Origin of the sequence: Mycobacterium shigaense, assembly GCF_002356315.1 — a bacterium.
Taxonomy (GTDB): domain Bacteria; phylum Actinomycetota; class Actinomycetes; order Mycobacteriales; family Mycobacteriaceae; genus Mycobacterium; species Mycobacterium shigaense.
In genome coordinates, this window is sequence record NZ_AP018164.1 from 5,158,404 (window position 1) to 5,216,074 (window position 57,671).

The 57,671-nt window shown below is 67.0% G+C and carries 47 protein-coding genes and 2 pseudogenes (2 of these 49 cut by a window edge); 25 read left to right on the forward strand and 24 right to left on the reverse strand.

Translation table 11 applies throughout. The annotated features are described in order from the left end of the window. Positions 1-658, forward strand: the 3' portion of a protein-coding gene (locus tag MSG_RS24405; protein WP_096443737.1) for an LLM class F420-dependent oxidoreductase. 191 nt of this gene lie to the left of the window's left edge; the window shows 658 of its 849 coding nt (coding positions 192-849); the start codon falls outside the window, past its left edge; its stop codon occupies positions 656-658. Positions 659-710: 52 nt separating this feature from the next. Here MSG_RS24405 and MSG_RS24410 read toward each other — a convergent pair whose 3' ends face one another. Next, positions 711-1,589, reverse strand: coding sequence for an alpha/beta fold hydrolase (locus MSG_RS24410; protein WP_096443739.1), 879 nt, complete (start codon positions 1,587-1,589; stop codon positions 711-713). 85 nt (positions 1,590-1,674) lie between these two features. On the opposite strand from MSG_RS24410, the gene MSG_RS24415 reads away from it, so the two are divergent. After that, on the forward strand, positions 1,675-2,250 hold the full coding sequence (locus MSG_RS24415; RefSeq protein ID WP_142404484.1) for a TetR/AcrR family transcriptional regulator: 576 nt from the start codon (positions 1,675-1,677) through the stop codon (positions 2,248-2,250). Between the two features lie 359 nt (positions 2,251-2,609). Here the strand turns inward: MSG_RS24415 and MSG_RS24420 are convergent, their stop codons facing one another. Together MSG_RS24420 and gltB are read right to left on the reverse strand one after the other, a co-directional pair. Further along, complete coding sequence (locus MSG_RS24420) at positions 2,610-4,085, reverse strand: glutamate synthase subunit beta (RefSeq protein WP_096443743.1); 1,476 nt, start codon at positions 4,083-4,085, stop codon at positions 2,610-2,612. Further along, the gene (gene gltB / locus MSG_RS24425; RefSeq protein ID WP_096443745.1) at positions 4,078-8,661 is read right to left on the reverse strand and encodes a glutamate synthase large subunit; all 4,584 of its coding nucleotides are present in this window, start codon (positions 8,659-8,661) and stop codon (positions 4,078-4,080) included. Before gltB ends, MSG_RS24420 begins: the two co-directional genes overlap by 8 nt. Before the next feature lie 493 nt (positions 8,662-9,154). Here gltB and MSG_RS24430 point away from each other — a divergent pair. Then, positions 9,155-10,350: pseudogene (locus MSG_RS24430) on the forward strand (MinD/ParA family ATP-binding protein). Positions 10,351-10,366: 16 nt separating this feature from the next. Here MSG_RS24430 and sigI read toward each other — a convergent pair. Continuing rightward, positions 10,367-11,251 carry an RNA polymerase sigma factor SigI gene (gene sigI, locus MSG_RS24435; protein WP_096443749.1) on the reverse strand — a complete coding sequence of 295 codons (885 nt, stop codon included), beginning with the start codon at positions 11,249-11,251 and terminating at the stop codon, positions 10,367-10,369. A gap of 135 nt (positions 11,252-11,386) precedes the next feature. Between sigI and MSG_RS24440 the strand changes: the two genes are divergently transcribed. Together MSG_RS24440 and MSG_RS24445 are read left to right on the forward strand one after the other, a co-directional pair. Next, complete coding sequence (locus tag MSG_RS24440) at positions 11,387-12,241, forward strand: SDR family oxidoreductase (protein ID WP_096443751.1); 855 nt, start codon at positions 11,387-11,389, stop codon at positions 12,239-12,241. Between the two features lies 1 nt (position 12,242). Beyond that, entirely contained in the window at positions 12,243-12,686 is a 444-nt protein-coding gene (locus MSG_RS24445; protein ID WP_096443753.1) for a nitroreductase family deazaflavin-dependent oxidoreductase, read from the forward strand. A 179-nt stretch (positions 12,687-12,865) separates the two neighbouring features. On the opposite strand, the gene MSG_RS24450 is transcribed toward MSG_RS24445, so the two are convergent. Then, complete coding sequence (locus MSG_RS24450) at positions 12,866-13,147, reverse strand: WhiB family transcriptional regulator (RefSeq protein ID WP_096443755.1); 282 nt, start codon at positions 13,145-13,147, stop codon at positions 12,866-12,868. Positions 13,148-13,568: 421 nt separating this feature from the next. Here MSG_RS24450 and MSG_RS24455 point away from each other — a divergent pair, with 421 nt between their 5' ends. The 15 genes from MSG_RS24455 to MSG_RS24525 all read left to right on the forward strand — a co-directional run bounded on the left by MSG_RS24455 (position 13,569) and on the right by MSG_RS24525 (position 31,329). Then, positions 13,569-14,363, forward strand: coding sequence for a transcriptional regulator (locus MSG_RS24455; protein WP_308737769.1), 795 nt, complete (start codon positions 13,569-13,571; stop codon positions 14,361-14,363). Between the two features lie 400 nt (positions 14,364-14,763). Beyond that, positions 14,764-15,930: an EspA/EspE family type VII secretion system effector gene (locus MSG_RS24460; protein ID WP_142404485.1), complete on the forward strand. Its 1,167-nt coding sequence runs from the start codon at positions 14,764-14,766 to the stop codon at positions 15,928-15,930. A 68-nt stretch (positions 15,931-15,998) separates the two neighbouring features. Then, entirely contained in the window at positions 15,999-16,313 is a 315-nt protein-coding gene (locus MSG_RS24465; RefSeq protein WP_096443759.1) for an ESX-1 secretion-associated protein, read from the forward strand. A gap of 2 nt (positions 16,314-16,315) precedes the next feature. Continuing rightward, positions 16,316-17,191, forward strand: a complete 876-nt coding sequence (locus MSG_RS24470) for an ESX secretion-associated protein EspG (protein WP_096443761.1) — start codon at positions 16,316-16,318, stop codon at positions 17,189-17,191. Positions 17,192-17,223: 32 nt separating this feature from the next. Continuing rightward, a complete protein-coding gene (locus MSG_RS24475; protein WP_096443763.1) occupies positions 17,224-17,829 on the forward strand; it encodes a DUF2694 domain-containing protein in 606 nt (201 codons plus the stop codon). After that, positions 17,826-19,547, forward strand: coding sequence for a type VII secretion AAA-ATPase EccA (gene eccA, locus MSG_RS24480; protein ID WP_096443765.1), 1,722 nt, complete (start codon positions 17,826-17,828; stop codon positions 19,545-19,547). Before MSG_RS24475 ends, eccA (MSG_RS24480) begins: the two co-directional genes overlap by 4 nt. 3 nt (positions 19,548-19,550) lie before the next feature. Then, positions 19,551-20,996, forward strand: a complete 1,446-nt coding sequence (gene eccB, locus MSG_RS24485) for a type VII secretion protein EccB (protein WP_096443767.1) — start codon at positions 19,551-19,553, stop codon at positions 20,994-20,996. After that, positions 20,996-23,242: a type VII secretion protein EccCa gene (eccCa, locus tag MSG_RS24490; protein ID WP_096443769.1), complete on the forward strand. Its 2,247-nt coding sequence runs from the start codon at positions 20,996-20,998 to the stop codon at positions 23,240-23,242. Before eccB ends, eccCa begins: the two co-directional genes overlap by 1 nt. Positions 23,243-23,291: 49 nt before the next feature. Further along, positions 23,292-25,067 (forward strand): type VII secretion protein EccCb, encoded by a 1,776-nt coding sequence (gene eccCb / locus MSG_RS24495; protein ID WP_096443771.1) that lies wholly within the window; start codon positions 23,292-23,294, stop codon positions 25,065-25,067. A 258-nt stretch (positions 25,068-25,325) separates the two neighbouring features. Beyond that, positions 25,326-26,543: a PPE family protein gene (locus MSG_RS24500; RefSeq protein ID WP_096443773.1), complete on the forward strand. Its 1,218-nt coding sequence runs from the start codon at positions 25,326-25,328 to the stop codon at positions 26,541-26,543. Positions 26,544-26,639: 96 nt separating this feature from the next. Continuing rightward, positions 26,640-26,933, forward strand: a complete 294-nt coding sequence (locus MSG_RS24505; protein ID WP_373421166.1) for a WXG100 family type VII secretion target — start codon at positions 26,640-26,642, stop codon at positions 26,931-26,933. A 40-nt stretch (positions 26,934-26,973) separates the two neighbouring features. After that, a complete protein-coding gene (locus MSG_RS24510) occupies positions 26,974-27,264 on the forward strand; it encodes a WXG100 family type VII secretion target (protein WP_096443777.1) in 291 nt (96 codons plus the stop codon). Between the two features lie 104 nt (positions 27,265-27,368). Further along, positions 27,369-28,943, forward strand: a complete 1,575-nt coding sequence (locus tag MSG_RS24515) for a MinD/ParA family ATP-binding protein (protein WP_096443779.1) — start codon at positions 27,369-27,371, stop codon at positions 28,941-28,943. Continuing rightward, entirely contained in the window at positions 28,940-30,490 is a 1,551-nt protein-coding gene (gene eccD / locus MSG_RS24520) for a type VII secretion integral membrane protein EccD (protein WP_181159194.1), read from the forward strand. Before MSG_RS24515 ends, eccD (MSG_RS24520) begins: the two co-directional genes overlap by 4 nt. A 149-nt stretch (positions 30,491-30,639) precedes the next feature. Continuing rightward, positions 30,640-31,329, forward strand: coding sequence for a hypothetical protein (locus tag MSG_RS24525; RefSeq protein WP_145958457.1), 690 nt, complete (start codon positions 30,640-30,642; stop codon positions 31,327-31,329). A gap of 1 nt (position 31,330) precedes the next feature. On the opposite strand, the gene MSG_RS24530 is transcribed toward MSG_RS24525, so the two are convergent. The 3 genes from MSG_RS24530 to MSG_RS24540 form a co-directional block, all read right to left on the reverse strand. Then, positions 31,331-33,523 (reverse strand): secretion protein EspK, encoded by a 2,193-nt coding sequence (locus MSG_RS24530; RefSeq protein ID WP_096443785.1) that lies wholly within the window; start codon positions 33,521-33,523, stop codon positions 31,331-31,333. A 182-nt stretch (positions 33,524-33,705) separates the two neighbouring features. After that, complete coding sequence (espB, locus tag MSG_RS25280) at positions 33,706-35,211, reverse strand: EspB family ESX-1 secretion system-associated protein (protein ID WP_096443787.1); 1,506 nt, start codon at positions 35,209-35,211, stop codon at positions 33,706-33,708. A gap of 457 nt (positions 35,212-35,668) precedes the next feature. Beyond that, positions 35,669-36,445, reverse strand: coding sequence for an FkbM family methyltransferase (locus MSG_RS24540; RefSeq protein ID WP_269458611.1), 777 nt, complete (start codon positions 36,443-36,445; stop codon positions 35,669-35,671). A gap of 135 nt (positions 36,446-36,580) precedes the next feature. On the opposite strand from MSG_RS24540, the pseudogene MSG_RS25785 reads away from it, so the two are divergent. The 3 genes and pseudogenes from MSG_RS25785 to MSG_RS24550 form a co-directional block, all read left to right on the forward strand. After that, positions 36,581-36,730 (forward strand): annotated as a pseudogene (locus MSG_RS25785) (TauD/TfdA family dioxygenase); the annotation flags it as partial. Continuing rightward, the gene (locus tag MSG_RS25040) at positions 36,719-37,048 is read left to right on the forward strand and encodes a DUF6065 family protein (RefSeq protein ID WP_373421174.1); all 330 of its coding nucleotides are present in this window, start codon (positions 36,719-36,721) and stop codon (positions 37,046-37,048) included. The pseudogene MSG_RS25785 and the gene MSG_RS25040, both read left to right, overlap by 12 nt. Next, positions 37,045-37,821, forward strand: coding sequence for a hypothetical protein (locus tag MSG_RS24550; protein ID WP_096443789.1), 777 nt, complete (start codon positions 37,045-37,047; stop codon positions 37,819-37,821). Before MSG_RS25040 ends, MSG_RS24550 begins: the two co-directional genes overlap by 4 nt. A 4-nt stretch (positions 37,822-37,825) precedes the next feature. Here the strand turns inward: MSG_RS24550 and MSG_RS24555 are convergent, their stop codons facing one another. The 16 genes from MSG_RS24555 to MSG_RS24630 all read right to left on the reverse strand — a co-directional run bounded on the left by MSG_RS24555 (position 37,826) and on the right by MSG_RS24630 (position 56,068). Further along, positions 37,826-39,445, reverse strand: coding sequence for a DUF4254 domain-containing protein (locus tag MSG_RS24555; protein ID WP_170063183.1), 1,620 nt, complete (start codon positions 39,443-39,445; stop codon positions 37,826-37,828). Between the two features lie 5 nt (positions 39,446-39,450). After that, positions 39,451-40,389 carry a glycosyltransferase family 9 protein gene (locus MSG_RS24560; protein WP_162899282.1) on the reverse strand — a complete coding sequence of 313 codons (939 nt, stop codon included), beginning with the start codon at positions 40,387-40,389 and terminating at the stop codon, positions 39,451-39,453. A gap of 94 nt (positions 40,390-40,483) precedes the next feature. After that, the gene (locus tag MSG_RS24565; RefSeq protein WP_096443795.1) at positions 40,484-41,263 is read right to left on the reverse strand and encodes a sulfotransferase family protein; all 780 of its coding nucleotides are present in this window, start codon (positions 41,261-41,263) and stop codon (positions 40,484-40,486) included. 47 nt (positions 41,264-41,310) lie between these two features. Further along, positions 41,311-41,655: a YbaB/EbfC family nucleoid-associated protein gene (locus MSG_RS24570; RefSeq protein WP_232011126.1), complete on the reverse strand. Its 345-nt coding sequence runs from the start codon at positions 41,653-41,655 to the stop codon at positions 41,311-41,313. Positions 41,656-41,819: 164 nt separating this feature from the next. Continuing rightward, positions 41,820-43,220, reverse strand: a complete 1,401-nt coding sequence (gene eccE / locus MSG_RS24575) for a type VII secretion protein EccE (protein WP_096443797.1) — start codon at positions 43,218-43,220, stop codon at positions 41,820-41,822. Positions 43,221-43,225: 5 nt separating this feature from the next. Then, a complete protein-coding gene (gene mycP / locus MSG_RS24580) occupies positions 43,226-44,578 on the reverse strand; it encodes a type VII secretion-associated serine protease mycosin (protein ID WP_096443798.1) in 1,353 nt (450 codons plus the stop codon). A 156-nt stretch (positions 44,579-44,734) separates the two neighbouring features. Then, the gene (gene eccA / locus MSG_RS24585; RefSeq protein WP_096443800.1) at positions 44,735-46,585 is read right to left on the reverse strand and encodes a type VII secretion AAA-ATPase EccA; all 1,851 of its coding nucleotides are present in this window, start codon (positions 46,583-46,585) and stop codon (positions 44,735-44,737) included. Further along, complete coding sequence (eccE, locus tag MSG_RS24590) at positions 46,582-48,120, reverse strand: type VII secretion protein EccE (RefSeq protein WP_096443802.1); 1,539 nt, start codon at positions 48,118-48,120, stop codon at positions 46,582-46,584. The genes eccA (MSG_RS24585) and eccE (MSG_RS24590) overlap by 4 nt, the downstream gene beginning before the upstream one ends. After that, positions 48,117-49,781, reverse strand: a complete 1,665-nt coding sequence (gene mycP / locus MSG_RS24595) for a type VII secretion-associated serine protease mycosin (protein ID WP_096443804.1) — start codon at positions 49,779-49,781, stop codon at positions 48,117-48,119. Before mycP (MSG_RS24595) ends, eccE (MSG_RS24590) begins: the two co-directional genes overlap by 4 nt. After that, positions 49,778-51,259, reverse strand: coding sequence for a type VII secretion integral membrane protein EccD (gene eccD, locus MSG_RS24600; RefSeq protein WP_096443806.1), 1,482 nt, complete (start codon positions 51,257-51,259; stop codon positions 49,778-49,780). Before eccD (MSG_RS24600) ends, mycP (MSG_RS24595) begins: the two co-directional genes overlap by 4 nt. Beyond that, positions 51,259-52,287: a MinD/ParA family ATP-binding protein gene (locus MSG_RS24605; protein ID WP_181159195.1), complete on the reverse strand. Its 1,029-nt coding sequence runs from the start codon at positions 52,285-52,287 to the stop codon at positions 51,259-51,261. The genes eccD (MSG_RS24600) and MSG_RS24605 overlap by 1 nt, the downstream gene beginning before the upstream one ends. A 36-nt stretch (positions 52,288-52,323) precedes the next feature. Beyond that, the gene (locus MSG_RS24610; RefSeq protein ID WP_096443810.1) at positions 52,324-53,160 is read right to left on the reverse strand and encodes an ESX secretion-associated protein EspG; all 837 of its coding nucleotides are present in this window, start codon (positions 53,158-53,160) and stop codon (positions 52,324-52,326) included. Between the two features lie 58 nt (positions 53,161-53,218). Beyond that, positions 53,219-53,512: a WXG100 family type VII secretion target gene (locus MSG_RS24615; RefSeq protein ID WP_096443811.1), complete on the reverse strand. Its 294-nt coding sequence runs from the start codon at positions 53,510-53,512 to the stop codon at positions 53,219-53,221. A gap of 55 nt (positions 53,513-53,567) precedes the next feature. Then, positions 53,568-53,888 carry a WXG100 family type VII secretion target gene (locus tag MSG_RS24620; RefSeq protein WP_096443813.1) on the reverse strand — a complete coding sequence of 107 codons (321 nt, stop codon included), beginning with the start codon at positions 53,886-53,888 and terminating at the stop codon, positions 53,568-53,570. Between the two features lie 182 nt (positions 53,889-54,070). After that, positions 54,071-54,589 carry a pullulanase gene (locus tag MSG_RS24625; RefSeq protein ID WP_096443815.1) on the reverse strand — a complete coding sequence of 173 codons (519 nt, stop codon included), beginning with the start codon at positions 54,587-54,589 and terminating at the stop codon, positions 54,071-54,073. 24 nt (positions 54,590-54,613) lie between these two features. After that, entirely contained in the window at positions 54,614-56,068 is a 1,455-nt protein-coding gene (locus MSG_RS24630; RefSeq protein ID WP_096443817.1) for a CCA tRNA nucleotidyltransferase, read from the reverse strand. Between the two features lie 101 nt (positions 56,069-56,169). Between MSG_RS24630 and MSG_RS24635 the strand changes: the two genes are divergently transcribed. Together MSG_RS24635 and MSG_RS24640 are read left to right on the forward strand one after the other, a co-directional pair. Then, entirely contained in the window at positions 56,170-56,904 is a 735-nt protein-coding gene (locus tag MSG_RS24635; RefSeq protein ID WP_096443819.1) for an NUDIX hydrolase, read from the forward strand. Continuing rightward, a protein-coding gene (locus MSG_RS24640; RefSeq protein WP_096443821.1) for a hypothetical protein crosses the window boundary here: on the forward strand, positions 56,901-57,671 show its start. It continues 1,647 nt past the right edge of the window; 771 of the gene's 2,418 nt are visible here — the first part of the coding sequence; the start codon lies at positions 56,901-56,903; its stop codon lies off the right edge, out of view. Before MSG_RS24635 ends, MSG_RS24640 begins: the two co-directional genes overlap by 4 nt.

Below are 57,671 nucleotides of genomic sequence, written 5' to 3' on the forward strand. Positions count from 1 at the left end.
CCAGCGACTGCGCCTGGGCACCCTGGTCACCGGCATCCACTACCGTCATCCAGCCGTGTTGGCGAATATGGCCGCCGCACTTGACATCATCTCCGGCGGGCGTCTCGAGCTCGGTATCGGCGCCGGGTGGAACGAGGAGGAATCGGGCGCCTACGGCATTGAGCTCGGCAGCGTCAAGGAACGCTTCGACCGGTTCGAGGAGGCCTGCGCGGTGCTGACCAGCCTGCTCAGCGAATCGATCACCGACTTCGACGGGAATTACTACCAACTCAAGGGCGCACGCAACGAGCCTAAGGGCCCGCAGCGCCCGCACCCACCGATCTGCATCGGTGGCAGCGGGGAAAAACGGACCCTGCGCATCACCGCACGCTACGCCCAGCATTGGAACTTCGTCGGCGGCCCAACCGACGTGTTCGCCCACAAGCGCGACGTGCTTGCCGCGCACTGCGCTGACATCGGGCGCGATCCGAAAGAGATCACGCTGTCGGCGCACCTGCGCCTGGAGCCCGACTTGGATTACGGCAAGGTCGTCGCCGACGCGGCCGGGCTGGCCGCGGAGGGATTGAATCTGGGCATCATCTATCTCCCCGCGCCGCACGACCCCGCCGTCCTCGAACCGCTGGCCGAGGCGATCCGGGACTCGGGATTGCTGGGCTAGGATGCCACGTCGAGCAGGTCCGCGCCGCGCATTGCGCGAACCCCATTGTCGCTCAGAGGTGTTCGCCAAGCACCGCGGCGACGAATTCCCGCGGCTTCTCCAGCGCCAAGAAGTGGCCGGCGTGCGCGACGGTGTGCACCGATGCCGACGGAATGGCGGCGGCGGTGCCGGCACGGTCTGCTTCGCGCGACCAGTCACCGTCGCTGTAGAGCAACGTCACGGGAGCGGTGATTGACGCATAGCGATCCCGGGCGGCGATCAACGTGCGCAGGTTGCGGTAAATCGCGCGCGCGACGCGCGCATACCCGGGTCTGCTCCCCACCCTCACGAGTTCGTCGAGGAACGGCTCCGGCAGTTGCGCAGGGTCGGCGTATCCGCCGCGCATGATGCCTTTGAGGATCGGCCTGTTTTCCAACGCGGCGAAGACCGGCCCCACCAGCGGGGCGCGTACCGACGACACGATGACGCGCGCCAGCAGGTTCGCCCGCTCCAAGCCCTGGGGGTAGTCATAGGTGTTCGACGCGACCACGCGCACCACCCGCTGACCCAGTTCCACCGACGCGGTCAGCGCGATCGCCGCCCCGATCGACTCTCCTGCCAGGGTCGCGCCGGTCAGCTCCTGCCCGCGCACAAATTCGACGACGGCGCTCTGCAGGTCGTCGTGGTCGTAGGTCGCCCCTTTTTGGATGTCCGACCAGCCCATGCCCGGGAAGTCCAGGGCATAGACGCGGCGGCGTTCCGCGAGCGGCGCAATCACGCGCTGGAAGTAGTCCAGTTGGGTGCGAACCGTGTGCAACAGCAGCACCGGCGGGCCCTCACCGGCCGCGATGTAGCGCAGCCGGCTCCCGTCCGCCCGGGTGAACCACCGGGGTTGCTCCGTCGTCCAGGTGCGCAGATACGTTTCGGCTGGGTCTGTCGTCCGTATGGCCATGCCGCGAGTATATGACCAGTCGTCTTGAATTCCCATACGACCGGTCGTTTTGGCTGCGTCGGGCAATCGGCCTATCGTGTGGGAGGTGGGCAGGCCAAGTGTCAAAGACCAACTTGTCGAGCGGACGCTCGGCGTGTGGCTGGCCCGCGGATTCGAGGGCGCGAGCGTCAATGACCTGGTCACGGCGGCCAGCGTCCCGAAGGGATCCTTCTACAACCATTTCCCGAGCAAAGAGGACTTCGCGATAGCGCATGTCGACCGATACGTGGGCACGCTGGACCTCGACGGACTGGCCGATGCCGAGCTTTCGGGGCTGACAGCCGTTCGTCGCCATTTCGAGCGCTTGGTCGCCCGCCGCGACCCGGCGGACCTGTCGGGCTGTCTGCTCAGCACATTCAGCACCGGCATCTCTCCGGAATACGCAGGGCTGATCGCCGCGGTCCGGGCCGGCTTCGATCAGTGGACCGACGCCCTGACCGGGGCCCTGAGCCGCGCCCGGGACAGCGGCGAAATCCCGTCTGATCGCGACCCCGCGGAGGTCGCAGCCGCCCTCGTCGATGCCTTCCAGGGTGCACTTGCTCGCGCCCGTGTCTACGGCCATTCGGGACCGCTCGATCTGTTCTTCGTCACAGCGCTCGGGGCGCTAACGGGCGCCAGCTGACCAATCGCCCTTCGAGCAAACGCTGGGCGCGCCGGTTGGATCAGGTCGAGAAGAACTGCGTGCGGTTACACCCCGAACAGCAGCAGCTCTTCAGCCGTGGCCAGACGTTCGTGCTTAGCGGGAAATTCGCGGCTCTTCACCGGGTGGCGAAACCATGACCAGGCCATTCGCGCCATCCGCGTCCGAGGTACTGGATTGACATGCACAGTGATACTCCTGCAATCGCTCCGATCAAGCCGGGCCTCGTGGCGACTTCTACGTGACGAGGCCCACAGCCAACCATTAGACACCCCGGTTCTGGCAAACTTAGGGAGACGCGCCGGGCGGTTCAACGCGTGTTTCTGGTGTGGCTAGTGTGACTACTGCAGCGGAGCGGCCGTGGGCTTGACCGGCGCCGGCAGCGCGGTGACGCCCATCAGATGCCGGTCCACCGCGGCGGCCGCCGCCCGGCCCTCCGCAATCGCCCAAACGATCAGTGACTGGCCACGACCCATATCCCCGGCGACGAAAACGTTGGGGACCGATGTGTCGAAATCCGGCCCCCGCGCGACGTTGCCGCGGTCGGTGAACTTCACGCCTAGCTCGGTGAGCAATCCGGGCTTCTCGGGGCCGACGAATCCCATCGCCAGCAACACCAAGTCGGCATCGAGCTCGAAATCGGATCCCTCGACCTTGACGAACTTGCCGTCTTGCATCGTCACCTCGTGCGCCTTGAGCGCGGTCACCCGCCCGTCCTTGCCGACGAATTCCTCGGTGTTCACCGAGAACACCCGCTCGCCACCCTCCTCGTGCGCCGAGGACACCCGGTACATCAGCGGATAGGTCGGCCACGGAGTGGATTCCGCGCGGGACTCCGGCGGCCGCGGCATGATCTCGAACTGGTGGATCTCGGTCGCGCCCTGCCGATGCGCGGTGCCCAGGCAGTCGGCGCCGGTGTCACCGCCGCCGATGATGACGACCTTTTTGCCCTTGGCGGTGATCGGCGGTTGCCCGTCGTCATCCAGGACTCCATCTTCCAGGTCGCCCGATGCTAACCGGTTGCCCCACGGCAGGTATTCCATCGCCTGGTGGATGCCGTCCAGCTCCCGACCGGGAACGGGCAGATCGCGCGCGGCGGTGGCACCGCCGGCCAATACCACCGCGTCGAAGTCAGCCGTCAGCTGTTCGGCGGTGATATCGACTCCGACGTCGACGCCCGCGCGGAATTCGGTTCCCTCAGCCCGCATTTGGTCCAGCCGCCGATCGAGCACCCGCTTTTCCATCTTGAATTCCGGGATGCCGTAACGCAGCAATCCCCCGATGCGGTCGGCCCGCTCGAAAACGGTGACGCTGTGGCCGGCGCGGGTCAGCTGCTGGGCGGCGGCCAATCCGGCCGGGCCCGAACCGACTACCGCCACGGTCTTGCCGGTCAGCTTGGTCGGGGGCAAGGGCACCACGAAACCGTCGTCGAAGGCGTGGTCGATGATCTCCAGCTCGATCTGCTTGATGGTCACCGGGTCCTGGTTGATCCCCAACACGCACGCCGGCTCGCACGGCGCAGGACACAACCGGCCGGTGAAGTCCGGGAAGTTGTTGGTGGCGTGCAGCCTTTCGATCGCGTCGCGCCAACGGCCCCGGCGCACCAGGTCGTTCCACTCCGGGATCAGGTTGCCCAGCGGACAGCCATTGTGGCAGAACGGAATGCCACAGTCCATACAACGCGTCGCCTGCTCGCGCAGGGTGTCGTCGTTGAAGTCCTCGTAGACCTCTTTCCAGTCCTTCAGCCGCAGCGGGACAGGCCGGCGATGCGGCAGTTCCCGGTGTGTGTACTTCAGGAAGCCGCTCGGATCAGCCATGGGCCGCCGCCATGATCGCCTTGCCGACGTCGGTGCCGTCGCGTTCGGCCTGCGCGATCGCCTGCAGCACCTTCTTGTAGTCCCGCGGCATCACTTTCGCGAAATGCCTTTGCTGCCCGCGCCAGTCGGCCAGGATTCGTTGACCCACCGCGGAGTCGGTGGCGTCGACGTGGGCCTGGACGATGCCGTGCAGGAAGTCGATGTCATCGGAATCGAGCGTCTCCAGGTCCACCATTTCGATGTTCAGGTTTTCGGCCAGTTCCTCGCCGGGGTCGTAGACGTAGGCCACGCCGCCGGACATGCCCGCGGCGAAGTTACGCCCAGTGCGGCCCAGGATGACCACCCGGCCGCCGGTCATGTACTCGCAGCCATGATCGCCGATACCCTCGACCACCGCGTGGGCGCCGGAGTTTCGGACCGCGAACCGCTCCCCGACCACACCGCGCAGGTAAACCTGGCCGCTGGTGGCGCCGAACAGGATCACGTTGCCGCCGATGATGTTCTCCTCGGCGACGTAGCCCGGTGGGGCGTCGTCGGACGGCCGCACCACGATACGGCCACCGGACAGGCCCTTGCCGATGTAGTCATTGGCGTCGCCGTACACCCGCAGCGTAATGCCCCGGGGCACGAAGGCGCCGAAGCTGTTGCCCGCCGAGCCCTCGAAGGTGATGTCGATGGTCCCGTCCGGCAAGCCTTGGCCGCCATAGGCTTTCGTGAGCTCGTGACCGAGCATGGTGCCCACGGTGCGGTTGACGTTGCTGATGGTGGTGGAGAACCGGACCGGTTTACCGGAGTCCAGCGCCTCGCGGCTCATCACGATCAACTGCTGGTCCAACGCCTTGTCCAGCCCGTGGTCCTGGCGCGAACTGCAGTACAGGTCCTGGTTCATGAACGCGGACTCCGGCTCGTGCAGCACCGGATTCAGATCCAGCTTGTGCGCCTTCCAGTGCGCGCGCGCCAGCGTGGTGTCCAGCGAGCCCACCTGGCCGACTACCTCGTTGAAGGTGCGGAAGCCCAACTGCGCCATGTACTCCCGGACCTCTTCGGCGATGAACGTGAAAAAGTTCTCGACGAACTCCGGCTTGCCGGAGAACCGCTCCCGCAGCACCGGATTCTGGGTGGCCACGCCGACCGGGCAGGTGTCGAGGTGACACACCCGCATCATGATGCAGCCCGCCACCACCAGCGGGGCGGTGGCAAAGCCGAACTCCTCGGCGCCCAGCAGCGCACCGATCATCACGTCCCGCCCGGTCTTGAGCTGACCGTCCACCTGGACCACGATTCGATCGCGTAAACCATTGAGCAGCAACGTCTGCTGCGTCTCAGCCAGACCCAGCTCCCACGGGGCACCCGCGTGCTTCATCGAGGTCAGCGGGGTAGCGCCGGTGCCGCCGTCGTGCCCCGAGATGAGCACCACATCGGCGTGCGCCTTGGACACACCCGCGGCCACGGTGCCCACACCGTTCTCCGAGACCAGTTTGACGTGCACACGCGCTTGCGGGTTGGCGTTCTTCAGGTCGTGGATCAGCTGCGCGAGATCCTCGATGGAGTAGATGTCATGGTGCGGCGGCGGCGAAATCAGCCCGACGCCGGGCGTGGAGTGCCGGACCTCGGCCACCCACGGGTACACCTTGTGGCCCGGAAGTTGGCCGCCCTCACCAGGTTTAGCGCCCTGGGCCATCTTGATCTGGATGTCGCTGCAGTTGGTCAGGTAATGCGACGTAACACCGAATCGCGCCGAGGCGACCTGCTTGATCGCGCTACGGCGCCAGTCCCCGTTGGGGTCGCGGTCGAACCGCTTGACGTCCTCGCCGCCCTCGCCGCTGTTGGAACGGCCGCCCAGCCGGTTCATCGCGATGGCGAGCGTCTCGTGCGCCTCGGCCGAGATCGAGCCGTAACTCATTGCGCCGGTGGAGAACCGCTTGACGATCTCGCTGGCGGGTTCGACCTCCTCCAGCGGGACGGGGGGCCGCACATCGCCCCGGAACTTCAACAGGCCGCGCAGCGACGCCATCCGCTCGCTCTGATCGTCGACCAAGCGGGTGTATTCCTTGAAGATCTTGTACTGGCCGGTGCGGGTCGCGTGCTGCAGCTTGAACACGGTCTCCGGGTTGAACAGGTGGTACTCGCCCTCCCGACGCCACTGGTATTCCCCGCCCACCTCGAGTTCGCGGTGCGCGCGCTCGTCCGGACGGTCGAGGTAGGCCAGCCGGTGCCGGGCGGCCACGTCGGTGGCGATGTCTTCCAGGGTGATGCCGCCGGTCGGACAGGACAGGCCGGTGAAGTACTCGTCGAGCACGTCCTCGGAGATTCCGATGGCCTGGAACAACTGGGCGCCGGTGTAGGAGGCCAGCGTCGAGATGCCCATCTTGGACATGACTTTCAGCACGCCCTTGCCGGCGGCCTTCACGTAGTTGTTCAGCGCCTTGTCGCGGTCGATACCGTCGATGACGCCGCGGTCGAGCATGTCTTCGATCGACTCGAAGGCCAGGTACGGGTTGACCGCGGCGGCGCCGCACCCGATCAGCATCGCCATGTGGTGAACCTCGCGGGCATCCCCGGATTCGACGACCAGGCCCACGTGCGTGCGGGTCCGGTCGCGCACCAGGTGGTGGTGCACCCCGGCGACGGCGAGCAGTGCCGGTATCGGTGCCATCTGCTCATTGGATTCACGGTCGGAAAGGATGATCACCCGGGCGCCATCGGCGATCGCGGCCGACGCCTTAGCGCGCACCTCCTCCAGCGCGGCTGCCAGCCCGGTGCCACCGTCGGCGACCGGGTACAGACAGTGAATCACCTTGGAGCGCAGCCCGTGTGGGCGCCCGTTGACCTCGTCGTCGGGGTCGAGGTTGACCAGCTTGGCCAGCTCGTGGTTCCGCAGAATCGGCTGACGCAGCAAGATCTGGTGGCACGAGTACTCGTCCGGGCTGAGCAGGTCGCGCTCCCCGCCGGTGGTGCCCTGCAGGCTGGTGACCACCTCCTCGCGGATGGCGTCCAGCGGCGGGTTGGTCACCTGAGCGAACAGCTGCTGGAAGTAGTCGTAGAGCATCCGTGGACGCTGCGAGAGCACCGCGACCGGGGTGTCGGTACCCATCGACCCGATCGGCTCGGCGCCGGTGCGCACCATCGGCGCCACCAGCAGGTTGAGCTCCTCGTAGGTGTATCCGAATGCCAACTGCCGCATGACAACTCGTTCGTGCGCCATCCGCGCGTACTTGCCCTGCGGCAACGATTCGAGGGGCACGAGATTCTTGTCGAGCCACTCCTGATAGGGGTGCTCCGCGGCCAGCTGCGCCTTGATCTCCTCATCGGCGATGATGCGGCCCTGCGTGGTGTCCACCAAAAACATCCGGCCCGGTTGCAGACGCATCCGCTGCACGACCGTCGACGGGTCCAGGTCCAGCACGCCGGCCTCGGAAGCCATCACGACCAGGCCGTCGTCGGTGACCCAAATCCGGGACGGGCGAAGGCCGTTGCGGTCGAGCACGGCGCCCACGATGGTGCCGTCGGTGAATGTCATCGACGCCGGGCCATCCCACGGTTCCATCAGCGAGGCGTGGTACTCGTAGAACGCCCGCCGGGCGGGGTCCATCGTCTCGTTGCGTTCCCAGGCCTCGGGAATCATCATCAGCACCGCGTGCGGCAGGCTGCGGCCGCCCAGGTGCAGCAGCTCGAGCGCCTCGTCGAAGCGCGCGGTGTCGGAGGCACCCGGGGTACAAATTGGGAACAGTTTCTCCAGGTCGTCGACCGATCCGAAGATGTCGCTCTTGATCAGCGCCTCGCGGGCCCGCATCCAGTTCTCGTTGCCGGTGACGGTGTTGATCTCACCGTTGTGGGCGATCCGGCGGAACGGGTGCGCCAGCGGCCAGGACGGGAAGGTGTTGGTCGAGAACCGGGAGTGCACGATGCCCAGCGCGCTGGTGATCCGATCGTCTTGCAGGTCAAGGTAAAACGCCTTGAGCTGCGGGGTGGTCAGCATGCCCTTGTAGACCATCGTCCGGCCGGACAGGCTCGGGAAGTAGACCGTTTCGCGGCCCGGCCCGTCCTGGCCCGGCCCCTTGGTGCCCAGTTCGTGCTCGGCGCGCTTGCGGACCACATAGCAGCGGCGCTCGAGGGTCATGTCGGAGGCGCCGGTAAGGAACACCTGCCGGAAGGTCGGCATCGCGTCGCGGGACAGCGCGCCCAGCGAGGAGTCGTCGGTGGGCACATTGCGCCAGCCCAGCACCGTGAGGCCCTCGGCCTCGGCGATCTTCTCCACCGCGGCGCTCGCGGCGGCGGCGTCTTTGGCCGACTGCGGCAGAAACGCGATACCGGTGGCGTAACTGCCCGGCTCGGGGAGTTCGAAGTCGACGACCTCGCGGAGGAACGCGTCCGGGACCTGGATCAGGATGCCCGCGCCGTCACCGCTGCGGGGCTCGGCTCCGGCGGCGCCGCGGTGTTCGAGATTGAGCAGAGCGGTAATCGCCTTGTCGACGATGTCGCGGGATCTACGGCCGTGCATATCGACGACCATGGCTACCCCGCACGCGTCGTGCTCGAACGCGGGGTTGTACAACCCAACGCGCTTGGGCGTCATATGCACCTGCCCTCCACCAGAACTTTCTGCGCTGCCGTATAAGTGGCTCCGACGAGCCCGCACCCGGAGATTGCGGGCCCAAACCCCTTCGGCCTTGTCGATAGGCTGTCTCCCAAGCGGAAAACGTTCCGGGTAGGAAATCGTCCGTGCGGCGCTGAACGGTGGGCGTGAACCAGGTTTCGACAAGTCGTAAAACGATATGACAAAAACCGCCTGACATGCCAACTTCCCCAAGTCTAACTGCCCAATGGCCGCGACGTAAATTCGCCGCAGAAGCCCGGCACCAACGGCGCCACGTGCAGGTCAACCACCGAAAGTGCGGCGGGCGCGTTGCCGCCCCCGGCGTGGCGCACCTCACCGGGTCTCGTCGCGCACGTTTGCTCGCGCGCGGCCAACAGATACCCCCGAACGGCCCGGCGGGGCATACCCGATACTGGTAGTTCTCCTGCGATCGACGACAGGCGACGATCGATCGGCTGGCACTGAGGAGCCCATGAACGAGCGCAACGAATTCCTGCGGGACCGTCTGCACCCGGCCCAGCCCGAAATCCCCGCCGCACCCGGCTCCCACCCACGACCCCCGCAGGCCGCCCCGCCCCCCACCGGCGGCGGGTCCCCAGAGACCCGCCCCGCCGCGGCCGCAGGCGTTTCGGGCCCCGCCGCCACCCCGCCCAACGGCGGCTCCCCCGGCCCCGCGCCCCCAGCCGGAACCGCACCAGCGTCCTGCGCCGCGCCCGCAGGCGGGTCCACCCCCCCGCCGCCCCGCCCGCGCCGCAACCGGCCGACCGTGGTTGGCGCCGCATCCTGCGGCTGGCCAGCTTCGGACTGATCAACCCGGGCCCGTCGGCCGCGCAACGTCAACGGGCCGAATACGAAGCCGGCATCCGGGTGGCCCTGCGCGGCACCCACAAGGTCGGCGTGCTCGGCAAGGGCGGCGTCGGAAAGACGTCCGTCGCCGCCAGCGTCGGATCGCTGTTCGCCGAATTGCGGCGGCAAGACCATGTGGTGGCCATCGACGCCGATACCGCGTTCGGCCGGCTCAGCAGCCGGATCGACCCGCGGTCGACGGGTTCGTTCTGGGACCTGACCGCGGACACGAATCTGGAGACGTTCACCGATGTCGCCCGGCGGGTGGGCCGCAATCCCGTCGGCCTGTATGTGCTCGGCGGCGAACCGGCGGCTGGTCCGCGCCGGGTTCTGGACCCCGCGATCTACCGGGAAGCCGTGTTGCGGCTGGACCGCCATTTCGCGATCTCGGTCATCGACTGCGGCTCGACGATGGACTCGCCGGTCACCCATGAAGTGCTGCGCGACCTCGACGCGCTGATCGTGGTGTCCTCGCCGTGGGCGGATGGCGCCTCAGCCGCTGCCCGGACCCTGGAATGGCTGTCGGATCAGGGCCTGACGGAGTTGCTGGCACACACCATCGTCGTGCTCAACGATTCCGACGGACATGCCGACAAACGCACCCGAGCCTTGCTGGCACGCGAGTTCGTCGACCATGGGCGCCCGGTGGTCGAGGTTCCCTACGATCCGCACCTGCGGCCCGGCGGCGTCATCGATGTGCGCAACGAGATGGCCGGCCCGACGCGGCTCAAATTCCTCCACGTCGCCGTGACCGTGGCCGGCTACTTCGCCGCCCGCACCGGTCGCGACCGGCCCCGTCGGGCGCCGAGTGGCGGGAGCTGAAGCCTCTCAACGTAATTCACGCCCGCGCTGCCCGGGCCGCGGGGTCGGCGATCGCCTCGATCTTGGTGACGAAGCGGCCCCGGATGGTCAGCACGATGGCGGCGAACAGCCTGCGCTCGGCGAAGGCCAGCACGACGGGTTGGCCCGCGGGACCGCTGACCAACGTGACGTCCGGACCCAGATAGCGCATCAGGTTGGCGGCCACCGCCGTCGGCCCGTGGTTGATCTGCGGAGGCGGGGCGGGCTCTGCGATCACCGTGCCGCTGCCCCACACCGTCGGATCCAGCACGGCGGTCAGCGCCGCGATATCGCCGTTGGCGCATGCCGTGATGAACTTCTCGGTGACGAGCTGGTGCTCGGCGGGGGTCACCTTACCCAAATTCGGTTGTGCCGTAGTAAATTTCGACCGGGCCCGCCGCGCCAGTTGGCGGCACGTGCCGACCGGCCGGCCCACCGTTTCGGCGATCGCGTCGAACGGGACACCGAACACGTCGTGTAGCACGAAGGCCACTCGCTCGCCCGGGCTGAGCCGTTGCAGGACCTCCATCAACGCGCTGCGCACCTCGTCGTCGAGAGTCACCCGGTCGGCCGGGTTCGAGGTCGGGGATTGAGCGACGGGGATGTCGTGCTCCTCGTGGCCGGGCGGGCTCAATCGCTCGTGGCGAATGCGCGCCGAGCGCACCTGATCGAGGCACAGCCTGGTGGTGACCACGGTGAGCCAACCCCGGACGTCGTCGATATCGCCGGCAGCGACCCGCGAGAGCCGCAGAAAGGCCTCCTGCGCAACGTCTTCGGCGTCACCGATGTCCCCGAGAATCTGATATCCGAGATTGACCAGATAGGGGCGGTGGCGGCGCCATGCGTCGACGACCTGGTCACTCGGTGGCTGCGCCTGCTTCATGAGTCATCGACGATCTGCTGCCGGAAAAAGTTACTCACCCGAGACTGTAACTTTCCCTGCCCTGCGGCCGTCGTTGATGCAGGGCGCGCCCACGAGGACCGTGCGGATGCCCGTCACACCAGGAGGGATCACGTCATGACCATCGTCGTCACCGGAGCGACCGGCAATGTCGGTCGCCCCCTTGTTGCCGAACTCCTCGCCGCGGGAGCCACGGTCCGGGCCGTCTCCCGGACGCCGGATACCGCGGGCTTCTCCCCGGGTGTCGAGGTATTCGACTCCGTGCCGACCGCGCTGGCGGGCGCGACGGCGGTGTTTCTGAATTCTCGCGCGCTCGGCGCAGCGCTGCCCGGCGTGGTGGCGCAGTGCCGCGACACCGGGATCGGCAAGCTGGTCGCGTTGTCGGCGATCAACGCCGACGACGACTTTTCGCGGCAGCCGTCTCGGTTTCGCGGTGACCGCAACCGCGAGGTCGAACAAGCCGCGGTCGACTCGGGCCTGTCTTGGGTGAGCCTGCGACCCACGGTCTTTGCGACGAACTTCGCCGGCATGTGGTCCGCGCAGCTGCGCGCCGGCGATGTGGTGGCCGGACCCTATGCCGCGGCGTCCACCGCGCCGATCGCCGAGAGCGACATCGCGGCGGTGGCCGCGCGGGCCCTGCTCACCGATGAGCTGGTCGGCCAACGGATCCCGTTGACAGGCCCGCAAGCATGCACCAACGCCGAGCTGGTGGCCATCGTCGGCGCCGTGCTGGGACGCGCGCTGCGGTATCAGGAGATACCCGCGGACGTGGTGCGACAGCGATTCGCCGGCCTCGGTTTCAGCGCGCAGTTCGCCGATGCCTACCTCGCCCTGCTGGCGGAGACGACGGACAAACCGGCCCTCGTCACCCACGACGTGGAGAAGATCCTCGGTCGGCCCGCAATGTCGTTCGGGCAGTGGGTGTCCGAGCACCTCGAGCTGTTCACCGACCAGATCGACAAGGAGAGCTGAGATGTCCGACCCGCTTCCGCCGCGCTACCTGAAGCCCATGAACCGCGTGATGATGGCGGTGCAGAAACTCGGTATCCCCACGGGCCCCGCCATGGTGCTGACCGTGCCCGGACGCAAGTCTGGCCGTCCACGCAGCACTCCGATGACGCCATTCGAATTCCGCGGCGGCCTCTTCGTGGTGGCCGGCTATCCGGGTGCCGACTGGGCGGCGAACGCCCGCGCCGCCGGCAGCGGCACACTGGCTCGCGGCCGGCGCTCCCGCGAGGTCAGAATCGTCGAGCTGACCGACGAGCAGGCCCGGCCGGTACTGCGGGCATTTCCCGACAAAGTACCCATGGGGGTGTCGTTCGCGAAGCGTTCGGGAATGGTGCGCGACGGCACTGCCGACGAATTCGAGGCGCTGGCCGGCCGGCTCGCCGTCTTCCGCTTCGACCCGGCGGGGTAGGCCCGGGATCGCAGCGTGAAACAGCGCGAGAAATTCCGTTGATTTCTCGCGCTGTTTACATCGGCCCGGGGGCACGCGGGCGCACACCTTAAAGGTGTTGCACCGCGCAATGATTCGCCCTTCGCCGCTCGCCGTGGGCGCCGCTGACCCCTCAACGCAACGGCCGGCGACCGGGTGCGTCAGGCCGATTTCGCCGCCCCGCGCACCGGATATCCGTTGCGCTCGGCCAAAGATCGCAGCTGACCCAGCGCAAATGTCCGCGCCCGGCCCCCTTCGGGAATGACGACACCGGCCCACAACCCTTCGGCTCCGATGGACTGCACGGCGTCGCGCGCGCAGGCCCAGCGGCGCGGGCAGGCCCGACACAGCGCCTTGGCCTCGTCGTCGGGAGCCGTCGTCCAACGATCCGGGTCCGTGGTGCAAACGCCCAACGGGATGTTGTACAGAGCTGTTGCGGTCATCGCCACGTTCCTTCACAAAGTGTTGCATTATTGCGTCCTATAGCCGGACACACTATCGCACTAACCGTCGCATTGCAACAGTTTAGGTGAACAGGCTACCGTCGCGTCGCGGCCGGGCGCTTCGGTGCACATCAGACGCCCCGCAGGCTGCGGCGGCCTGAACCGGCGGGAAAAGCTGGCCGAACGGGATCGCAAACCTGGGCCGAGCCGGCGCTTCGACAGTGGGCCAGCGGCGCGATAACCGCCAGTGCTGAACTGTAGCGGCATTGCCGTTGCGTTTCGGTTACATCGAACCCTGTGCGGCACGACAAGTGTTTCCTAAAACCGTAGCGCTGCGATAGGATCGCCAAAACGTAGCGGTGGGAGGCCCGCGGGCGGACAGCTCGCAGCCGCACGGGTCCGAGGGGAAGGAGTCGTCGATATGCCCAGCCCCACGCCTGTCCGCCCCGCCCTCACGGGCGTTGCCGACGACGAGGAGAACACCATCGAGATCGGTGGAACTGACCCTGGCATGATCCGCGCCGGAGCAGCCGCGGCCGCGCGCCGGCGGGAACTCGACATCAGTCAGCGCAGCCTCGCCGCGGACGGGATCATCAACGCCGGCGCTCTGATCGCGTTCGAGAAGGGACGCAGCTGGCCGCGCGAACGAACGCGGGCCAAGCTCGAGGAAGTGCTGCGCTGGCCGACCGGAACCATCGAGCGGATCCGACGCGGTGAACCCGCGGCCGGGGAGGCGACCGCGCCGCCTCCCTCCCACCCAGACACGGTGACCGGGGCCGACGCCGGCGCGGCCTCGTTGGTCGCTCAAGCGGTCGTCGCCGCGATCGACAGCTGCAGCCTGGCCATCGCCGCGCTCCCGCCGGCCGATCAACCGGATTTCACCGAGCGGGTGGCGCCCATCCTCGCCGACTTGCGCCAGCTCGAGGCCATTGCCGAACGCGCGACTCGAATCAGCCAGATAACCCCGGAATTGATCAAGGCGCTCAGCGCGGTTCGCCGGTATCGCGACGAACTGACGACACTCGGTGCGGGCGCCCCGGATGCGCCGCTGGCGCAACGTTTATACGCCGCCCGGCGGCGCGCTAACCTTTCCCCGGGGGAAACCGCCCGAGCGGCCGGCGTCGACGAAGAAATGATCGTGCGCGCGGAAGCAGAAGTGCCCGTGCCGGCTCACGTCGTCGATGCGATCGAAACGCTGATCGGCCAGATCAACTGATTGCGGCGGGTTCGGCTCGCCGAAAAATTCCAATTGTTCGTTTTGTGGCAACTTTGCGTCAATGTTTCCCGTAGCGTCCGCCCGCCCGGTGGTGGAAGCTGTTGGCTAGCCGAAAAATTCGTGCACTGGAGCGAGTTTAAACGCGGATAGGCTTGATCCAACGTGCACAGGGTTCGGTGCACACGATCCAGCGAGCGTGAAGGGAATCACCGACGTGGCTTGGCTTAACGGTGCGACGGATTTAGCGACTTGCGTGAAGAGTTTCGGCAGCGGCGTTACTGCCGCTTCAGCCGGCGACTGGGCCACCCTTGGTGCGAGCGCAGCAACGATCGTCGGTAAAGGAATGATCTACCTCAGCAAACAATGGACGAAACTCGCGGACGTTTTGAAAACGGACGCCGTGAAGAAGGCCCTGCCGACCCCCACGGCCATTGTCGATGCCGCGGCCCTGGCCATCACCATCGTGGACTTGCTGAACGGATTCGGGACACCCAACTCGGGGTCTGCCGTATCCACCGCCGCGGACAAGCTCAACCTCTTCCAGAAGGACTTGGACCCGGGGTGCGTTCCGGACCCGCGAGACTGGAGCGGTACCGCGGCGACCGCCTATACCGCCCAGAACGCCAAGCTGAAGGCCTTCGCGGAGACCATGAAAGGGTACGACCAGGAGCTGAAGGGCTACATAGCCAACCAGGCGGCCAAGGTCAAAGAGGCACACCTGTGCTGCACAGTCAACGTGGCCGTGCTGACCGCGGCGGCGGGAATCGCCCTGGCCCTGTACCTGATTCCCATCACCGGGCCGTCGTGGTCGATGGCGTGGCAGATCGTCGCCGCCTTCGCCTGCTGCATGGCAACCTTCGCGCTCGAGGTCATGACGGTGACGAATTCGGGGTCGATTTCCAACCAGGTCAGCGTGTTGGCGCGGAAGTACGTCAAGCTCGGCTCGGACATCGACACGCAGCTGGCGGGCAGCTTCGGCAAGATTCAGGGCAAGGTGGCCACGCAAAGTTCGTCCCAGTTGTCCAACTTCCGTGGCATCTCCGACGGTCTCACGACCTTCTCCTTCGCGCCGACCGTCGCCGAATTGGCGAATAAGGCCGGCGACACGGTCTCGGAGCCGAAAAAGCAGGTCCTCGCCGGAGCCAGTGAAGCGGCTGCTACCAAATCCTCGACCGGCACCAAGACCGACACCTCGACCAAGACCGGTGACAAGACGGCGACGACAACGTCGAGCACTTTCACGCCGCCCACGCTGGCCCAGGTGGGGCAGGCATCCCAGGGGCTCAACCAATTTGGGCAGACGTTCAGTCAGGGCGCATCGCAGATCCAGCAGCTCGCCCAATCCGCGAAGGGGTCGGGCACTCCGGCCGCCGCGGCCGCCCCGATCGCGGCCAACGACGTGAGCGACGTCAAGGACGAGGACGCGAAGAAGGACGACGAAGAAAAGAAGAAGAGGGACGCGGAGGCCGGTGCCGCCGCGGGTACGGACGGTAGCGAACGCGCACCCGTTGATGCGCCGACACCCGCCGCCGCGGCCGCCCCCGGCGGTCGCGAGCGCGTCCTTTGATCGCTCCGCCCAAAACCACACCGCCACAACGGGATAGCGCGAGTACCACACGTTAAGGAGACCGACCGATGGCAGATCTATTGCTCAACCCCTCGATCCTCACGACGCTGGCGAACAGCCAGGATTCCGCCGCCAAGGATGCTGAGGATGCCGCCAACGCACTGAACGGGACGGCAAGCAACTGCTGGCTCAACCACGGCGTCATCAGCGGACCCTCCAACAATGCTTTCAGCACCATCGAAGACATTCGCAAAGCGGCGGGGAAGGCTCTTGCCAAAGGAAGCAACGGCCTGGCCGCAAAGCTGCGCACCGCCCGAGAGGCGTACACCGGCGTGGACTCCGAGCTGGCCGGGAACCTCAACAAGCAGATGCTTGACACATAACCATGGCCGGTCCCCTCACTGCCGGCCACGCCGGGTTAGTCGACCGCGTGGTCGGCGTCGAGGTGACCATTGACGGTCTGCTGCTGATCGCGGACCGATTGCACCTGATCGAATTTCCCGTCGCGCTTGGGATCCGGCCGAACATTCCGCAGGAGGAGCTGCGTAACCTGGTCTGGGACCAGGTGCAGCGCGACCTCATCGCCCAAGGCGTGCTGGACCATTCCGGCCGGCCCCACCCGACGGTGGCGGCGATGGTCGACACCCTCAGCCGGGCGGACCGGACCTTGGAGGGCCGCTGGTTCCGGCGCGACGCCGGCGGCGCGATGGTGCGATTTGCGGTGTGCCGCAAAGGCGAACACCACGTCATCGCCGCACGCGACGGCGAAATGCTGGTGCTTCAGCTGGTGGCGCCGCAGATCGGTCTGGCGGCCATGGTGACCACCGTGCTCGGCGCCGCGCCCGGCGCCAACGTCGAGCCGCTGACGGGCGTGGCCACCGAGCTGGCCGCGTGCACCACCGCCGCCCAACTGGTCAGCCACGGCGTGACACCGGCTTCGGCGCGCAACTACGCTGAGATCGTCGCCAATCCGAGCGGCTGGGTGGAAATCGTTGCCGGACAACGTCATTCCGGTGGAACGGCGACGCACACCGATGTCGCCGCGGGCGTGCTCGACTCGCCGCTGGGCCGGCTGGTGTCGCTGCCCCGCCGCGTCGGCGGCGAGCTGTACGGAAGCTTTCTGTCCGGCACCCAGGAAAACCTGCAACGCACGCTGGCCGGACTGTTGGAATTCCTCCCCGCCCGCGCATGGTTCGACCACACCACCGATGCCGCGTCTGCTCATGCCCCTGACCACGCTCACGCCTCCCATCGAGGCTGAATCTCCGCCGCTACCACTGAAAGTTGGATCTCATGCCCGACCGCGATGCGCACGACGACCTCTCCGCCTTGGACTTCTCGCCCGACCAGTCGGGGTCCGACGACGGCCACGACGAATCGGACGCGCTCGACTTTTCCGCCGCCGAGGATGACGGGGAGGAATCGGGCGTCGATGCGTTGTACGACTACGCGTCCACCGAGCCCGAAGAGGTCGACACCGAACTGGACGCCATCGCCGCGGCGACCGAGGCCGCCGCGACTGAAGACGAAGACGACGGCATCATGGAGTTCACCGTCACCAACCCCCCCGAGACGGTCTCGGTGACGGCCCTCAACGACGGCAGGACTCAGCGAGTCAGGCTCGCGCCCACCGCGACGAAGCTCACCGAAACCGAGGTCGCCGAGGAGATCGTCGTCCTCGCCGAACTGGCCCGGAAGAAGGGACTGGCCGGCATGCACACCTACCTGTTGGACAACGCCTCCGAGATCGAGGGGCTGGACGGGCTCGCCGAACTCGGAGTGGACAGCAACCAGCTGCTGCGCGACATGATGGAATCCGGCATGCAGCTGCCGACGCCGGAGCAGGCCGACGCGGCACAGACCGAAGTCTTCGCCGCCCGCTACAACTCGGATAAATGACCGATCACCTGGCCGGTCTGTTCGAGAGCGCAGTCGGCATGCTGCCCGTCTCGGAGGCACGGTCGCTGGACCTGTTCACCGAGATCACCAACTACGACGAATCCGCTTGTGACGCATGGGTCGGCCGCATCAGATGCGGCGACACCGATCGGGTGACGCTGTTTCGTGCCTGGTATTCGCGCACCCACTTCGGCCGCCTGGCGGGGTCGGCCCAGATCTCGATGAGCTCCGTGGGAGCCAGGGTTCCCATCGGCGGCCTCTACGGCGACATCACCTACCCGGTCAATTCGCCGTTGGCGATCACCCTCGGTTTCGCGGTGAACGAAGCGTCGCACGGCAACTACGCGGATGCGATGGAAGCGGTCGAGGGCAGCCCGACCACCGGCGCCGAGCACTTGTTGTCGTGGGCGAAGGCCGTGATCTACGGTGCTGCGGAGCGGTGGACCGAGGTGATCGACGAAGTCAGGAGCGCCGGTAAGTGGCCGGATGCGTTCCTGGCCGCCGCCGCCGGAGTTGCGCACGGCGTCGCGGCCGCCAACCTCGGCTTGTTCACCGAAGCCGAACGCCGACTCACCGAGGCGAACTCCTCGCCGGCGGGTGAAGCGTGTGCTCAGGCCATCGCCTGGTACCTCGCGATGACCCGTCGCAGCCAAGGCAACGAAGAGGCCGCTGTAGCCCTGCTGGAGTGGCTGCAGACCACCCATCCGAGCTCGAAAGTCACTGCGGCGCTGAACGATCCGTCTCAACGCTTGACGACCACCACCGCTGAGCAGATCTCGGCCCGCACCGACCCGTGGGATGCGACCACTGTCGTGGCCGACACGTCGGGGCGAGAAAGACTACTGGCCGAGGCCGAGGCCGAGCTGCAACGTCAGATCGGTCTCACCCGAGTCAAGGACCAAGTCGAGCGATACCGCGCCGCGACCCAAATGGCGCGAGTGCGCGCCGCGCGCGGCATGAAGGTCGCGCAACCGAGCAAGCACATGATCTTCACCGGGCCGCCGGGTACCGGCAAGACGACGATCGCCCGGGTCGTGGCCAACATCCTCGCGGGGCTGGGCGTCATCCAGGAACCGAAGCTCATCGAAACGGCCCGAAAGGATTTCGTCGCCGAATACGAAGGCCAATCGGCGGTCAAGACCACCAAGGTGATCGACCGTGCGCTGGGCGGTGTGCTGTTCATCGACGAGGCCTACGCACTGGTGCAGGAACGAGCCGGGCGGACCGACCCATTCGGACAGGAAGCCCTCGACACGCTCCTGGCCCGAATGGAGAACGATCGTGACCGGCTTGTGGTGATCATCGCGGGATACAGCAACGACATCGACCGGCTGCTCGAAACCAACGAGGGCTTGCGGTCGCGATTCGCCACCCGGATCGAATTCGACTCCTACTCACCCGAGGAGATCCTGGAAATTGCGAAAGTTATTGCAGAATACAATGATTCGTCGCTCAGTTTTGAGGCGGCCGACTACCTGCTGGAAGCGGCCAAGCTGCTGAGTCAACAGACGGTGCGTGGTAAGGCCGCGCTCGACATCGCCGGCAACGGTCGCTACGCGCGTCAGCTGGTGGAGGCCGGCGAGCAGTACCGCGACATCCGCCTCACCCGGGCGATCGACTTCGAGCAGCTCGACGCCGACCGCCTCAGCGAGATCAACGGCGACGACATGGCCGAGGCGATCGCCGCGGTACACGGGCGCCTGAACATCGCCGAGTGACGTATGGCGGGTTTTCGGCTTACCACCAAGGTCCAGGTGAGCGGCTGGCGCTTTCTGCTCCGGCGATTGGAGCATGCCATCGTCCGCCGCGATACCCGGATGTTCGACGACCCGCTGTCGTTCTACGGGCGATCAGCCGCGCTCGGTGTCGTCATCGCGGTCTTGATTCTGGTGGGCGCCTTGGCGATGGCCTACTTCAAGCCGCAGGGCAAACTCGGCGCCGGCAATCTGTTCGTCGACCGCTCGACCAATCAGCTCTACCTCATGGTCTCGGGCCAGCTGCACCCGGTCTACAACCTGACCTCGGCGCGCCTGGTGCTCGGAAATTCCGCGGAGCCAACGGCCGTGAAGTCCGCCGAGCTGAACAAGCTGCCCAAGGGGCAGTCGATCGGCATTCCCGGCGCTCCGTACGCGACACCCGTCGCGTCGGACTCCTCGTCGGTGTGGGCGCTGTGTGACACCGTCACCAAGGCCGACACCACGACACCGGCCGTGCAGACGGCCGTCATATCGATGCCGTTGATCATCGACGCCGCGATCAATCCGATCCTGCCGAGCGAGGCACTGCTGGCCACCTTCCAGGGCAAGGACTGGGTCATCACGTCGAAAGGGCGGCACGCGACCGACCTGACGAACCGCTCCGTCACCTCGGCGCTGGGGATACCGGCGAGCGCCAAACCTACCCCGATCTCGGCAGCGATGTTCAACGCAATCCCGGACTCCGGGTCCTGGCTGTTGCCGCCGATCCCGGGCGAGGGGGCGCCCAACACCCTCGGGCTGCCGGACGAGCTGGTGATCGGGTCGGTCTTCCAGGTGCAAACCGTGTACGGTTCGCAGTTCTACGTGGTGCTGCACGACGGTGTCGCGCACGTGAACGCCAACACCGCCTCGGTACTGCGCGCAATCGAATCCTATGGGCAGGTGGCGATCCCGTCGGTGGTGAAGAGCCAGGTCGTCCGGATCCCCGAACGCGAGTATCCCTCGCCGCTGCCCGACGAGGCGATCAAACTGGTGTCCCGGCCGAATGAGCCAGTGCTGTGCTGGACGTGGGAGCGCAAGGCCGGCGAGTCCGGTGCGGCGTTGACCACCGTGTTGACCGGGCGGTACCTACCGATACCGCCGTCGATGATGAGCCTGGGGATCAAGCAGATTCAGGGCTCGGCCATCGTATTCACCAACGGCGGCAAGTATGTGCAGTTGCAGTCCCCGGATCCCCGATACGGCGAATCGCTGTACTACGTCGACCCGGAAGGTGTGCGCTACGGCATACCGGACGGGCAGACGGCGGCGGCGCTGGGCCTGTCGTCACCCAAGCCGGCGCCGTGGGAAATCATTCGCCTCCTGGTGGACGGTCCGGTGCTGTCCAAAGAGGCCGCACTGCTCGAGCACGACACCCTGCCCGCGGACCCCAGCCCGCGAAAGCTGCCCGCGGCCCCCGGAGCGTCCTGATGGCGACGAAGAAGTTCACCCCGAGCGTCACCCGCGGCCCCCGGCTGACCCCGGGCGAGATCGCGATCACGCCTCCCGAGGACCTCGGCGTCGACGTCCCGGCGGGGTTTGTCCAGCGAATTCTTCCGTATGTCATGGGTGTCTGCATGCTCGGCATGATCGGCATCATGGTGTTCACCGGCACCAAGGCGCTGTCGCCGTACATGATGATGACGCCGCTGATGATGATCATGATGTCGTTGAGCATGGTGGGCGCCGGCGGGGGCGGCGGCGGCAAGAAGGTGCCCGAGATCAACGCCGACCGCAAGGAATACCTGCGTTATCTGGCCGGGCTGCGCCCGCGCGTGACATCGTCGGCCACCGCGCAGGTAGCGTTCTTCGGTTATCACGCACCACATCCCGACGATCTGCTGTCGATCGTCGGCACACCCCGGCAGTGGTCGCGCCCCGCCAGCGCCGACTTCTACGCAGCCACCCGCATCGGGATCGGCGACCAACCGGCGGTCGACCGGTTGATGAAGCCGTCGGTCGGCGGCGAGCTCGCCGGCCCGACGGCGGCGCCACAGCCGTACCTGGAGCCGGTCGCCAACATGTGGGCCGTCAAGTTTCTGCGCACCCACGGGCTGATCCACGACTGCCCGAAGTTGGTGCAGCTGAGGACCTTTCCGACCATCGCCGTGGGCGGCGACCCGGCGGGGTCCGCGGGGTTGCTGACCGCGATGATCTGCCATCTCGCCGTGTTTCATCCGCCGGACCTGTTGGCAATTCGCGTTCTCACCGAGACTCCGGACGATCCCGAGTGGTCGTGGCTGAAATGGCTGCCGCACGTGCAGCACCCCACCGACACGGACGCCGCCGGGCCGGTCCGAATGATCTCCGCCCAACCGGAAAGCCTGTCGGATCTGGCCGCGCGCGGCCCGCACTCGCCCGATTCGACTCCGGGCGGACCCTACGTCGTGGTGGTGGATCTGACCGGCGGCAAGGCGGGGGTTCCGCCCGACGGCAGGGCGGGGGTCACGGTGCTCACCCTAGGCAACCATCGCGGCTCGAATTACCGGATTCGCGTGGCCGAGGATGGCACCGCCGACGACCGGCTGCCGGGCCAATCGTTCCGTCAGGTGACGGCGACCACCGACCGCATGACTGCGCAGCAGGCGGCGCGCATCGCGAGAAAGCTTGCCGGATGGTCGATCACCGGCACCATCATCGACAAGAAGAGCGGCGCGGGCGCAAAGAAGAAGGTGGCCACCGAATGGCATCAGCTGGTCGGAGCCAAGAGCGTCGAGGAAGTGACGCCCGCCCGCTGGCGCATGTTCGCAGACAAAGATCTGGACCGGCTGAAGATCCCGTTCGGTCACCAACTCAAGACCGGTGAAGTCATGTACCTCGATATCAAGGAGGGCGCCGAATTCGGCGGCGGGCCGCACGGCATGCTCATCGGAACCACCGGGTCGGGCAAGTCCGAGTTTCTCCGCACCCTGATCCTGTCGCTGGTGGCGATGCACCATCCCGATCAGGTGAACCTCCTGCTCACGGACTTCAAGGGCGGTTCGACGTTTCTGGGGATGGAAAAGCTCCCGCATACGGCCGCCGTCATCACCAATATGGCGGAGGAGGCCGAGCTCGTCGGGCGGATGGGTGAGGTGCTGACCGGGGAGCTCGACCGCCGGCAGAACCTGCTGCGGCAGGCCGGGATCCAGGTCGGCGCGACCGGAGCGCTCTCCGGTGTGGCCGAGTACGAGAAGTACCGCGAACGTGGAGCCGACTTGAAGCCGCTGCCAACGCTTTTCGTCGTGGTCGACGAGTTCGCGGAGTTGCTGCAAAGCCACCCGGACTTCGTCGGGCTGTTTGACCGCATCTGCCGGGTGGGCCGCTCGCTGCGGGTGCATCTGCTGCTGGCCACCCAGTCGCTGCAAACCGGTGGGGCGCGCATCGACAAACTGGAGCCGAACCTGACCTACCGAATCGCGTTGCGTACCACCAGCTCGCATGAATCCAAGTCGGTGATCGGAACCCCGGAGGCACAATACATCACGAACAAGGAGAGTGGCGTCGGGTTCTTGCGGGTCGGTATGGAGGACCCGGTCAAATTCAGCACGCTGTACACCGGCGCCACGTACGTTCCACCGGTCCAGGCCGAGAGCAACGGGGAAGTCAGCGTGGACGGCTCGCGCAACGGCTCGCGGCCCGTGCAAGTCCGGCAGTTCACCGCGGCGCCGATCGTCGACGAAGAGGTGCCGGCATGAGTCGCGCCGGCGCCGATGCAGAGCACAGCGGTGAGGAGGGGCGACGCCCATGAGTGTCGAACCCAAAGGGCGGGCACTGAGCGAGGCGGTGCTCGACCAGCTCAGCACCGCGGAGTCGCGCGCGTACAAGATGTGGCTGCCGCCGCTGACCGACCCCACGCCGGTCGATGAACTCGTCTCGCGCGCGGAGCTGCGGCCGCTGTACTTCCCGCTGGGGATCATGGACGAACCGCGCCGACACCTGCAAGAGCCCTGGGGCGTCGACGTTTCCGGTGGCGGCGGCAACATCGGCATCGGCGGCGCGCCGCAAACCGGGAAGTCGACACTGCTGCAGACCCTGATCTTGTCCGCCGCGGCCACTCACACACCGCGCCAGCTCCAGTTCTACTGCATCGACCTCGGCGGTGGCGGGCTGATGTATCTGGACAGCCTGCCGCATGTCGGCGGTGTGGCCACGCGGTCGGAACCTGACCGGGTGATGCGAGTGATCGCCGAGATGCAAGCCGTTCTGCGGCAACGGGAAGCCACCTTCAAAGAGCACCGGGTGGGTTCCATTGCGTCCTACCGCCAGCTGCGCAGCGACCCCGATCAGCCGGTCGCCTCGGATCCGTTCGGCGACGTGTTCCTGGTCATCGACGGGTGGCCGGCATTCGTCGGCGAATTCCCCGAGCTGGAGACCCACGTCCAGAACCTCGCCGCCCAGGGCCTGTCATTCGGTGTCCACACCATCATCACCACGCCGCGCTGGACAGAACTGAAGTCGCGGGTGCGGGACTACCTCGGCACCAAGATCGAATTCCGGCTCGGGGATGTCAACGACACCCAGATCGACCGCGCCACGCGTGACATCCCGGCGAACCGACCCGGCCGCGCGATGTCGATCGAAAAGCACCACCTGATGATGGGCGTGCCCCGGCTCGACGGGGTGCACAGCGCCGAGGGCTTGGTCGAGGCGATGACGACGGCAGTGAACCACATCGCGTCGCTGACCAACGAAAAGGCGCCGCGCGTCCGGGTGTTGCCGGAACGCATCCATCTCTACGAACTCGACCCGCACCCGCCCGGCCCGGATTCCGATTACCGGACTCGTTGGACGATACCGATCGGTTTGCGCGAGGCCGACCTGTCGGTGGCCTACGCGAACATGTACACGACACCGCACCTGCTGATCTTTGGCGCTGCCAAATCCGGCAAAACGACCATCGCCCATGCCATCTCGCGTGCCATCTGCGCCCGCAACAGCCCCGACCAGGTGCGCTTCATGCTGGCCGACTACCGCTCCGGCCTGCTCGATGCCGTGCCGGATAGCCACTTGCTCGCTGCCGGTGCCATCAACCGCAATGCGCCCTCGCTGGACGAGTCCATCAAGGCGCTGGCGACCAATCTGCAAAAGCGATTGCCGCCCGCCGACCTGACCACCGCGCAATTGCGCTCTCGGTCATGGTGGAAAGGGTTCGATGTCGTGCTTTTGGTCGACGACTGGCACATGATCGTCGGCGCGGCCGCGGGGATGCCTCCGATGGGGCCTTTGGCACCATTGTTACCGGCCGCTCCGGACATCGGATTGCACATCATTGTCACCTGCCAAATGAGCCAAGCGTATAAGGCGACGATGGATAAGTTCGTCGGTGCCGCCTACGGGGCGGGATCTCCCACGCTGTTTCTGTCCGGCGACAAGCAGGACTTCCCGTCACGTGATCTCCAGGTCAAGAAGCGACCAGCTGGCCAGGGATTTTTGGTTAGCCCGGACGGCAAGGAGGTCGTGCAGGCCGTCTACATCGATCCCCCGGAAGAAGTGCATCCGGCACCCCCCGGGGGCGGTTAGGATTATCTCGACGCCATTACAAGAACCGGAACTGAATCGCGATACACCGGGCCGGAGACTGCGTTGTGCGATTAGGCTTCCGGCCACAAAAGAAATGGCTCATGTTCACTCAGAATTTGATATTAATTCACAAATACTTTGAAAAGGACGGCGGAAAGTGCAACGTAACTCGTGCCGTCTATGCGATCGAAACTTTGGCGTAACAGCGAACCGCAAAAACCGACCACGCCCGACCACGCAACCAGGGGAGACCGAGCCATGCTGTGGCACGCCATGCCACCGGAGCTGAACACCGCACGGCTGATGGCCGGGGCGGGGCCGGCGCCGATGCTCCAGGCTGCCGCGGGTTGGACCGCGCTGGGTGCCGCGCTCGACGCGCAGGCCGCCGAGTTGGCCGCAAGCCTGGCGTCCCTCAAGGCGGTGTGGACCGGAGCGGGCAGCGATCGTGCGATCGCCGCGGCCACACCGATGATCACCTGGTTGCAGACGGCGGCGCAGCTGGCGCGGAAGCGTGCCATGCAGGCCGAGGCGCAGGCGGCCGCGTACACCAAGGCATTGGCTATGACACCGTCCCTTCCGGAGATCGCGGTCAACCACATCACGCACACGGTTCTGACGGCCACCAACTTTTTCGGAATCAACACGATGCCAATCGGTTTCAACGAAGCGGATTACTTCGTCCGGATGTGGAACCAGGCTGGCGGCGCGATGGACATCTACGCGGCCGAGACCATGGTCAACACGGTCTTCGAGCCGCTTCCGGCGATGAAACCCATCGTTGTGCCTGGGGTCGGCGAGGCGGTGGCGGCCCAAGCTCTGGGCACGTTCTCGGCATCCGAAGCCTCGACGGCGGCGTTGCGCACGCTGGCAGCGGCCGACGGCGCGGAAGATGTCCCGGTCTCGATTCCCAATGCCGTTAGCGGGGAACAACTTTCGCAGGTAGTGCAGGGCCTTGGCCAGTTGGGCGGACCGATGCAGCAATTGACGCAGCCGTTTCAGCAGATGATGTCGTCGTTGTCGAGTCAGGTCGGAAGCCTCGGCGGCCCGGCCGGCATGGGCGACAATCTGTTGGGCGGCGGCAAGCTGCCCGACATCGCCGGCAAGGACCACCCGCAGGTGGGCTTGCTCGGCGCGCCGCCGCTGTCCAGCCACCCACTGGCAGGCGGATCGGGCCCCCGCGTGGGAATGGGCCTGATGCACTCGGAGGCGCTGCCCGGGCAGGGCGGAACTTCGGCGCGCACTTCGATGATGAGTGCGTTGCTCGACAAGCCCGCCCAGCCGGCCACGTCCGGCGGTGCGGCGGCCGGAGCCGCCTCGGCGGGGACGGGCGGCGCTGCCCCGATGAGCGCGCTGGGTCAGGGCTCACAATCCGGCGCCGCGGCGAAACCCGGACTGACGGCCCCCACAGCACTGGCCGAACCACACGACGACGAGGTCGTCCACGACGACCTGCTCGACGAGGGCGAGGACTGGTGATCGCGAACAACCACAGGCTTCCCGGCCGGCCGGGCCGGAAGACTTGCCATCAAATGGTGAGGCCAGTGCACACAGAAAGTAGTCAACATGGCAGAGATGAGAACTGATGCCGCGACCCTGAGCGCGGAGGCCGCCAACTTCGACCGGATCTCCGGCGAGCTTCAGCGGGTCATCAGCGGGGTGGAGCAGACCGGTGGTGAATTGGCCAGCCACATGGTGGGCCAGGCCGGAACGGCGACGCAGCAAGCGTTGCAGCGCTTTCACGAGGCCGGCACGGCACAGATCAAGGCGCTCGGCGACATTTCGCACAGCGTCAGCCAGGCCGGAATCCACTACCAGCGTGCCGACGAAGAGCAGGCCAGCTCGCTGTCGTCACAGATGAACTTCTGATCCGAACACCCTTAACTTCCACAAAGAGCGGAGAAAAACTATGTCGGAACATCAGTCATGGAACTTCGGCGGCATCGAAGCCGGCGCGGGCTCGATCGCGGGCGCGGTGCAGACCGTCCACGGTCTGCTCGACGAGGGCAAGCAGTCGCTCGGCAAGCTCGCCGAGGCATGGGGCGGTAGCGGCTCCGAGGCTTACCAGGCCGTCCAGCACAACTGGGACAACACGTCGAAGGAACTCAACGACTCGTTGCAGTCTCTGTCGCAGCGGATCAGCGAGGCCGGTCAGACGATGGCCCAGACGGAGTCTGGCGTCACCGGGATGTTCACCTAGATCGGCGTACGAGGTCGAAACACGGGGATCAGGCGAGTTCAACCTGATGGGAGAACTCGCCTCTTCCCGTATTTCGCCATCGGGATGATTTTTGAGAGGTTGTCATGGCGGCCGACTACGACCGGCTGTTCCGGCCGCCCGCGGGGGGGCCAAGCGATGACGCGGCCGCCGAATTGAGCTTCGATATCGATTCCGGCTTCGATCTCGCAGCGCCAGCCGCGCCGCCGATGTCGACAACCCCACCTCAACCCAATGGTCCTGCGCCACCGCCGATGCCGGTCGACTGGGAACACCCCGCGCCACAACCACCCGAAACCCCGCGCCCCCCGATGCCGGTCGACTACGGCCAGCTCTTTGTGGCCCCTGAAGCGAACGAAATCCCCGATGAGACCGTGGAATCGGGCTTTGACGTCAATTCGGGCCTCGACGCGGGCACCCAGTCCATGCCAGCGCGCCGCCCAGCCAAGTCCAATGGCCACGCGGCGCCCCCGCCCCCGCCGGTCAATCCGCATCACCGGCCAGCACCCCGACCCAAGATCCCGCACCCCGCTGCGCGACTCAGACCCCCGATCGACCCCGCGGCCGCCGACCAGCGTCCGCGACGGGCACGTCAGGGTCCCCCGCCGCCGAGCCGTCCGCGCCCGCCTGCGGACGTCGCACGCCCGCCATCGCCCGCGGCGCCCACCAGACCCGTTGCAGCGAAACATGGTTCGCCGGCAAGGGCGGTCACCGATGACCAACGTGCGCCGGGTGCGGTTTCTCATATTGCCGTCGAGCCCCGCAAAAAATCGCCACCAAGAATGGTCTCTCGGCGGGGTTGGCGACGCTGGGTCCATCGGCTGACGCGAATCAATTTCGGGCTGTCCCGCGACGAGAAATACGACCAGGATCTACGTGCCCGGATTCGGCGCAATCCCCGCGGTGCGTATCAGATCGCGATCCTCGGTCTCAAGGGTGGCGTCGGCAAGACGACTGTGACGGTCGCGCTGGGTTCGGTCTTCGCACAGGTGCGGCGCGATCGGGTCCTGGCTTTCGATGCCGATGCAAGTTGTGGCAACCTCGCCGATCGGGCCGGGCGCCAGTCCACCGCCACCATCGCGGACCTGCTGGCCGACAAGGATTTAACACACTACAACGATGTCCGCACGCACACCAGCGCGAACGCCGTCAATCTGGAGGTGTTGCCGGCGCAGGACTACGCGACGGCCCGAAGGGCCTTCAGCGAGGCCGATTGGCACCGGGCGGCCGATGCCGTGTCGAGGTTCTACAACCTGGTGCTGGCCGATTGCGGCGCCGGCTTGTTCGACCCGGTGACCCGCGGAGTGCTCGCCACGACCTCGGCCGTGGTGATCGTGACCAACGCATCGATCGACGGCGCCCGGCAGGCCGCGGTCGCGATCGACTGGTTGCGCAACCACGGCCACCACGAGCTGCTCGCCCGCGCATGCGTGGTCATCAACCACGTCTCCCCGGGGGACACCAACATCGCCGTCGCCGAGTTGGTTGGGCAATTCGAGCAGTATGTGCCACCGGGCCGGGTCATCGTGTTGCCCTGGGACAAGCACATCGCGACAGGAATGGAGATTCAGTTGGCCCTTTTGGATTCCGCGTACAAGCGTAGGATTTTCGAGCTAGCTGCAGGATTGTCGGACGATTTCGACAGGAGTGAACGCCGTTGAGCGCACCCACCGCTACTGATGCCGCCGCCGGTGCGGGGGCCGCCGCACCCGCAAGCCCCGCAAAGCCGGCGAGCACCCGGGTGACGATCCTCACCGGCCGGCGAATGACCGATGTCGTGCTGCCCTCCGCCGCGGCCATAGAGACCTACATCGACGACACCGTCGCGGTGTTGGCCGACCTGATCGGGGAAACGACGGCGGATGTCCTGGCCGGCTTCGACTTCGCCGCGCAGGGCGCCTGGACGTTCGCACGCCCGGGGGCTCCACCGCTGCCGGCCGACCAGTCGCTCGACGACGCGGTCGTCGTCGACGGGTCGCTGCTGACGTTGGTGCCGGTGAGTCGCACCGAGCGGTACCGACCGCTCGTCGAGGACGTCATCGACGCGATCGCGGTGCTCGACGAATCACCGGAATTCGACCGGGCTGCCCTGAACCGCTTTGTCGGGGTGGCCATTCCGGCGATGACCCTGGCCATCACCGTGATCGCGGCGTTCACCTGGGCGAGCACCGGGCGGTACATCTGGTGGCCGCTGGCGCTGGGGATAGCGGGAGCCCTCTTTCTGGTGGGCAGCTGGGCCGCCGACAGGTTCTACCGAAACGCGAGCTTTGGGGAAAGCCTGCTGGCGAGCGCGTTTCCGCTGATCGTAGTTGCGGTGGGGTTGGCCATCCCGCGGCCGCGCGGCGTGGCCTCGCTAGGGCCTCCCCAGTACGCCGGTGCCGCCGCAGCGGTCCTGTTTCTGACGCTGTTGACCCGGGGCGGGCCTCGTCGACGTGTCGAGATCGCCGCGTTCACCGCAGTGGCCGGGACTGCGGTCACCGCGGCCGCCGTGGCATGGGGATACGGCTGGCAGCACTGGATACCGGCCGGCGCAATCGTATTCGGGTTGTTCACCGTAACGAATGCGGCCAAGCTGACCGTCGTCGTTGCACGGATCGCGCTGCCGCCGATCCCCGCTCCCGGCGAAACGGTGGACCACGACGAACTGCTCGACGCGGTCGAGGCCGATGATGCCGGAGCAGACAAGGAGACGCGGACCTGGCAGGCCATCATGGCGTCGGTGCCGGCGTCCGCCCTGCGGCTCACCGAACGCAGTCATCTGGCCAAACAGCTGCTGATCGGGTTCGTCACCGCGGGCACCCTGTTTCTTGCGGTCGGCGTGCTCGCCGTGCTGGTGCGCGGACACTTCTTCGTGCATACCCTGGTGGTCGCCGGGCTGGCCACGCTGATGTGCTCCTTCCGGGCGCGCCTCTACGCGGAGCCCTGGTGTGCCTGGTCCCTGCTGGCGGCCGCCGTGGCCATTCCGGTCGGCGTGACGGCACGATTGTGCATCTGGTATCCCCACAGCGCGTGGCTGTTTCTGACGATCTTGTGCGTGGCGAGCCTGGTGACGCTGGCCGTGGTCGGTGCGGCGCGCGGGGTTCGCCGGATCACGCCAGTGATGAAACGGACTCTCGAATTGTTCGACGGCGCGGTTATCGCGGCCATCTTGCCCCTGCTGCTGTGGATAACCGGCATCTATGACACCGTCCGCAACATCCAGTTCTGAGTCAGCTGAGGCGGCGAGATCTATTGCTGCACTTGGTATGCGGCTGTGCGACGTAAAATCTCTCACATGGGATGTCCACGTGGAAGGACCGGACAATGAGTGAACCACTGGTGGTTGATCCCGCCCGGCTGAAGACCTCGGGAATCACGTTGCGCGACCAGGTGTTGCCCGCGGCGCCCCCGCCGATCTCGACGACCGGATCGGATTCCGTATCCGCCGCGATCAACGTGACGATGCCGATCATCGAATCACCGGTGACCGCTGGGTTGTCGGATGTGCAAGCCGCCTTTGAGAATACGGGATCGAAGATCGTCGCCGCCGCCGACAAGTACGCCGAGACCGATCAGCTTCTTGGCGCGCACGTAGCTACAGTCCAGTTCCTGGGGGCCGGCGATTCCACGCACGCGCCGACCGAACAGCCGGCACGTGCGGCGACCGCCCGGACGCCGGCCACCCCGGACGACGCAAAGGGCGACAAGAAAGACGACAACAAGGACGCCGGCCAAAAACCGGCCCCGGCGCCGAACCCGATCGATTTCAGCCAGGTGTCCGCGATGATGCAGGGGATGCAACCGATCTCGCAGGGAATGCAGGGCGTGATGTCGAGCGTGCAACAGGCCGGGAGCGCGGCGAATGCCGGCGCATCGCCGCCGAAGCTGGCGGACGAAACGAAAAGGGACGGCAGCACCAAACCCGACGAAAAGCCCTCTGGCGAAGCGCAATTGGTCGACGCAACGACGGCCGATGGCGCGGCGTCCGGCGGGCAGGGGGCGGGTAGCGCCCCGGTGCAGCCGACCACCGGCGACCGGCCGACGGCCGCGCCCGCGGAAACCGCGTAGCCTACGTCGGGCTCAGGATCCGGGGATCGGCCAAGGCGGCGTTGAGCAGTCCGCTGAGATATTTCCAGTACAGCCAGTCCGCGATCGCGCCGCGCTGAGCCGCCGGCTCGTCCGCGGTATGCGCCTCCCGCAGCAGGGCCTCTTCGGCGTGCGCCGCGTAGGTCTGAAATGCGCGCAAGTGCGCAGCTTGGCGGCCGGTTGCCGTGCTGGCCAACGGTTTCATCACCTCGAACCACAGGATGAATCGATCGTCGCCCGGCGCGTTGGCACTGGGCTCCGGTGACGGCATCTGGGCGAGCAGCTGCCCCATCAGCTGCGCCCCGGCCCTCGGCGCGACGAGCACCGCTGCCGCCTCGGGATCGACGATCTCCGCAGGCGCAGGCACCAGGTCGGCCACCGGCTCGGCCCCCGCCGGCGCCGGCGGCAGCAGCTCGGCCAGACGCGCATCGGGCATCGCCGTCAGCAGTTCGGCCGCTTCGACATCGACGACCTCCAAGCGGGACCGGCCGAGCATGTCACCGGAGTCCGGGATGTCATCCGGTTTCAACACGATCGTCGCGACCCCGGCGTCGGAATTCGCCAACTGCTCCTCGGTGCCGATAACCGCCCGGAGCCGCTTGTTGTGGTGATCCGCCCAACCCCGCACGGCCAGCACCGGATAGGTCGCCCAGCGCGCCCGTTCGGTGGCCGGGATCGCCTCGTCGCCGCTGGCGAGGTGGACCTTCTCCGGCAACCGCACCCCGTCGGGGATGTATGCCAACCCATAGCTATTCGCCACCACGATCGCGCCGTCGGTGGTCACCGCGGTCACCCAGAAGAACCCCAGGTCCAGCACGCCGCCGGCGTCGGGTGCGTTGAGCGCGGCCCCGATTCGGCGGGCCAGCTGCAGCGGGTCGGGACCGGCACGGCGCGACGCGTCCGCCGTCGCCGCCTCTGCGACCGCGTCACGCTCGGCCCGTGCGGCCGAGACCGGGATGACCGGACCCGGCATCACGCCGACTTCCCCGTCGTCGGCATGCTGAGGATGCATTGACTGGGCCCGCGGCTTGCTCTTGCCCGCGGTACGCGAGCTGGCCGCCGGTTTCGTGCCGGCCGACTTGTCGGCGGGGCCCTGGCCGACGGACCCACCCGACCTGCCGCTTGAACCGCCGCCACCCGATCCGCCGGCTCCCGGTCCGCCGGCTCCCATGGCTGCGGCCGGCACGCCGGCCGCGCCGCCCGGCGCACCCGTCCCTGCTTCCGCGCCCCGCGCCGATGCCGGTAAGACGCCCGCCGTCGCCGACGCCGGGGTCACGCCCTTGGCGCCACCGGCACCCCCGCCATGCGGTGGCGTCCCGGCGGGCGGGCTCAACGGCGTAGCCGGGGTGGCCGGAGCCAGGGATCCGCTGGATCCCGTGCCCGGCGCGACGGGTGCCGGGCCGACCGGCGTCAGCGGCTGCGAACCGCCCGGCGGCCCGGGCGTGGTCGGCGTCAACGGAGTAGACGGCTGCAGACCGCCGCCGTCCAGCGGCGGGGTGCCGGGCCCGGTGGGCGATCCCGCTCCGGGCGTGCCGGGCGGTGTCAGCCCTCCCGTGCCCGGCGCGACGGGCGCCGGCTGCGCGGGCCGGGACGGCGGAACCACGGGAGCGTTCGGGACACTGACCGGCGGAGGTGTCTTCTGGTCGAGCAGGTCCTGCAGGGCGGTGGGCGGTGGCTTCCACGACTTGCTCACCAAGATCTGGGCGGCGGTGCCCTCGACGATGCTGACGTTGGCGCCGTGCGTGGTGCTCACCACCGTGTTGATCTGCAGAGTTCGCTCGTCGGCCTCCAGGCTGGGGTCCTGCTCGATCTGGGCGATCGTCCGGTGCGCCTCGACAATGTTGTCGGCGACGTCGGATTTGGCCGACACGAGCGTCTGGGCGACGTACTTGTGCCAGGTGATCACGGTGACGAGACCATTTTGCAGAACGGTCAATCCGTCGATGAGCGTGCGGAGTTCGGCGTTGGCGGCATCGGCGGCGGCACCCGACCAGACCCCGCCCTCGAAGATCCGCGCCCGCTGCAACTGGCAGGTCTCCAAGACATCGGTCACCTGCCGGAAAACCTGGGTGTACTGCTGGGCCCTGTCATAGAACATCTGCTCATCTGCCTCGGGCCAGCCGCCCGGATCCAGCATCGGCTCGGCATACCCGCCCGTTGGCTTCGTGACGCCCATGAACTACTCCTCCGCGCTAGCGGGTTGCCGGATCCGGACGTCGCCGTACGCTGGGCGGGCCGGCTGTCCGGGCCACGTGTCAAGGCTTCGGCGGGTGCCGGAGATGTCGTTCATTCAGCGTAATCGAGCCTGGGACAGGCGAACTGCGGCAAAATCGGACGCATTTACGTTGTCTGTACAAGTCATTGCTTTTCGCCCGGGCCCTTGCGCGGACGATTGCCGATGACGCCCTCGGTCCATGCGCGCTCCTCGGTGTAGAGCGACTCGTCGCCATCGGCGGCCTGCACCCGTTTACCCTTTCCGCCGTCTTGCTTGCCCTGGGCACCTCCCATCGGCATTCCGCCGCCCATGCCTCCGCCGGCTCCCGCTCCCGGCAGTCCCTTGCCCAACCCTGCCGTTGCCGCCCCCGGTGCCGCGGCCGCGGGTCGCGACGCCGCATCCCCTCCTTCTCCCGCGCCCTGCAACGGCATTCCGGGTATGCCGGGCACTCCGCCTCCGCCGCCCAGTGAGGCGGGTTTGACTGCGCCAGCGCCCTTTCCACCGAGGCCGGCTTTCTTCATCGCGTCGTTCACCATCGCCTGAGCATCGGGTGCCGCCGGCGTACCGCCGCCACCCATGCCGGCCGACGGCATCATCGGGAGCGCGGGCGTCATGGGCATGTTGGACGAGGGATCGTACGTGTCAGGAATGTCGATGTTGCCGGGATCGTCGGCCGCACCGGGCTCGGTGTAGATGTAGGCGCCATACGGGGCGGTCGGATTCAACGGCGCCAGCGGAATGCCGGCGCTTGAAATGTACGTGGATAATGCCGTCTCGGACCTTGTCTGCAAATTCTTGTACCAGTCGAGAGCCATATACAAGTACGGACTTTTGTTTTGTACATAATATTTGTACCAATAATCACACTGCGATACTTCGTACGCCGTGGGATGTTGGTCTCCAGTTGAGCGGTTGTCGAAGACGGGGTACGGATGCCCCTGCCCGTCATAGCTGATGGCGGCCACTTTCTTGTGCGCGTCGGCGACCATCTGCGCCTGCTTGGCCAGCGTCGTGCACAACGTCACCATGCCGTATATCCACTGCTTCTGTGAATTGAAGTTCGACTCGACGGCCGCCCTGGCATCACCCTCCCAGTTCAGGAACGGCCGGAAGCGGTAGGCCAATTGCTGGAACTCCAGCTGGTACTTATTCCAATCGGCGGCACAGGCTCTGAACGCGGCGCCCTGATCCGGAGTCTCGATGTCCCTCGCCGCCTGCCGCACCTCGTAGTACGGATACTCGAACGGCGGGGGCGGCGGGGGCGGGGGCAGGGGCGGCGGGATGTCGTCCGGGTCGCACATGAGCGACATCTGGTCCTCGCCGACCGCGGCCACCGTGCCATTCGGGGCGCTCGACCTGCCATCCATAGCGACGGCGTTGATGTCGTCCGCCGCGCCCTCATCGACCTCCTCGTACGCCTTGGCCGCGGTCCGCAACGATTTCGCGAGAGCGCTCCATTCGCGCTGGCACGCTTGAATGTACAGCCGCAATGAGTCGGCGTTGATCGCGATTTGCACTGCGGCATCACGGACGAATGCGAGGCTGCACGGCGCTTGTGGGTTGCCGACCGGCAACTTGGGCAATGGCGCGTCGATTTCGTCAGCCCGCGCCATAAGTTCTTGGTATTCGACGTTCAGCGACTGCGTCATATCCGCTCAGCCCTCCTCATGCCCACGCCATCATGCTCGTGACGATGCCGCGAAGTGCCGATCGCGTTGTGCCGCAACGCCGCGCAGCCGGCCCGCCGCCGTGGGGTGTCTTGCTCATCGTCGCCACGTATCTCCGCGGGCTACTTGCTCGCCGTCTCGCTTGACCACGCAACCGCCGGTCCGGCGACGGCATCGCCGACGTGCCGTGCACTCACCGACGACCCCTTTCGTTGTGCCGTGCCAAGCGAACGGCGCAGCGGGGCACCGCCACCGAATGCAATCGTAATGCACCAATCGGGGCCGCTGCGCGCCGATTTTGCACCTTGCCACCTCCGCTAGCACGGTTTTCCGGTGCATTGTTTAACCCGACGAGTTCGACTCCGCCGGGTCGCCTCGAAATTAATCCACTCGACATCACCCGTTCAACTACGGGCGCCGGGATTTTACCGGGGGTCCATTATCGCGGATGTCGGCGTTGACTGCCGCCGTGCGGCGTGGATCGCGGCGTATACCGCCGATTTTCGGCACGGAAAAACACCCCGTCCGCCTGCAACACACGACCATTGCGTACATCGATAAAGCCGGGCGCCACCCCGGCTAATTCGAAACCCAGGGATTCCATCAACCGGAGCGCCTCGTCAATGAGCATATCGCCCTCGTACAGGGTTTCGAATGAGAGCTCCAACTGTATTCCGGCGCAATGTTCGTTAATTGTCGAAATGGCCCCGGAAACGACCTGCCTTTCGAATCCCTGAACGTCGATCTTCAAAAATACCGCGTCGTCTCGCCGCAAGAGTTCGGGCGCCACCGCGTCGAGCCTGCGGATGCCGACTTGTTGCGTGCCAACGTAATTTGCCTGGGGAAAGACCTGTCGATGCCTGCCCAGCATAGGGAGGATGGAGCTGCTGGCGCCGCCGTTGCCGGCGACATTCAGCATGACCGTACCGTCGAAATCCCCCAGGGCGCAACGCCGACAATCCCACCGCGGATCCGCCGCCGAACTGCGGGTCAGCCGGGCGAATTGAGCCGATAGCGGTTCGAACGAAATGATACGGCCATCGAATCCGGCCTGCCGAAGGCCGGTCGCATATTGGCCTGAATTGGCTCCCACGTCGAGAACGGTGTCCACCCGGCGCGCCATGAGCTCGCCGACGGCATTGCGTCGCCAATCCGATTCGGAGAAATAGTTTCGTACCTTTATCTCGGTGCGGTTCTCGATCCAATAAAAGCCCACCGCGCAACATTAACAGCGGCGCGCCGGGTCTGATGGCGAGAAGTATCGCATTCCCGCGGCGCTGGTCAATCCGCGAGAACAGCTGCGGCTGGGTATATTCGAGACGGGCATACTCAGAAGGGACCACCGCGATGGCAGTCGCGGATCACGCTGCCCGAAAAAACTATTGGTTGGCAGTGGGAGCAGGGTGACGTGGGGATATGGGACAACTACGCCACCCAGCACCGCGCCGTCGACGATGGCGAGCATCGGTTGATGCACCGGGTCGCCCTGATCGGCACGGTCAATTGGAAGTTCACTCGGCCACGGCTGTGGGCGACTTTCGAGAAGGGCGAGCCGGTGTGCCTGTCGGTACCGCAGCGGCGCGGCGAGCTCGAGGAATTCGAGCCCAGGATTGTGTCGATCGCCGCGGCTCCCGACGAGTTTCGCATGTCCTACGACGCGTGGCGATCGGGTCGCCGTCACTTCAATGAGGACCTCAAGCGCCCGGGATCGGCCGCGCGGCAGGCCGGCTGGCAGAAGGACTACTTCCGCGGCAAGCTCCCCGACGGGTCGGATTCGGCTTGGTCCGAGGTCTTTCGCGAGATGCTGCGTGCCGCATGAAGCTCGACATCCACCTGCAGACTCACTCCGACATCAGCGTGCACGGCGCGCACCGCTACGTCGCTGCGCCCAAAAGCGAGATCATGCTGCGCTGCGCGCAATCGCTGGTCACGTCGATCAATCACGCCGACGGCGACATTGTGCTGCGGGTGTTCGACGACCACTCCTCCCCCGATGTTCTGCCAACTTTGCATCGGATACTCCAAAAGTGCCGATATCCAGTCGAATTCATCGCCCTCGCCGATCGGGGATACAACGCGTCATGTCTGGCATCCTTCTCCAGGGCCCGCGACGACGCCCGCGAACTCGTCTATTTCGTCGAAGACGACTACCTGCACGGCCCTTCGGCGGTAGCCGAGATGCTCGGCGCCCATCTGTTGTTCCGGGAGCGGCTCGGCGGGCGCGAGGTAGCGCTGCACCCGTACGACGACCCGAGGAATTATTGCAGTCCCATCTTCAGCCGGGAGAACTGCAGCGTCGTGTATGGCACCCACCGGCACTGGCGCACCAACACCCACACCACGAACACGTGCTGGGTGGAAATCGCCACGCTAGAGCGCAATTGGGAGCTGTTCGATCTGCTCGCCCGCTATTCCAGCACGCCGTACGGACAGGAGCACCACATTTTCGAGGCGTCCACGATCAACAGGATCTGGCGAGAGCAGGTCGCTCTGTTCACGCCGATACCGTCGCTGGCACTGCATCTTCAGCACGAAGAGCACAAGGATCCCTATCTGGACTGGGCGCAGTGGTGGCGGGCCGCGGCCTACTGAAGCATCAGCGCTCGCGGCCCTCAAACAGGTCGCAGTAGCGTTGTGACTCAGCGGATTTGAATTGTCGATACCGCTTGAATCGCACCGCGCCGGCCCGCAGCCGGTCGAGAAGTTGCTCGAGTCCGCCGCGCAGGTCGGCGTACTGCTCTTCGAGCACCGCGAGCCGTGCGGCCGGCTCCGCCAAGCGATGTGAATGCGCGATGCGCAGCGTCAGCACGGAGAGCCGATCGACGATGGTGCCGGGGGTCTCGGTGTGTAGCGGCGCAGCCGGGTTCTGCGCGATGCGGTCGAGTAGCGCCACGTCGATGTCCTCGATGGCCGCGTTGCGCCTGGCGTTGATGGCGTCGATGCGACGTTTTCGGTCCGCTATCTCGTGGACACCGACGCCCGGGCGGCGCACCGCGTCTTCGTGGTGCCAGAGGGCGAAATTCATCGCGTGCAGGTCTAGGGCCTTGGCCGCAATGCTGGCCTCGTCCGATGCGGCCGCGGTGTCGTCTTCGTGCCATGCCAGCGCGGTGTCGTGGAACCGGTGTACCGCGCAGAGCAGGTCCTCGGCGGCCGAATCGTCGGATACGTCGGCTCGACCTATGACCTCGGGCCGGACCAGATCTTCCATCGCGCCAAGCACCGCATCGACGGTGATGTCGGCCATGGTGCTCATGTCGACGTGCCGATGTGGCGCGAACCGGAACCCCCACAGCGCCGGGTCGGTCGGGCCGAACAACGCGACTCCGGGCACCGCCGCCAGGTCGGCGGCATGCAGCATCGAGGAATCGACACCCACAAAGAGGTCCGCATTGGCCACCAGACCCATGGTCATATCCAACGGCAGTCCAAGCTTGGGGAAAACGCGGGCTCGCTCGCGCCCGACATTGAGCTCCTCGTGGCCCATCCCGACAACCCACGCCACGAAATTGCGGTGACGCGATAGGAACTCGTCCAGTACCTTGATGAATCGGGTTGCGGGCCAACGCTTCTCGGCCCAGGCTGCGTCGCCGTGCACGACGAGCACCTTGCCCCCGGCGGGCACAGCCGCGCGAACGGCTCGGGCTTCCGCGGCCACGGCCGGCGGGAGGGCCAGCGGCCACGCGTAGTCCTCGATGCGCAGGCCGGGGTCGAAGAAGCGGGCCAACTTGAACGTCAGGTCGGCGGAATGTTGCACGTCTCGCGGGACGACGATGTCGTAGTCGTCGTCGGTAGGGAAGCCGATGCTCGTCGCGGGCGCCATCCGCCGCCACAACGCCCTGATGAAACCGTTCGAGGGGATATCCCAGGGCACGGCGTTGAGGAATACGTCCACGGCGCCGATCTCCGACACCAGGGCGTCGTAGTCGAGGATCCGGGTCGAGGGGGTCGGTCCCACGGGAGGCCCGTACGGTGCCACTCCGGTGATATCGACCAGCCGGGGACTCACCTCGCGGAAACACAGGTCGAAGGTGGCCTTGGGACACATCAGCGTCAGTGGGGCGGTGAACATTTCGGCCAGCGCGCGCAACGTCGGCAACAGCAGCACCGAGTCCCCGATATGGGTGGAGAAGTACACGACGGGATTGCGAGCCGCCAGCAAGCGGCTCAGCACTTCACGATCGGCGGGTGACGAGTGCCCGTCCTGCAGAACTGTCATGTCACTCAACCCGACAAACCTACCTGCTCTGCGACAAGATCTTCCATCGCACCGAGTACCTGCGCGGCGGTGATGTCCGCCATGGTGCTCATCTCGACATGCCGGTGCGGCGCGAATCTGAAGCCCCATGTTGCCGCGCGGGTGGGACCGAACAGGCCGACGCCGGGGACGCGGGCCAGATCGGCAGCATGCAGCATGCTGGAATCGATCCCCACGAAGGCATCGGCACTGGCGACCAGGCCCATGGTCAGATCCAGGGGCAGGCCGAGCTGGGGAAAGATGCGCTCGCGCTCGGGCCCGGCATTCAGTCCCTCGTGTCCCAACCCGACAACCCACGCCACGTAATCGCGGTGCCGCGACAGGAAGCCGTTCAGCACGTCGATGAACTGAGTGATGGGCCAGCGTTTCTCGGTCCAGTTGGTGTCGGCATGCACGACGAGGACCTTGACTCCCGCGGGCACCGCGGCGCGCATCAATTGCGCTTGCCGCTGCGCCTCCGGCGGCACGGGCACCGGCTGCGCGTAATCTTCGATCCGCAGCGTCGGATCGAACAGGCGCGCCAACGCGAACGTTAGGTCGGCCGCATGGCACTGGGCTTTGGGGACCACGACATCGTACCCACCGTCGGATGCGAAGCCGATGCTGGTCGTGGGCGCCAGGTGTTTCCGCAGCGGCCGGATCACGATTTCTGACAATGCATTCCATGGCAAGGTATCGATGAACAGATCGACAGCGCCGATCTCTTCGGCCAACGCCTCGTAATCGACCGGGCGTTCCGGTACTCCGGGTAACGGTGGGGTTCCGGTTAGCGGCAGCCCCGTGATATCGACCAGCCGGGGACTTGTCTCGCCGAAGCACAAGTCGAAGGCGACCTTCGGGCAGATCCACGTGATTGGTTCACTGAACATTTCGCCCAGCGCCCGAGCCGTCGGCAGCGTCAGCATCGCGTCGCCGATATTGGTGACGAAACATACTGCGGGCCTTTCCGCCCGCAACAGGCCCCTGAGATCGCCTCGCTGAAAACTCATCTCGGGCCGCTCAGTGGTAGCCGAAGCGCCGGGCCAGGGCGTCGACGTCGAGCCAGGCGGGATCGTCGGCGTCGATCCGCTCGCGTGGGAATGACTTGGGGCGCAACGGAGACAAGTTGCCGATTTTCCATGGCAGCGCTACGCCCTCCCGGAAGAACTGGTGGTCGCCCGCCGTCGGCGGCGCCGGGTGGGCGAGCGGGGTGGCGAAATCGGAAAAGTTCAGCCCCCACGCACCCAGAACCGCATCGAGCACCGCTGCCGGGCGAGCGGTGAATGCCTCGTAACGCACCGCGACGACTTCGGGTTTCCAGGCCGTCAGCGGCTCGAGGCAGCGCCACACCAGGGTCAGAGCTTCGGTCACGGTGTCGGCGATCCAGAAATCAGTGTCGGCACGCATGGGCGAATCTCGATGCAGCAGACAGGAATTCACGATGTCTCGCGGATCTCGCAGGACGAACAGAATTATCGACTCCGGGAAGATGCGGCGCACGGTAGCCAGTTCGGTCGCATACCTGGGGTTCTTCTCGCCCCAAATCCGGTGCGGGTGGGCGAGCTCGGTCATGGTCGCGCGCAGAGCGACGGCAGGGTCGCTGGTTTCCCGGGCTCGTTGCTGGTAGGCCTCGTACATTCCGCGCTCGAGGAGGAATGCACCCAGTGTGCCGACGGCCAGCCCCCGGTCGACGTGGATCAGATCGATCTCGTCGAAGATCTCGATGTCGCCGTGGCGGTTGAGAAATTGGGTGACAATCGTCATCCCGGACCTCGGCGGCCCCACCACGAACAGCTGCACGACTCGACCGCGCTCGCCTGTCAGCCCGCGGTGCTGAGGTGCCGCGACTACTCGCCGACGATTTGCGCCATGGACTGGACAATCCCGGCCAGCGCTTCGAAAGTCGCCCCGTACATGGCCTCGTTGGCTGCCGTCGCCTTGGCTTGGGCCCTGGACAACGCCTCGTTGATGCGATCCTCCACCTTGTCGGCTCCCAGTCGCAGCAGGCCGTCCTCGATGCACACCTGCGTGATGCACATGTCCCCGTTGGTGACCACTTCGACCGTCTCGGTGTCGTCCTTGGCGGTAAAGGATCCGGTGCCCTTCGCCTTCAGCGCGCCCTCGAGGACGTCGTTGAATTTCTTCATCTCGTCCAGAGCGGCGATGGCCTGCGGATGCCCGTCGAATTCCACTGCAGTGGTCCTTACTGTGGGGGATAGCCTGTCTTAGTCTAAAGCGCCTGCTGCCCCAGCGGCGACACCAATTTGCCTGTTGCCCCGCGGACCCCCGGTGGGTGAACGGAAGTTGAACGCGCCGAAAACCCGGGCCGCCAAGCTTTTCCCGGACGGTCCGCGCCCTACGAGCCTTCTCCCCTACCGGGCAGCGCAGCCTGATAACCCGCTTCCCCGGATGCGGTGACCGGACGGATCGGCAGCTGGCGATGCCGGGGAGTGCTGATGAGGTTGTGCCGCAGTATCACCGGGTCGACACCGGCGTGCCGGCCCAGGTATGTCGTCGCATTCGGCCACGACACCTTCGCCTCCGGCCCGATCTGCGCTCCGATCAAGGTGGCGAACTCCTGGAAATGTGGTCCCAGGGTGACGATCCCGCCGGCAGCCGCCGCCCGGACGGCGAACTGGGTGAACGCCCTAGCGTCGCCGAGGTTGAGGCTCGCGTCGACGTCGTCGAACGGCATGTAGACCGAGTACTGGCTCGACGTTTCGCCCACCAGCACGCCCGCCGATCCGATCGGCAGCTGCCAGTGGCGGCCCGAGACGCGGGTCTGGCCTTGCAGCGCGGCACGCTGGCCACCCGAGACCCGGGAAAACCCGCGTGGCCGTTTCGGCTTCGTCGCCGTCGTCAACAACACCGTGGACTGCGGCGCGCTCCCGGAACGGATCCGCACCCGGGTAATGGTGTGATCGGCGGGCACCGACCACCACACGTCCGGGCCGCCGGGGGCGGTGTAGGCGGTGGTGAAGTTGTCGTGGCCCTTGATTTTCGACCACTGCTCCCGGTCGAAGCTGATCTCCGTCGCATGGTCGAAATCGTCAAAGCTGCGCGCGCACACCGCGTCCACACCGTGGCCGGCGAGTCGGTCGGCGATCCGTGTGGTCGACGCCACCAGGTATCGGGCCAGCCCCGTGACGCCGTTGGCGCGCCGGCGAGCCGACTTGCGGGCACGCTGCGGATCCGCGCGTAGCACGACCCACGTCCGCCGGTACGCCGGGGCCGGGTCTCGCCCGATCAGCCCCTGGTACAGGCTCACCACTTCCGGCGGCGCGGTCCTGCCGACCCGGTAGCCGGCCGAAACGACATCGACTTCCAGGTCGGGGCAATGCACGGACAACAGTTGCTCCAGCAACCGCGTGTCGACGACATCGTCGGTCTGGGCCTTGCCGTCGACGATGACCGTGGGCGTGAAGGGCCTCGGGATCAGTTCGATGATCGCGACCAGTTCCTTGCCCTGCCAGCGCACGGCCACGTGATCGCCCGGCTGCACGGTGGCACCGACGTCGGGCTCCGATGGGGGTTGCGGGGGTCTGCGGTGCCGGACCAGCCAAGCGAACATCGCCGCAACCCAACCGGTGATGCGCCGGCCCCGATAGGCGACCGTGGCAACGAGGGCGCCCACCGCCACGAGTGCCGGCCCCGCCCACTCGTAGTGAGTCCGGTAAAACAGCAGCAGACACAGCGGGGCCAGCGCCGCCGCCCACAGCGCGTGGCCGCTGGTGAACCGTAGTTGTAGCGACCTCATGGTCCTCAGCGCCGTCTCAAGGCTCGTCCGACCAGGGCGGCAAGTCCCAGCGCAGCGGTCAGGCCCAGCACCGCCAACGCGACACCGTTGATCGGGCCATGATCCGGGCCCGGCAGCGGCATCGGCGGCTGAATCCGGTTGACCGGAAACGACTTTGGTTGAGCCGGGCCGAGGGGGACGTCCCAGGTGAGTGCCGCGACCGCGTCGATGGTTCCCGCGCCCACCGCGTCGTCGACCTCGCCCCCGGGGTGACGCGCGGTGTAGGCGATCCGGTTCATCACCTGCGCCGGCGTCAAATCCGGAAACCGTTGCCGCACCAGCGCCGCCACCCCGGAAACGTACGCCGCCGCGAAAGACGTGCCGGCGATCGGCACCGGACCCTCCTTGCCCGGCAGGGCATCCACGGGTTCACCGAGTGGTCCGAGGGCGATGATGTTGTCCGCGGGCGCCGCCACGCTGACCCAGGGCCCGTGCATCGAGAACTCGCTGGGTGCCCCGTTTTGGCCGACACCTCCGACTGTCAGCACCAGCGGTGCGTACCAGGCCGGCGTGACGATGGTCTGGACCCCCAGCCAGCCGCGCGGGTCGGAGGCGATCGACGGATCCGGCGGCGGGTTCTGCGCGCAATCGCCGCCGACATTGCCGGCCGCCACGACGACGACCGCGCCCTTGACATTGACCGCGTAATTGAGGGCTGCCCCCAGGGTTGACTCGTCGACCGGTTTTTTGACTTTGAAGCACGCGGCTTCGCTGATGTTGATCACGCCCACCCCGAGATTGGCGGCGTGCACCACGGCGCGGGCCAGGCTGCGGACGGAACCGGCGGCCGGCGTCGCGTTAGGGTCGGCCTGGGCGTTGTTCTGCGTGTCCTTCGGCTCGAAGGCTTCCGACGTCTGACGCACCGAAACCACTCGCGCGCCCGGCGCGACGCCGACGAATCCGTCGGTGATCGAGGGCCGCGTGGCGATGATGGACGCAGTGAGCGTCCCGTGCGAGTCGCAGTCGGACAGGCCGTTGCCGTCCGGCACGACGAAATCGCCGCCGGGTTCAGCCGGAACCCGCGGTGAAACGTCCACGCCGGTGTCGATCACGGCGACCGTGACGCCGGCCCCGGTCGCGAACCTCTGGGCTTGGGTGATGCCCAGGTAGGTGTTCGGCCACGGTGGGTCGTGAAAATTGGTGCCGGGCAACGTCAGCGGCGCCTTACACACCCGCTTTTGCTCCAACGGCTGGTCGGGGCCGGTGACGTCGGGCGGCATCGCGCCGGGATCGATCGTGGGCGGGGCGACCGCCGACGCCGGCGGAGCGCTCAGCAGGACCAGGCTCAGCGCCACCGTGATCAGGAAGATACGGTGCACCGCAGGTCGCTCCATTCGTTAAGCCGCAGTCCGCATCGCGGGCCCGGGTGCATCTTAAACATTCCGCACGCTCGCGCAGTCGACTCTGAATTCCGGGTAAATGGATGACAAAGAATAGCCGACGCGAGGGCTTTGGGCCCCGCCGCCCAGCAGCGCTCACAGCGCTATCGGCACATGCTTTTCGGCGCACGCATCCTTCACCGCGGCGACCACGTCCGGGGTGCGCAGCGTCTGCAAGTCCTCGACCGTCACCGAATCCTTGTCGGTGCGATGCTGGGCGGCCACCCGCGAGTCGCGCAACCGCTCCGCGCGTTCCACCACGTTGCGGGCGAACCGCCCGTTCTGCATGATGTCGACGCCGTGCGTTCCGTCGGGCGCGCGGAAGGCGCGCAACGTCGCCGACGCCGTCTTTAGCACCTCGGCGGCGGCCGGCTCCAACACGGTCGCGCGCGGCTTGCCGTACCGGATCGCGATCTCGACCAGTTCGCCGGGCGTGTAGGACTCGAACCGCAGCTTGCGGTTGAATCGGCCCGCCAAGCCGGGGTTCACGGTGAGGAATTCGTCGACTTCCTTCTCGTATCCGGCTCCGATGAAGCAGAAGTCGAACCGGTGCACCTCGAGGGCCACCAACAGCTGGTTGACGGCCTCCATGCCGATCATGTCCGGCCGGCCGTCCTGGTGGCGCTCCACCAGCGAGTAGAACTCGTCCATGAACAGGATGCGGCCCAGCGAGCGATTGATCAGTTCGTTGGTCTTCGGGCCCGATGCCCCGATGTGCTCCCCGCAGAAGTCGGCGCGCTTGACCTCGACGATCTCCGGGTGGCGCACGATACCGAGCCCGGCATAGATCTTGCCCAGCGCTTCCGCAGTGGTGGTTTTGCCGGTCCCGGGCGGACCGACCAGCAGCATGTGGTTGGTCTGGTTGGCCACCGGCAGGCCGGCCGCCAGGCGCAGCGCCCGCACCTCGATCTGGTCTTCCAGCTCGGCGACGGCCCGTTTGACCTCGGTCAGCCCGACCTGGTGGTCAAGCAACGCGCGGCCCTCCTGCAGCAGTTCGCCGCGCCGCTCCTTGTGTTCCTCCTCCGCCCGCTGCTGCTCCGACAGCTCGGTGGCCACATCCCATTTGTTGGTGCGGGTCTTGATGGCGTCCTCGTCGGTGACCACCAGCTGCAGCTGAGGATCGGCGAGCGCTTGCTTGGCCGGCTCGATCAGGGCGCCGTTGATCGTCGCCTTGGACAGCCAGACCTGCGCCTTGGCCTCGTCGCCGAGCTGACGGTGCGCCATCCCGCGCACGTAGGCGAGGTCGGCCGCGATCAACGGGAAGTCATTGGGATCGATGGCGGTGACGGCGGTCTCGAGCTGCTGGCGGCGCGACTCGGTCGGGCCCCCGTATCCGCTGCGCAGCTCGACGCGATCGGTCCATTCGAGTGCGACGCGCGCCTGACCGAGATGCGCCGCGGCGTGCGCCGCCAGCGTGCAGGTCGCGGCGGTGACCGCCGACATGATGATGGCTTGCGGCGGCAGGATGGCCGCGGCAACCGAGATGACGTCCGGCCAGCGCTGCGTGGCGAACATCAGGTATGCGTCGATGTACTGCTTCCACTGGTGGTTCTCCCAGGTGTCCAGCAGCGACGAATCCCCCAGCAGCGCTTCGGCTTTCTCGTACTGCCGATTGTCGATGAGCGCACTCGCCAGCGCCAGGCCGGCGTGCGATGCCTCGGTCACCGAGATGGACAGGTACGGTCCCGCCTTGATCGGCGCCGACAGGCGCGCGCCGATGCGGTTGGTCTCCCGGTGCAGCCGGGAGCCGTATTCGTAGAGCTGGCGCACGGTCTCCAGCGATTCGTCACCCGCGGCAATCCGTCCCAGCCACGCGTCGGCCATCGACGGATCGATCTGCGTCGCCTCCCGAAATCGCGCCACAGCGGAGTCCGTATCGCTGTCGAGCAAGGCCATCGCCTGGTCGAAAGACTTGCGCGCGGCGGCAGGTGTCGTGCTGCTGGTCATGGTGTGTCAACTGCTTCCAGCTCAGAAGTTCGCAGAACCATCGGTTCCGACGATACGTAGCGATTCTCGGCGCGGAACAGCTCCACCTCCACGAGATGGACGCAGCCGGCGGCCCGCACCTCCACCGTCGCCGGACCCGTCTGCGTGATCAACACATTCGCCGTCCCCCGGTACGGCTCGCCCGGCCCACCCACCGAAATCAGCGTATTCGGCCGCGGCGCCGGAGACAGGGTTCCGTCCACCACGCTGACCGTAGTGCCGGACACCGGCTTGGCCTGACCAGTGACGGCGATATCCGGCATCCGAACGCTGTTCCACCGCTTCAGGTTTCGAGTGTGCACCGTGATCCGCTCGCCGGCACCGGCCAGCCGGATCACGAACCGCTTGGCCAGGGCGTCCTCGGCCGCGATGTGCACCCGGCTGAATTCGCTGGCGTCGTCCAAGGGCAGCAGCATCCGGTTGCCACCGGCGACCTTGCCGAGCAACACACCCGACGGCCCGATCGGCACCACGAGCGGACGCTGCAGCGCCCCGCGCCGGATGCCGCGCAGCGACGGCAGGGGGCCGCAGAGGTTGGCCGCCAGCGCCTGCGCCTGCTCGCCCCGCAGCGGCCGCAGCATCAGGTTCAGCGGAGCCGTCGGCGGCTGGGCAGTGCGCACCGTCACGGTCGCCGTGGCCGTCTTGTCGCCGAAAAGCGTGACATTCTGGATGATCCCGTCCGCGCGCGCCGACCAGGCCTGTGCCAGGGTCTCCGCGGTGATGTCGGCGGGCCGGTACCAGTAAGTGGTCAGCCATCCCGTTTCGCCGCGCACCGAGCGCCACCGCCTGCCGGAGTCCTCCAGCGCGGATCGGCCCAGGCGCCGCTCCATCTCCACGATGTCGGTAGCGGTGGCCACCTTCGCGCGCACGCCGTGCTGGCGCATGGCCGCGCTGATGCGCTGGGCCGCAGCAAGGGTCGCGGTGCCGACCGACGTACGCCCCTGCAGTGCCTCCGCGTTTTCCAGCGCCGACGTCCGCACGATAAGCCAAGTCTCGCGCTGTCCGGCATACGGTGGCGTGCCGATCAGCGTGTCGTACACCCGCGGGTAGTCACCCGTGCTGCGCCGGCGCGCCCCCGCGGAAACGACGCTGATCGAACCCAGCCGCAGGCCGAGGCTATGCCGCAGCAGCGGAAACAGTTCGGTCAGGTCGAACGAGTTCTCGGTGTACGTCGCCGTGGACCCGGTGAAAAGCGTTGGTGTGTGCGCCTTTCCGAACAGCTGCACGGCGGCCACCGCGACGCCGTCCTGGTACCGGATGCCGCCGCCGGCGCGGTCGTTGGCGACGGTGAGCGGTTCGGTCCAGGTGATCGGGCGATGCCGGCGGAACCACAGGATCAACCACGACCACAGCGGCTGCCCTCGCCAGCGGACGACGCCGAAGAGTAGCCCGAGCACCAAACCCATTGTGAGGCCGAGGTAGTGGCCGAACGCCCAGCCGGCGAGGGCGGCGGCGAAGATGCCGACGATGATCGTCAGTTTCGTCCCGGTGCTCATCGTTCCCGCCGTGCCCGGACGATCAGTGAGACCACCGCGATCGCGCCCGCCACGATGCCGGCGAACACCAACGCCACGTTGCGGGCGCGATGATCGGGCGGTGGGGGCGGCGGCAGCGGGTGTAACACGCGACTGGCCGCCGCGGGCGGAAGCCGTTCGCCCGCAGGCACATCGAAGGTCAGCGCGGCAACCGGATCAACGACGCCGTAGCCGACCTGGTTGTCCACCCCCCGCGGCGGGTTGTGTGCGGTCTGCAGAATCCGATTGACGATCTGATGTGCGGACAGGGCCGGATACTTGGCCCGCACCAGCGCTGCGACCCCGCTGACATAGGCCGCGGAGAAGCTGGTGCCCCAGAACGGCATGTTCTTCTCCCCGGGGCGAACCGGCGGATAGGCATTGACCGGTCCCCCGGACTCCGGGGACAAACCCATGATCCCTACGCCGGGGGCGGCGGCCGCGACCCACGGTCCGGCCAGGCTCTTGCTGATCGGGGCGCCGGTGTTGTCGACGGCGCCCACCGAAAGCACGTAGTCGGAGAACCACGACGGCGACGACACCGTCTTGACCTGATGCCAGTCGCGCGGGTCCGAGGCGTTCAGCGGGTCGAACGACGGGTTTTGCGCGCAGCCGTCCTCGCTGTCATTGCCCGCGGCGGCGACGATCACGGCGTCTTTGACGGTGGCGGCATACCACACGGCGGCGCCGATGGCGCCCTGATCCAGCGGGTCGGCTGCCGAAACACAGGCTGTCACACTGACATTGATGACCTTGGCGCCCATGTTGGCGGCGTGGACGATGGCACTGGCCAGCGTGGCGATGGTGCCGGCCTTCTTGCGTCCCTCCGAGTCACCGCCGCTGGGATTGACCGGTTCGAAGGCCCGCGAGGACTGCCGGACGGAGATGATGACGGCGTGCGGCGCGACGCCGGCGACTCCGTCGGGGGCGCCCGCGGGCGGCGGCGGCACCTCGGGGTCGTCGGGCTGCCCGGGCACGGGGTCACCCGGGCCGTTGGACGGCGCGTCCGGCGGGGGTGGCGGGGGCTCGACGGTCTGGGTGATCGTCACCGGTGAGGGCGGCGGCGGGGGTGCGGGCGGGGGCGGGGCGCCGCCCGGTGGCGGCGGCGCGGCGTCGGTCGGGGGCGGTCCCGCGGGCGGCGGGAACGCCGGGGCACTCGGCATCGGCGCGGGCATCGGCATCCCTTGCGGCGCAGCGCCGATGAGCGACGCGACAACGGTTCCGTGCGCGTCGCAGTCGGATAGACCGTCGCCGCCCATGATGTAGTCGCCGCCGGCGACGACCGGCAGCCGCCGGCTGGGATTGATGCCGGTGTCGATCACGGCGACCGGGACTCCGTTACCCGTCGAGTACTGCCAGGCCTTGCCGAGGTTCAGCATCGTGAAGCCCGGCGCGGTCAGGCCGACGTTCGGGTCGGCGACGGTGATCGTCCGCGCGCAGGCGAAGGCCTGCCGCATCGGCTGATCGGAGGCCGGCTTGCCGTCCGCCGGCACGCGTCCGGGATCGACAGTCGGCGGGGGAATCGCGTGCGCCGCGGGAAGGCTCGCGACCAACACGACGAGCAGACCCGTCAGCCCCAGCGCGGCGGCGCGCTGCGTCGCGGCCAGTAGCGCACCGCGGGCCGCGTCAGCTATCCGGTTCATCGCATGCGTACCCAGGTGAACAAACCACCGATCCAGGCGGCCAGCGGCAACGCCGCGATGATGGCCGCGATCTCCACCCATTCGGCGATCATCCGCACCAGTGGAGTGAACCGCGTGACGGGTACCAGCAGCGCCGCAACCAGGCCGGCGCCGCCGAATCCGGCCAAGACCAGTGCGCCCCACAGCACCGAATACCCCGCCGAGGCAGGTTCGTGCACAACGTATTTCACCACGCCGACGCACAGCGCGGCGGACGCGCCACACACCAGCGCAGCGGCCTGACGCCGGTCGGCGAACGCCCGTCCGCGGCTGATGAAGATCAGCACGAACAGCCCGGCCAGCACCGCGGCCGCCATGCTCCGATCGCGGCCGGGCATCAGGGTCGCCCACACCGCGGCGGGCAGCGCCAGGGCCGCACCCACGCAGATCCCGGTCAGGATGTTGTTGGCGCGGACCGCTGCGATCGCGATCTGCGCGCCGCGCGGCGTGGTGTCCGAATTCGCTTCCTCGTCGGCGCCCTCCTCGACGGGGGTCACCGCGTCGGCCGGCAGACCGACGCTGCGGCGGAACAGATCTCGGCCGGTGATCGAGCCGAAGTAGGGCGGCCGGATCCGCGCGACCCACAGTGCAATCGTCGGGGCCATAGTCAGTAACAGGAGCAGCGCGACCAGGGCGCACATCCCGAGCCACTGCGCGGGCACCGGCCACCACATTCGGGCCCCGGAGATCGCCCCGCCCAACCCGAGCAGCGTCACGACGGTCGCGGCAACGTTGGCGTTCCTGCCCGTCGCCGTGGCCAGCCCACACGTGAGGACGGCACCCATCAGCGCCGCGATGAACACGTGGGCGGCCCCGAGGTGCCCGGGCGCGTTGGCCGCGGCGCTCGTGGTCAGCAACGGCACCGCGGTCCAGCCGAGGCCGTCCACCATGTCGGTGCGACCCGGCCACCACCGCCACACCGCGAACGCGCCCCCGGCGACCAGCAGGCCGGCCACGCCCGTCACGATGGTGGGCAGCAGCGAATCGCTCGCAAAGCGCTGGCGCACAGCCAATCCCAGCACGGTCGTCAGCACTAGCCCGAGAATGAACAGGGCGGTGTGGGCGGCGGTCCGCAGGGTGACCGGCTCGAACAGCGTCTTGCCGACCCGGGCCAGGCCGGTGGACAACGACTCGTACTGGGGCTCGAACGATTCGCCGTCGATCACCGGAACCAGGGTGAGTGTGGCACCGTCCTCGACGCCGAGTTCGTCCAGCGTCTTGGTGACGTCCAGCCGCACCCCGTTGGCCTTGTGCAATTCGTATCCCACACCGGACTCGAGCCCGGTGAACCCGCGCCGCTTGAGTTCGTCGTTAAGCAGCTCGACGACGTTGTCGAGGAAGGCCTCGATCGGCACCGAGGCGGGATATACCTGGGAAACCAGATGTTCTCCACAAACGACCGCAACCGCACAACGAGCCGGAAACGATACCTTCGCCATTAGCGCGGCCTGTCGGCATCTGGAATGTACTTGTCGGCCAAGGCCGCGGTGATTTCAAACAGCCGCAACCGCGTCTTCTTCTTCAACTCGTGGCGTGTGTCGATGATCCCGCCCTTGGCGAGGTACGGGTCGTAGGGCATGAATTCCACGGTCGCACCTGACTGCGCGAAACGTTCGGTCAGATAGGCGCGCGCCTCGGCGTCGTACTTGTCGCGGCTGTCATTCAAGATGACCATGCTGCGCGACACCACTTCGTGGTAGCCCATCGACCGCAGCAGGTCGATCGACCGGGTGACCGGCAGGGAGGTGTCCGCCGTCAGGCCGGACACGAAAACCAGTGTGTCGCAGGCGTCGAGCACCGCCTTCATCACGGGGTGCTCGAGGTCGTCGGAGGTGTCCACCACGATCACGGTGTGCGTGCGGCGCAGCCGCGACAGCACGCCGGCGAACATGGAAGCAACCAGCGGCCGCGGCTGGTCCGAGGTGCGGTTGCCGGCCAGCACATCCAAGCCAAGACTGTTCTGCCCCAGGTGTTCTCGGATATCCGCATAGCCCTGGACGTCGGTGTCGTTGAGTACCGCCGCGTAGTCGCCCGGCGGCGACTCGTCGATCCGACCGGCCAGGGTTCCGAAGCCGGGCGCCGCGTCGATGGCGACCACGTTCTCGGGCCGGCATTCGCGGAACACCGCACCGATGCACGCGGTCATGGTGGTCTTGCCGACACCGCCTTTGCCCGATACGACGCCGATCACATACTGCTTGCGGATGTGGCGCCGGATGCGCTCCTGCAGCTCTCGATAATGGCGTTCGCCGGGCGATTCGCCGAAGTTAACGGCATGGAATGTCGTCTGATACAGGAACTTTCGCCAACCACCGCCGGGTGGGATTTTGCGGGGCGCGACCATGTCGGAGATGCGCAACGTCCCCGATACGGAGCCTTGGGTTTGGTAGCCAGCGCCGGTCGGTTCTCGCCTGGTGGGCCCACCCTGTTCTGCGGGATTGGACGCGCCCGTCCACGGGTTCGTCACGATGCCGACGCTAACATTTGTCCAATTTCCTCTCGACTACACGACTTTTCGGTACGAATACCATTCTTGGTCCGCCGGCAGACGCCGCATCATCTGGTTGATCGCTGTGGCGATGTTGTTCTTGTTCCCCGGAGCGATGATCATCCATTTCGTGCCGGCCGAACGGACGTGCTCGGCGACCAGCCGCCCTTCCGGCGTATCGATGACGGTCACCGCCCCCGGTTCGACGTAGGTGCGGGAGGGCCGGCCGGTGTCCACCCCGGACTGAATGGCGACGAACGAGGCCTGCGCCGAGCGCTCGGGGTCCGCGGCCAGTTCCAGCGTGTGCAACTGGTCGTGATCGAGCCCCTGCTTTTCGAAGAAGGCGCGCAGGGATTCCTGGTCGGCCGCGGCGGCGCGCATGGCCTCGGCGTCCACCGTGACGGGCCGAAGCGCGGCGGGTTCGTTGCCGCCGCACAATCTTTCGATTTGCGCGGAGACAGCGGCGCTGGCCGAGCCCTCATTGCTGGCGACGCCCGCTCCGCTCATCCGGACGATGTCGGCCGACCGCTCCATCACCACCCACCACTGCGCGAACCTGGCCAGCAACGCCCGGGCCGGCTCGTCGCCATCCCCGGGCGCTCGGAAATGCACGACGAGGCCGACATCACGGCGAGACAGCACGGTCAGCCATTCGACGACCGTGCTGTCCACGACGCCCAGCTCGTCGATCACGCCGGCGGCCCGCAGTTCGGCCGCAACCGGGTGTTCCAGCGCGAGCCGCTTGGGCTCGACGCTGGGCAGATGGGGCCTCAGTCCCATCTCGGGGGACAAGACCTCGATGCCGGTGAGCACCTGAAGGACCCACAAGCCGTCCAGTGTGGTGGTGAGCACGCTATTCCCTTGTAGCCGAGGACGCACGCGCCGTGCGTGCGCCGCCAAGCTGCGGCGGCTAGACCGAGAAGAACTTGGACGTCAGGCTGTCCGTCATCAGCGCTGCGTCATGCACATTGCTCACCGTGTGGCCGTGCAGGCTGACTGTCTGGATCAGGTCCTCCAGCCCGTGCAGCATCTGCTGCTGGGCGTCGAAGAATGAGGTGGCGCCGTGGCCCTGGAAGAAATCGGTCAGCGCCTGGGTGAGATGTAGTACGTCGCCGTGGATCTCCATCAGCTGAGCGGCCTGAGCGGCGATGTCGCCGGAAAGGCCGCTCACCGCGGCGTGGTTGTAAATGATGCTGTCGGACATGTTCGTGGTTCCTTACGGTGAATTGAGTCTCGGGCCGAATTGACGCGACGTCGCCTTAGGTGGACTGCACGCCGCCGAAAACGCCATTGAGGTTGTGGGCGGAATCCGCTTCCTGGCTTTCCATGAGGGCCGCGGTCTGAGCGAGACCGTTGGCCAGCCGGTTGCCGCCATTCATCATCTGCTGCAGGTCGTGGTGAATCTGGCCGGCCGTGTTGAGCGACGTCGACCCAGCCTGACCGGCCCAGCCGGCACCGCTGATGATATTTTCGTGACCGCTCAGGTATCGATTGGCGATCGCCGCTGCCTCCTGCAGCCTTGACTCAATTCGCTGCTTGGTACTGCGGAGCAGCTCCGGTGTGACGATGGTTGATGGCATAGTTCCTCCCTGATTCCTAGGCTCTCCCCGACCTGGATATGGCTAGAAGTTTAGACATCAATCGGCGGCTGTCACTTCAGTAGCTTTTCCGGATCCACGCGCGGAGCGGTGATGGTTTACCCCAAATGGACAAAAACCATGTCAATCCCGGAAACCGAATAGCTGACCGGCCGGCCGGGCTGTTAGAAACTGACCGCGCCGTCGGCCAAACCGTCGCCGTCGCCGTCGGTCAACCGGACGTTCCACTTTCCGTCACCGTCGGTGTCCACGTACGCGGTCGCACCGTTCTCGCGCGCGCACAACACCCGATCGGCGACGCCGTCGCCGTCGCTGTCGATCAATCGGTCGTCCAGCCGGCCGCGCACGTGTACCCCGTCGAAGTCGACCAGCGGTCCGCCGCTGTGTTCCGCGCCGTCCAACCCATACCAGCGCAGCTGGCCGCCGCGATCGACCGCGACCGCCCAGGTGCCGGAGCCGTCGTCGGTGAAGTAACTTTCCGGGGCACCGTCGTTGTCCAGATCGAGCACCGCGTGGTCGGCTACCCCGTCGCCGTCGAAATCCGCCAGGGCGTCGTCGCGCAACCCGTCGCCGTCGAAATCGAGGCCGTAGGCGTCGAGCCGCCCGTCGCTGTCGAGATCGAGATCGGGCCGGCCGTGCCCGATGGCCGCGGTGCCGTCGTCGCCGGATAAGCAGTAGTCCATGCCTACTCGGACGCGCGTTCGCCGTTAAGCGTTCCCCCGCGACCGCCACCAAGCCAACAGTTCTGCCGTGGCCTGTTCGTCGGTCATCGGTCCGCGATCCAGCCGCAGCTCCTTCAGGAACCGCCACGCCTCGCCCACCTGGGGACCCGCGGGAATGTCGAGCAGCTTCATGATCTGGTTGCCGTCCAGATCGGGGCGGACCCGCGCCAGATCCTCCTGGGCGGCCAGCTCTGCGATGCGCGCCTCCAGCTGGTCGTAGTTGGCCTGCAACCGCGCCGCGCGGCGCTGGTTGCGGGTGGTGCAGTCGGCGCGGACCAACTTGTGCAGCCGCGGCAGCAGCGGCCCCGCGTCGGCGACGTACCGGCGCACCGCCGAGTCGGTCCATTTGCCGCCGCCGTAGCCATGAAACCGCAGATGCAGATACACCAGCTGCGAAATGTCGTCGATCAGCTGCTTGGAATATTTGAGCGCCCGCAGCCGCTTGCGGACCATCTTGGCGCCCACCACCTCGTGGTGATGGAAGCTCACACCGCCGTTGGGCTCGTGGCGCCTGGTCGCGGGCTTACCGATGTCATGCAGCAACGCCGCCCAGCGCAGCACCAGGTCGGGGCCCCCCTCAGGAGGCGGGTCCTCCAGGGCGATCGCCTGCCGTAACACCATCAGCGAATGCTGGTAAACGTCCTTGTGCTGGTGATGCTCGTCGATGGCCATCTGCATGCCGCCGATTTCGGGCAACACCACCTCACCCATGCCGGTCTGCACGAGCAGGTCGATCCCGGCGACCGGGTCGACCCCCAGCAACAGCTTGTCCAGCTCGGCCGCCACTCGCTCGATGCTGATGCGGCCCAGCTGCGGGGCCATCTCCTCGATCGCCGCCCGCACCCGGGGTGCGACGGTGAAGCCCAGTTGCGAGACGAACCGCGCCGCCCGCAGCATCCGCAGCGGATCGTCGCCGAAGGAGACCTCCGGAGCCGCCGGGGTGTCCAGCACCCGCGCCCGCAGGGCCGCGAAACCGCCCAGCGGGTCCAAGAATTCGCCCGGCCCGGTCGCCGTGATCCGCACCGCCATCGCGTTCACCGTGAAATCGCGACGCACCAGGTCCTCGTCGAGTCGATCGCCGAAGCGCACCTCCGGATTGCGCGAAACCTGGTCGTAGGTATCGGCCCTGAACGTGGTGATCTCCAGTCGGTGCTCACCCTTGCCGACGCCGACCGTGCCGAACTGGATGCCGGTGTCCCACAGGTGATCTGCCCAGCTCCGCAAGATCTGCTGCACCTGTTCGGGGCGGGCGTCGGTGGTGAAGTCCAGGTCGGGACTCGGCCTGCCCAGCAAGACATCCCGCACCGAACCGCCGACCAGATACAGCTCGTGGCCCGCGGCATCGAATGCCGAACCCAGCTCACGCAACAACGGAGTACGCGTATTCAGCGCGACCGCGGCCGCGGTCAGCAGCTCCACATCGTCGGCGGGGTCCGGCACGTTCGTTGAGACTAGTCGCGGTTCGACGGTGCGGTGCCGCCGCGCCCTCTAGCGGCGAGTATGTCCGGGCAGACCCGGCCGTGCCAGCTACTATCGCTTGGGTGTCGGACGGCGAACAAGCCAAACCACGTCGGCGCCGCGGACGGCGCCGTAATCGTGGCGCCGTCGCCTCGACCGAGACCAACACGAACGGCCGAAGCGGCGAGGACGCCGCGGCGGCCAAGCGGCGCCGGCCCCGCACGCCGCGACACGCACCCGACCGACTACGCACCGTTCATGAAACCTCGGCGGGCGGACTGGTCATCGACGGCATCGACGGACCGCGCGACGCCCAGGTGGCCGCGCTGATCGGCCGCATCGACCGGCGCGGACGGATGTTGTGGTCGCTGCCCAAGGGCCACATCGAGCTCGGCGAAACGGCCGAGCAGACCGCCATCCGCGAGGTTGCCGAGGAGACCGGGATTCGCGGCAGCGTGCTCGCCGCGCTGGGGCGCATCGACTACTGGTTCGTCACCGACGGGCGCCGGGTGCACAAGACCGTGCACCACTATTTGATGCGCTTCTCCGGCGGCGAGCTCTGCGACGAAGATCTCGAGGTCGCCGAGGTGGCGTGGGTGCCGATGCACGAGCTGCCGGCGCGGCTGGCCTACGCCGACGAGCGCCGGCTGGCCGAGGTCGCCGACGAACTGATCGGAAAGCTGCAGAGCCACGGCCCGTCGGCGCTGCCGCCGCTGCCGCCCAGCTCGCCGCGGCGCCATCCGCAGACCCATTCGCGCACCCGCAACTCCCAGAAGCCCGACACGGGCCGGAAGAACGGTCACGGGCCGGGGCCGTGACCTCGCCACGACTCTGCTGGGCCGGCTTTGTGCGCCTCGTCGCAGCGGTCGGCATCGTGGCCGGTTTCGCGGTACTGCTCACCGGGCCCGCCGTCGTGCCCCACGCGGCTGCCGACGAGCCAGGGGCGACGCCGTTCGTCCGCGTCCGCATCGACCAGGTGACCCCGGACGTCGTCACGACGACAAGTTCGCCGACCGTCACCGTCAGCGGGATGGTGACCAACATCGGTGACCGCCCGGTCCGCGACGTGATGGTCCGGCTCGAACACGCCACCGCGGTGACCACCTCGATCGGCCTGCGCACCTCGCTCGACGGCGCCACCGATCAGTACCAGGCCGCCGCCGATTTTCTCACCGTCGCACCCGAATTGCAGCGCGGGCAGGAGGCCGGCTTCACCCTGTCCGCCCCGCTGCGGTCGCTGACCAAGACGTCCATGGGCATCGACCAGCCGGGCATCTACCCCATCCTGGTCAACGTCAACGGCACGCCCGACTACGGCGCGCCAGCCCGCCTGGACAACGCCCGCTTCCTGCTGCCCGTGATCGGCGTGCCGCCCGACCAGGCCGACGCCCTGGAGTCGGCCGTCGCGCCCGATACCTCTAAGCCCGTGTGGCTCACGATGCTGTGGCCGCTGGCCGACCGACCCCGCCTGGCACCGGGCCAACCCGGCGGCACCATCCCCGTGCGGCTGACCGACGACGACTTGGCCACATCCCTGGCCACCGGCGGCCGCCTCGACATCCTGCTGTCCGCGGCCGAGGTCGCC

Bases quoted from the DNA above. Each gene is read 5' to 3' on its own strand.
- MSG_RS24410 (WP_096443739.1), bottom strand. From the start codon at position 1,589: ATGGCCATACGGACGACAGACCCAGCCGAAACGTATCTGCGCACCTGG.
- MSG_RS24420 (WP_096443743.1), bottom strand. From the start codon at position 4,085: ATGGCTGATCCGAGCGGCTTCCTGAAGTACACACACCGGGAACTGCCG.
- gltB (WP_096443745.1), bottom strand. From the start codon at position 8,661: ATGACGCCCAAGCGCGTTGGGTTGTACAACCCCGCGTTCGAGCACGAC.
- sigI (WP_096443749.1), bottom strand. From the start codon at position 11,251: ATGAAGCAGGCGCAGCCACCGAGTGACCAGGTCGTCGACGCATGGCGC.
- MSG_RS24440 (WP_096443751.1), top strand. From the start codon at position 11,387: ATGACCATCGTCGTCACCGGAGCGACCGGCAATGTCGGTCGCCCCCTT.
- MSG_RS24445 (WP_096443753.1), top strand. From the start codon at position 12,243: ATGTCCGACCCGCTTCCGCCGCGCTACCTGAAGCCCATGAACCGCGTG.
- MSG_RS24450 (WP_096443755.1), bottom strand. From the start codon at position 13,147: ATGACCGCAACAGCTCTGTACAACATCCCGTTGGGCGTTTGCACCACG.
- MSG_RS24455 (WP_308737769.1), top strand. From the start codon at position 13,569: ATGCCCAGCCCCACGCCTGTCCGCCCCGCCCTCACGGGCGTTGCCGAC.
- MSG_RS24465 (WP_096443759.1), top strand. From the start codon at position 15,999: ATGGCAGATCTATTGCTCAACCCCTCGATCCTCACGACGCTGGCGAAC.
- MSG_RS24470 (WP_096443761.1), top strand. From the start codon at position 16,316: ATGGCCGGTCCCCTCACTGCCGGCCACGCCGGGTTAGTCGACCGCGTG.
- MSG_RS24475 (WP_096443763.1), top strand. From the start codon at position 17,224: ATGCCCGACCGCGATGCGCACGACGACCTCTCCGCCTTGGACTTCTCG.
- eccA (WP_096443765.1), top strand. From the start codon at position 17,826: ATGACCGATCACCTGGCCGGTCTGTTCGAGAGCGCAGTCGGCATGCTG.
- eccB (WP_096443767.1), top strand. From the start codon at position 19,551: ATGGCGGGTTTTCGGCTTACCACCAAGGTCCAGGTGAGCGGCTGGCGC.
- eccCa (WP_096443769.1), top strand. From the start codon at position 20,996: ATGGCGACGAAGAAGTTCACCCCGAGCGTCACCCGCGGCCCCCGGCTG.
- eccCb (WP_096443771.1), top strand. From the start codon at position 23,292: ATGAGTGTCGAACCCAAAGGGCGGGCACTGAGCGAGGCGGTGCTCGAC.
- MSG_RS24500 (WP_096443773.1), top strand. From the start codon at position 25,326: ATGCTGTGGCACGCCATGCCACCGGAGCTGAACACCGCACGGCTGATG.
- MSG_RS24505 (WP_373421166.1), top strand. From the start codon at position 26,640: ATGAGAACTGATGCCGCGACCCTGAGCGCGGAGGCCGCCAACTTCGAC.
- MSG_RS24510 (WP_096443777.1), top strand. From the start codon at position 26,974: ATGTCGGAACATCAGTCATGGAACTTCGGCGGCATCGAAGCCGGCGCG.
- MSG_RS24515 (WP_096443779.1), top strand. From the start codon at position 27,369: ATGGCGGCCGACTACGACCGGCTGTTCCGGCCGCCCGCGGGGGGGCCA.
- MSG_RS24530 (WP_096443785.1), bottom strand. From the start codon at position 33,523: ATGGGCGTCACGAAGCCAACGGGCGGGTATGCCGAGCCGATGCTGGAT.
- espB (WP_096443787.1), bottom strand. From the start codon at position 35,211: ATGACGCAGTCGCTGAACGTCGAATACCAAGAACTTATGGCGCGGGCT.
- MSG_RS24550 (WP_096443789.1), top strand. From the start codon at position 37,045: ATGAAGCTCGACATCCACCTGCAGACTCACTCCGACATCAGCGTGCAC.
- MSG_RS24555 (WP_170063183.1), bottom strand. From the start codon at position 39,445: ATGACAGTTCTGCAGGACGGGCACTCGTCACCCGCCGATCGTGAAGTG.
- MSG_RS24560 (WP_162899282.1), bottom strand. From the start codon at position 40,389: ATGCTGACGCTGCCGACGGCTCGGGCGCTGGGCGAAATGTTCAGTGAA.
- eccE (WP_096443797.1), bottom strand. From the start codon at position 43,220: ATGAGGTCGCTACAACTACGGTTCACCAGCGGCCACGCGCTGTGGGCG.
- eccA (WP_096443800.1), bottom strand. From the start codon at position 46,585: ATGACCAGCAGCACGACACCTGCCGCCGCGCGCAAGTCTTTCGACCAG.
- eccE (WP_096443802.1), bottom strand. From the start codon at position 48,120: ATGAGCACCGGGACGAAACTGACGATCATCGTCGGCATCTTCGCCGCC.
- mycP (WP_096443804.1), bottom strand. From the start codon at position 49,781: ATGAACCGGATAGCTGACGCGGCCCGCGGTGCGCTACTGGCCGCGACG.
- eccD (WP_096443806.1), bottom strand. From the start codon at position 51,259: ATGGCGAAGGTATCGTTTCCGGCTCGTTGTGCGGTTGCGGTCGTTTGT.
- MSG_RS24615 (WP_096443811.1), bottom strand. From the start codon at position 53,512: ATGTCCGACAGCATCATTTACAACCACGCCGCGGTGAGCGGCCTTTCC.
- MSG_RS24620 (WP_096443813.1), bottom strand. From the start codon at position 53,888: ATGCCATCAACCATCGTCACACCGGAGCTGCTCCGCAGTACCAAGCAG.
- MSG_RS24625 (WP_096443815.1), bottom strand. From the start codon at position 54,589: ATGGACTACTGCTTATCCGGCGACGACGGCACCGCGGCCATCGGGCAC.